The organism is Mesorhizobium sp. M8A.F.Ca.ET.207.01.1.1 (assembly GCF_004794715.1).
In the GTDB taxonomy this organism is placed as follows: domain Bacteria; phylum Pseudomonadota; class Alphaproteobacteria; order Rhizobiales; family Rhizobiaceae; genus Mesorhizobium.
Genome location: NZ_SRUS01000008.1, coordinates 112,795 through 167,549 on the forward strand (window position 1 = coordinate 112,795; position 54,755 = coordinate 167,549).

Sequence of the window (54,755 nt, forward strand, 5' to 3'; positions counted from 1 at the left end):
ATGAAGACTTATTCCAAGCTCGACTATCCCGAGAGCCCGTGCCTGTTCGTGGAATTCCACGGCAGCGACGCCGGCGTTGCCGAGCAGGCCGAGACCTTCGGCGTGATCGCCGAAGAAAATGGCGGCGGGCCGTTCCTGTGGACCAGCGTCGCCGAGGAGCGGACCAAATTGTGGAAGGCGAGGCACGACGCCTACTGGGCCTCGCTGACCTTGCGGCCGGGCGCCAAGGGCCTGTCGACCGATGTCTGCGTGCCGATCTCGCGCTTTGCCGAATGCGTCACCGAGACCGAAGCCGATATTGCCGAGATGGGCCTGATCGCGCCGATCGTCGGCCATGCGGGCGACGGCAATTTCCATGTGCTGGTGCTGATGGATGTCAACGATCCCGAGGAAATCGCGCTGTCGGAAAAGTTCGTCGCACGGCTCAACATGCGGGCGATCGCCATGGAGGGCACCTGCACCGGCGAGCACGGCATCGGCCAGGGCAAGATCGGCTTCCTGCGCCACGAACTTGGCCATGGCGTCGACATCATGCGCACCATCAAACAGGCGCTCGATCCGCAAAACATCATGAATCCGGGCAAGATCCTGCCTGACATGGGCTAAGGGCATCGTGAGGCGCCGGTCTTGACCGCGCCGCCATTCGGGTCGAGGCTCCTCAAGTGGCAAGCCTGAAAAACAGGCGTGCCGGCTGAGGAGGACTGTCATGGCCATTTCACGCAAGGAAGAAGCGCGCGCGCTGAGCGCCGACGAAAAGGAATTGGTGGAGAAGTCGCACCATCCGGCGGTGCAGGATCTTTCCGACGCCGACCTTTCCGGCCTGGTCAAGCTGTTGCGGGAACGGCGCGACAAGGCGCAGACCGAAGCGCATCGCCGCCGTCGTGAAATCCGCGGCAAGGGCGCGGCAAAGGGCGCGACCGCCTCGAAGGCTGATGGCGGTTCACAAGTGAAGCTTGCGGTGCTGGCGACGGCGATGCGGCGGCTGAACGGCGAGGCCGAACTGCGCCGCCAACTGACGGCCCGCCTTGCGCTGGTCGGCAACGCGCGCAAGGCGCTGACCTTGAAGCAGAAAACCCCGAACGGTCCGACGCACAATTCGCGCACGGCGCACAAGGGTATGCGGGCCGTGGCCAACCAGAAGGTTCCAAGCCTGGTCCGACCGGCTGAACTCGGCCGGCAGCGCAAGGCGGCCAAGGTGGCGCAGGCGAAACGCGACGCACGTTGAGGGGCCGCGGATAAAGGCCGCCAGCCGCTGCTCTACCCGTGCAGCGGGTAGCTTCTCCTACTTCGCCTGCACAAGCGTCTGCAGCATGGGGCGGGTGGGGGCGAAGAAGGTCGTGCCGGTGTGCGGCGTCGAGACGTCGAGCAGCCGGTCATAGGCGCCGGGCGGATCGCCGACATACATGCGCTGCAGCATTTTCTCGGTGACCCAGAGATATCTGCTGTAGCCGATGAAGTAGGTTCCGAATTCGTTCTGCCCGGGCCTGCCGAACGGCATGTTGTCGCGCAATATATCGTATTCATTGCCGTCGGCATCCTCGATAGTGGCCAGCGACTTGTGCGACTTGCGCGGCGCGTCGTCATCATCGATTTCGATGTTGTCGATCTTGGTGCGACCGATGATCGCCTCCTGCTCGGGCGTCGGAATGCGCGCCCAGGCCTGCATGTCGTGCAAATATTTCTGAACCACGACATAGCTGCCGCCGGCAAAGTCGGGGTCCTCTTCACCGACCAGCGCCGAGGCGGGCAAGTCGAGGCCGGCCGGGTTGGCGGTGCCGTCGACGAAGCCGAGCAGGTCGCGGGCATCGAAATAGCGAAAGCCGGTCACTTCGTCGACGACGGTCACACCGGGACCAAGCCTGTCGAGCAGGATACGTTCGAATTCGAAGCACATGTCGGGCCGCTCGGCGCGAATGTGAAAGAGCAGGTCGCCCGACGTCGTTGGCGCCGAATGGACCGCGCCCTTGATCGGAGCGAACGGCTTCAGCTCCAGCGGCCGCCGGCCGGGGCTGAGCCGGTTCCAGAGATCGCTGCCGATGCCGGCGATGCAGGACAGGCGGCCACCAAGGTCGCGGAATCCGACAGTCTTGACCAGATCGTCGAGTTCGCCAAGCACGGAGCACACCCTGGCCAGGGCCGGCTGTTCGCCGGCGACGGTGACGACAAGAAAAATCGCCGATTGCGAAAGCGGGGCATCGACGCTCTGCGCATCGATCGGCACACGGTCCCAGTTCTTGCCCGACATCCGAGAATCTCCGCTTTTTCCAGGATTTGTTTCAGATCGTCCGGCAGGACGCAACACGGGATGATTTGCCTCTTTATCGACACGCGGATGCGGGTAGAGTGCGGCAGAATTTCAATCAACCTGTTCGGAGCTGATGCTCGCACGCCTGTTCGTGATCTTCGGTGGCTTGTTCGTGCTGGTGCTGTGCGCGGCGCTGGTGGTGCCGTATTTTGTCGACTGGACCGGCTACCGCGCCGAGTTCGAGCGCGAGGCAAGCGCCATCCTGGGCCGCAAGGTGACCGTGCAGGGCGACGCCACGGCAAGGCTGTTGCCGTTTCCCTCGGTGACCTTTTCCAACGTCGCCGTCGCCGGCGGCCCCAACGGCCAGCCGGCCATGACCGTCGAGACGTTTTCGATGGATGCGGAACTCGCGCCCTTCCTGCGCGGCGAGGTGCTGATTTTCGACATGCGGCTGGTGCGGCCGAAGGCAATCATAGACATCGCCGCCAATGGTACCGTCGACTGGGCGATGCGCCCGTCTTCGCCCTTCGACCCCGGACAAGTCTCGATCGAGAAACTGACGGTGACGGAAGGGCAGATCGAACTGCGCCATGCCGCCGGCGGCCGCAGCCACATCTTCTCCGAGATCAACTCGACCATTTCGGCCAAATCGCTGGCCGGTCCGTGGCGCATGGACGGCACGTTGCGTCTCGACGGCTTGCGCGCCACGGTTGCGGCCTCGACCGGCAAGGCCGAACCTTCCGGGCAGCTGCGGCTTCGGCTGAAGGCGGACCCCGATGCCTATCCGCTGGTCATCGAGACCGACGGCAATGCGGGCATCGTCAACAGTGCGGCCGTCTATTCCGGCCAGTTCAAGATTTCGGGCGCCGACAAGAATTCAGCCGAGCTGCGCGGCACGGATGGCGAGACGGTGAAGGTCAGCGCCGGCAAGCCCGATCCGGGCTTTCGGCTGAACGGCAAGTTCTCGCTCGATCACCAGAAGCTTGGCGTCGACGAATTCCGTTTCGAGACCGGTCCGCTGGACAATCCCTATACCGCCGACGGCAAGGCCTCGGTCGATCTCGGCCAGAAACCGAGTTTCGCCATCGAGGCCAATGGCGCGCAGGTGCAACTCGACGAGGCGGTGGGTGCGCCGGCCGGCGCGGGCCTGACGCTGGACCAGCGTATCGCGGGGCTGGAACAGGCGCTGCTCGATCTGCCGAAGCCGACAATTCCCGGCACGGTCGAGGTCAAGCTGCCGGCGGTGGTGGCCGGCGACACGACGGTGCGCGATGTTCATCTTTCCGCCGAGCCGGTCGATGACGGTTGGTCGGTGAAATCGCTCGCCGCGACCTTGCCGGGCCGCACCAAGCTGGAAGCCGATGGCAAGGTCATGCTCAACGTGCAGGGCCATTTCGGCTTCACCGGCTCGTTGCTGCTGGCGGTGGCGCAACCTTCAGGTTTTGCGGCGTGGCTGTCGAAGGATGTCGACGAGGCGATCCGCCGTCTGCCTGCCGCCGGTTTCAAGGCCAAGGTCGATCTCTCGCAAAACCATCAATCCTTTAGCGATCTCGAATTGATCCTGGGCAAGGCGAAGTTTTCCGGCCGCATCGATTCCAGCCAGCCCGACGACGCAAAGCCCTCGGTGCTGATGCGGCTCGAGGGCGGCGAACTCGATGTGGACGGGCTGGCGGCCTTCGCCTCGATCTTCGTCAGCGACAAGGGCGCCAACCGCTTTGCCAGCAGCGACCTCGATTTCCAGATCAAGGCCGGCCCGGTCAGCGCCGGCGGCTTGACCGCCGACACGGTCGATACCGCACTAAGGCTGCGGGACGGGCTGCTCGAAATCGACCGGCTGTCGGTGGGCGGACTGGCTGGCGCCTCGATCAGCGCCACCGGCCGGATCAAGGATTTTCCGGCGAGCCCGACCGGCAAGCTCGACGCCTCGGTGGTCGCTGTCGACCTGAAACCGCTGATCGATGTCGCCGCGCAGCATTATCCTGATAATGCCGTGCTGAAGGGGCTCGCGGGCCGCGCCGCCGCTTATCCCGAGCTGTTCCAGGATGCGCGCATCGACCTCGTGGCCAGTGCCGCCGACAATGGCGACGGCTCCACGGGCCTGGCGATGAGCGGGCAAGGCAAGGCCGGCGGCTCGGCGTTTTCGGCGTCGCTGTCGGGGAAGGGCGCGGTGGGCAAGCTTTCTGACGCCCCCGTGACACTGACGTTCAATGCCAGGAACCCGGACGCAACCGCCTTGCTGGCGCTCTACGGCTTGCCGGCGCTACCGCTCGGCATGCTGGGCGAGGCAAGCACCGATATCCAGGCCAAGGGCACGTTCGGCGGCGGCCTGACGACGAGCTTCAGCCTTGCCGGCAACGACTTCAAGGCCGGCTTCGAGGGAACGGTCGCCGACACGCCGCAAGGTCCGACGGCGAAGGGCAAGGTCAACCTCGACGCCTCCGACATCGAGCCATGGCTGATGACGACGGGCATCGGCCTGCCCGGCATGGGCGCCGGCATGTCGACATCGCTGGCCGCGCAGGCCGATTATGGCAACGGCCTGCTGGTGCTCTCCGGGCTCAGCGGCGCCATCAACGAGGCAGCCGTGTCCGGCGACATCAACCTCGATGTCAAGCAGGGCGTGGACGGCAAGGACGGCGTGCCGCATCTGGCCGGCGCGCTGGCGCTCGACGAACTCGACCTTGATCCGATGGCGGTGGCGCTGTTCGGCGATTCCGCTTTTCTCGTGGACAAGAACGGGGCCGACAAAAGTGACAATGCCGGCAAGAGTGACAAGGCCGGCAAGAGTGACAAGGCCGGCAAGAGTAACAGGGCCAGTGTGTGGCCGTCGGCGCCGTTCAGCCAGAAGTCCAGCTTGCCGTTCACGGCCGATCTCGACCTGACCACGGCTTCGCTGGCCGCCGGCCCGCTCGCCACCGCCTATGACGCGGCCTTCTCGCTCAAGCTCGACCCGGACGGCATCCGCGTGGCCGATCTCAAGGCCAAATTCCTCGGCGGGGCGCTGACCGGCCTGTTCGAGTTGAAGAACAATGAGGGCACGGGGCTTTTCACCGGACAGATGAAGCTGGCGGGTGCCGATCTGGCAAGCGTCTTGCCGGACGCGGGCATCGGCGGCACCAGCGATTTCTCGACGACGCTGTCGACCAGCGGCAAGTCGGTCGACGCAATGATCGCCGCCCTGTCTGGTTCCGGCACGGCGGCGCTGAAGGATTTGCAGATCGCCGGCGTCAATCCTGATGCCTTCAGCGCATTCCTCGCCAAGGCGGATGCGATCGGCCGCGATATCGACGCGGCCAAGACCGCCGGCTTCGCGCCTGACATCGCCGCCGGCGGCAGCTTCGCCGCAAAGGACGCCGAGGTCGCCTTCACGATTGCCGGCGGCACGCTCAGGGCGCCGCCGATCAGCCTTGAAAATCCGGCGGCGACCTTGTCGGCCGACATCACGGCCGACCTCAACGCCAGCACGGTTTCGGCCAAGGGCGCGGTCACCTATCGGCCCGGCGACGAAGCGCTGGTCGGCTCCGAGCCGGCCGTGAATTTCACCGCCGAGGGGCCGTTCGGCGCGGTGAAACGGCAGTTCGACAGCCAGCCGCTGGCGCAGTTCCTGACCCAGCGCGCGCTGGAAAAGGAACAGCAGCGCGTCGAGGCGATGCAGGCCGCGCTGCTCGAGAAACAGCGGCTGCGGCGCGAGGTGCGCTACTACGCGGCACTTCAGGATGCCCGCGACAAGGCCGCCGAGGAACTGCGCCAACAGGAGGAAGCGGCGCGCCTGAAAGCGGAGGCCGACGCCAAGGCGAAAGCGGAAGCCGACGCTCAGGCCCAGGCTGAAGCGGATGCCAAGGCAAAGGCCGACGCGGAAGCGAAAGCCAAGGCGGAGGCAGACGCGAAAGCGAAAGCCAAGGCCGATGCGGAGGCCAAGGCGGCGGCGGAACAGCAGGCAGCCGACGAGGCGGCCAGGGCGCAGGCAGAGCAGGAGCGCCAGAAGGCGGAGGAGGCGATGCGCATTGCCTCCCAGGAAAAAGCCAGGCTCGAGGCGGAGCGCAAGGCGGCGCAACAGGCGCCCAAGGCCGAGCAGTCGCCCGCCAACGACAATCCGCCTCCGGCCAAGCCGAAAGCCAACCCATTCACGGTCGACAATCTGTTGAAGTCGCTGCGGTAGGACTAGGCATTCCGGCTGCCCGCCCGACTGGCAATCGCTTCAAAGAACGAATGTTTCAGCGCCGTCAGCGACGTATCTGGCGTGGCGGAAATCGCGGATGGCGGCGAGCTTGCCGCCCTGCCAACCCAGCAGGATGAAGTATGCCGGCGCTGCCGTGGGATCGTTGGGATCGCGCACGAGGATTGCCGGACGATCTTCGACGAAACCAGGCTGGAAATGCCAGTCCCGCACCCGGGAATAATTGCCGAAATAGGTTGCCACCTCCTTGCGGCCGCTGAGCCTTGCCCTGGCCACCAGTTCCAAGCGTACCTCATCGGCCAGCATGTCCCGCACGGCGTCGAAATCGCGGGCGTTGAAGCGATCGACATAGGCGTCGAGTAACAGGCGCTCCGATGCACTCAGCCTGGGAACAGGACGATCGTCCTGTTCGTCGGCGATCTCACGCAGCCGGCCGCGGCCACGATGCAGCGCGGCCTTGACCGCGGGGACGCTGGTGTCGAGCATGGTGCTGATCTCCCGCAGCGAATAGCCCAGGACATCCATCATGATGACGCTGCTTCGTTGCGCGACGGGAAGGCGCATGAAACTGTGCAATCCGGCTACCGCGGCCTGCCGTTCGGCGATCGAATTTGCCGGGTCGGCGATCATGTCCGGCTCCTCCTCGTAGAACGTCTTCTCACGGGCGCGGCGGCGCAAAAAGTCGAGCGCGGTATTGTGCGCGATGCGAAACAGCCAGCCTTCGGGATTGGCGATCAGGCCGGCGTTGGGCAAGGCCTCGAATGCCTTGGCCAGCGCCTCTTGCAAGACATCCTCGCCATCGACGACCGAGCCTGTCATGCGGGCGCAATAGCGATGCAGTTTGGGACGCAATTCGCCGAACAAGCGGTCGAAAGGCCTTGGGATCTCGCCTGGACTGTTCATGCACCGGCCGTTCTTGCCATGGTTCTATTCAGGCTACTCGTCCAGCATCCGATAATGGCCCACCACTGTCATCACGTCACGATGCGGAGGGTCGATGCAGCGATCCCTGATGCCGTTTTGGAAGGCCTCGAAAGCGGCAAGCCCGGGGATGATGTCAGCATGCTCGTCGGTTTCGATCTCGACGAGATGGACGAAAGTGCCGTCGCCGGAGCGCCAGGTCATGTAGCGAACGCCTTCCGGCGATTTGCCGCGCAGTTCCTCGAACACAGCCTTGACCAGGCGCTCGTTCTCGTCCGCCCGGTCCGGCTTCGTTTTGTAGCGTATCAAATGATGTTTCATCGCATCGGCTCCCTTGGCTGTCGTCTGTCCAAGACGCCTCAGCCAGGCCGAAGGATTCGGATTTCAAAAAAATAGTTCGGTACCGGCCCTCGCAGACGCCGGATGTCAGTCCTGGCCCCGGTCGAGCAGGCGCCGCAGCATGGGTTCGATGCGCGACAGCTCGTCGAGATGCGCGGCAGAGAGTTCGGCCAGGCAATCGTCGGCGCGTTCGGTCAGCCGCAGCAGCACGCGGCGGTGGTCGTCCTTGTCCTGATCGCGTGCGACCAGTCCTGCCTCACCGAGGCGGTTGACCAGTTCGACGGCGCTGTGGTGGCGGATGCGCAGGCGTTCCGCAAGGTCGCCGACCGTCACCGGCCCGCCGCCCGGATATCCCTTGATCGCCAGCAGCGCCTGATGCTGGCGCGGGGTCAGGCCGGCGTCCTCGGCCTGCACCTGGCTGAATTCGAGGAAGCGGCGGATCAGGTAGCGGAACTCGGAGAGCCGCTGGTAGTCGGATTGCCTGATGGCGGGGCGTGGGGTCTTGGGCGGCTGCGTCATATCGCAGATGTCTTCGTTTTCCGGTGAAAGCTCAAACGAAATTTCGAACGAAACCAGCTTGAACATATATATCGTGTTACGATACATAGCCGACCGACAACCGGCTGGCCACTTCGACCGTGCCGCAAAACCAGACACGGCCGCCGCCAGGAAGCAAAGCCACCATGAAGACCCACAATTCCAATCCCGGTCATCTCAGGGATTTCACCACCGACGCCAGGGTGCTGCTCGTCGCCGCGATAGCGGTGGTGGTGGCGACCGCCGGGCTGTTTGCCGGCATCGTGCTGCTGAAGCTGATCCGCCTGGCCACCAACATCGCCTATTTCGGCCAGTTCTCGCTTGCCGAGCTGAAGCTGCAGGATACGCCGCTCGGACTTGCCGCCGTCTTCGTTCCCGTCATCGGCGCGCTGATCGTCGGCCTGATGGCGCGCTATGGCAGCGAGAAGATCCGCGGCCACGGCATTCCCGAGGCCATCGAGGCGATCCTGCTCGGGCGCTCCAGGCTCGATGCCAAGGTGGCGATCCTGAAGCCCTTGTCGTCGGCGATCTCGATCGGCTCCGGCGGGCCGTTCGGCGCCGAGGGTCCGATCATCATGACCGGCGGCGCCATCGGCTCGCTGATCGCGCAGATGCTGCCGGTCAGCGATACCGAGCGCAAGACGCTGCTGGTGGCGGGTGCGGCCGCCGGCATGACCACCGTGTTCGGCACGCCGATCGCGGCCATCATGCTGGCGGTGGAACTGCTTTTGTTCGAATGGACGCCGCGCAGCTTCATTCCCGTGGCGGTGGCGGCCATCGTGGCGGAGGTGGAGCGCACGATGCTGCACATGCCGGGGCCGATCTTTCCGTTCCAGGGCAGCATGGCGGTTTCCTTCCTCGGCCTTGGCGGCTGGGTCCTGATCGGCATCTGCGCGGGTCTGTTGTCCGGGCTGCTGACGCAGATGGTCTATGCCTGCGAGGACGGCTTCCAGAAGCTGCCGATCCACTGGATGTGGTGGCCGATGCTCGGCGGCCTGGTGGTCGGCATAGGCGGCCTGATCGACCCACGGGCGCTCGGCGTCGGCTATGACAACATCGCCGACATGCTGGACGGCCGCACGATCGCCACCGCGGCGCTGCTGCTGCTGGTGGTCAAGGCCGTCATCTGGTCGGTGGCGCTCGGCTCGGGAACCTCGGGCGGCGTGCTGGCGCCGCTGTTGATCATGGGTGGCGCGATGGGCGCGGTGCTTGCCGGGGTCCTGCCGGCGGCGGACCCGGGCTTCTGGGCGCTGCTGGCCATGGCCGCCACCATGGGCGGCACGATGCGCGCGCCGCTGACAGCCACTTTCTTCGCCGTCGAGCTGACCGGCAACACCCATGTGCTGGTACCGCTGATCGCGGCCTGTGCGGCGGCGCATGCGGTCACCGTGCTGTTGATGAAGCGTTCGATCCTGACCGAGAAGATCGCCAGGCGAGGGCACCATCTGGTGCGCGAATATCGCGTCGATCCCTTCGCGCTTACCAGGGTGCGTGAGGTGATGACGTCAGAGGTCGAGAGCGTGCCGGCGACGATGACGCTGCATGGCGCGGCCGCCTTCCTGACCGCGCCGGAAACCCGGCATCCGAGTTTTCCCGTGGTCGATGACAACAGGCAGGTGCTCGGCCTCATCGATCCGCCGGCGATCCTGCGCTGGCGCCGTGCCGGCAAGCACCGGACGACGACGCTCGGCGAGCTGCTGGCCGGAAGCAAGGTGACGCTGGCCTATCCCGACGAATATCTGGAAGGTCTGTCGGACAAATTGTTGACGGCCAATGTATCGCATTTGCCGGTCGTGGCGCGCGAGGATGGAAGGCTGGTCGGCTATGTCGGCTGGAAGGATTTGATGCGCGTGCGCTCACGCAAGCAGGCCGAGGAACGCGAGCGCTCGACCTTGCTTGGCTTCGGCACCGGAGGCAAGAAAGAGCAGCGCACGGCTTCTTCTTAAGTCTCGCCGGCGACGCCGCGCTTCGCCCACTCCAGGACATGCAGCCTGAGCGCGGAGGACAGGTTGGTGTCGCGGGGCCGCGTTTCGTCGACTTCGGCGACAAGGGCGGCGAGCGTCAGCTTCCTTGCCGCCGCCATCGCGACGAGATCGTCATGGAAAGGCTTTTCGAGGGAATAGCTGGTGCGATGGCCGCGTATGGTCACCGAGCGTTTTTCGACGGCGCTCATTGACCGTCACTGGGATCGCCCGGTTCGCCGGGCTTTTCGCGGTGATGGCCCGCGACGAACCTTTCGCTCTTGTCGGCGACCATGCGGTCGCGTTGCCTTTCGGCCTTGGTGCGGCCGTGCAAGGCGCGATTCTGGCCGGCCGCCTGTTCTCTATCGGCCCGCGCCTTCTGTTTGCGGAACTGACGAAGGTTGACGATTTCGGCCATGGCGGGAGCCGCGAGCCTATTTCTTGCGAAAGGCGTCGAGCGAGACCACTTCGGCGCCCTTGGTACCGGCATCGGCGGCGGCGGGCTTTTTCTCCGCTTCGGCGGCGGCCTTCTTCTCGGCCTTCGGCTTCTTCTCGGAGACGATGGCCAGCGGTTCGGGCGCTGGTGCGGCCGGTTCCTCGTCGGGCTGCGCATCGGTCTTGACGTCGAACTCGAGTTCGAAATTGACCGAGGGATCGTAGAAGCCGCGCACGGCCGAGAACGGGATCTCGAGTTTCTCCGGCACGTCGGAGAAGGAGAGCCCAACCTCGAATCCGGTGTCGGTGACCTTCAGGTCCCAATACTGGAACTGGATGACGATGGTCATCTGCTCGGGATAGCGTTCGCGCAGCCGCGACGAGACGCGCACGCCCGGCGCACCGGTCAGGAAGGTGATGAAGAAATGATGGTTGCCGGGAAGGCCGGTGCGCGCGACCTCGGCCAGGACCTTGCGCATGACGCCGCGCAACGCCTCCTGGGCCAGAATGTCGTAGCGGATGTGGTCGTCGGCCATGAGTTGGTCGGGTTCCGTTGAATCGTCCGCATAGCTGTAATCAAGCTTGAGGGCGGCGTAAACCTGATATAGACCGCCGCCGCGCCGAAGCGAGGACTATTGCCAACGATTTGATCGGCAAGGCGGCTTCGCCGCAACCGCAAATGTTATGCGTTAGCCAGCGCAGTGTGTTTTTTCACGCCGGTCGGGGAAGGGCGCTTGCCGAAAGCGCGCAGGAAGGTGCGCACGCCGTTTGTCGCCGATTGCGTCACTTCGTCCTCGCGCGGCGTGCCGCCGAGCATGAAGGTGGTCTGCAATTCGGCATTGACGAGGCCGAGGAACTGGCGTGCCGCCACGTCGGGATCGTCGATCGTGAGATGGCCGCCGTAAGCGAGGCGCGCGAAGCGGGCGGCGATTGCCGGCCATGTCCGGCCCGGGCCCTGTTCGCGCCATTCGGCAAAGAGCTCGGGATAGCGCTCGCCCTCGGTCTGGATCAGCTTGCGCAGGAACTTTCCGTCGCGGTTGCAGATGCAGTTCTGGTTCAGGCGCACGGCAAAACCGATCAGGTCGGCTTCGAGGTCCCCAGGCTGATCGGGGAAGGTGGCGATGGTGGCGAAAATGCCGGCGTTGCAGCGCTCGGTCAGGTCGCGTACCACGGCGATGAACAGCTTTTCCTTGTCGCGATGGTGATTGTAGACGGTCTGGCGTGAGACGCCGGCCTCTGCCGCGATCAGGTCGATGTTGGCGCCGGCGAAACCCTCGCGGCAAAACACGCCGGCAGCGGCGTCGACGATCGACATGCGCTTGGCCTCATGGCCACGTGGCGGGAAAGTGTCAGGAGAAACGCCCGGTCTCATGAAAATCTATATAGAGGTGATTGACGATTTGGACAAGAGTGTCTAAATTTGTGGACACGATATAAGGAGATTTCACTCCAGAGGGATGAATAAATTCGCTCTGGGAGTAGGAACTCCACGGGATGGAACGTCCTGGGGTCAGACGTCGCCTTGCGGCGGCAACCAGATTCGAAAGAAGCCAATATCATGAGTCCCAAATTCCTCAGCATTGCGGTCGTGCTCGGCCTGTTGTCCGCCATCGGCCCGTTCGCCATCGACATGTATCTGCCCGCGCTGCCGTCGATCGGCACCGATCTTCATGCCGGCACCGCCGCCGTGCAGATGAGCCTTTTGATCTTCTTCCTGTCGATGGGCTTCGGCCAGATCGTCGTCGGGCCGATCTCCGACATGGTCGGCCGCAAGCTGCCGCTCTATGGCGGCCTGGCGCTGTTCATGGCCGGCGGCATCGGCTCGGCAATGGCGCCGACCATCGAGTGGCTGATCGCCTTCCGCTTCCTGCAGGGGCTTGGCGCCAGCGCCGGCATGGCCATTCCGCGCGCCATCGTGCGCGACCTGCACACCGGCAACGAGGCCGCCAAGCTGATGTCGCTGCTGATGCTGGTGTTCTCGGTGTCGCCGATCCTGGCGCCGCTGACCGGCAGCCAGATCATCGAGAATTTCGGCTGGCGCGCCGTGTTCTGGACGGTGACCGGTGCGGCGGTGCTTGCCACCATCCTGCTCGCGACCTCGCTCAAGGAGACGCGGCCGGCGGAAGAGCGTGTCGGGTCCTCCTTCGGTACCGCGCTTGCCGGCTACCGTTTCCTGATGGGCGACCGTAATTTCCTTGGCCTGGTGGCAATCGCCGGCTTCGGCATTGCGAGCTTCTTTGTCTATCTGTCGAGTTCGTCCTTCATCCTGATCGACCATTACGGGCTGTCGCCTTCGGTCTACAGCGTGTTCTTCTCGATCAACGCGGTTGCCTTCATCGGCATGTCGCAGCTGACGGGCCTGCTTTCGGAACGGTTCGGGCTGAAGCGCGTGGTGTGGGTGGCGGTGACCGGCTATGCCACGACGATGGTGGCGCTGTTCGCCATCATGGCCACGGGGGTCGACCGGCTCGATGTTATGGCGGCCCTGCTGTTCGTCGGCTACGGCTTCCTCGGGCTTGTCATTCCGACCACCTCGGTGCTGGCCATGGAAGAGCATGGCGAGATCGCCGGCACGGCGTCGGCGCTGATGGGCACGCTGCATTTTGCCATCGGCGCGCTCGCCATGGGCGTTGCCGGCGTGTTCTTCGACGGCACGCCGCTGCCGATGGTCGCCGGCATCACGCTCTGCGCGGTGATATCGTTCGCACTGGCGAAGGTCACGCTTGGCCGTTCGCGGCAAGCCGTCGAAGCGCCGGCGGAATAGGCAATCCTCAGTGAACCAGGAAAGGCCGGGTCGATCCCGGCCTTTTTTTGTGCCGGCGGCAGTGCGGGCGCTCAGCTGAGTTCCTGGGCGAGGCCGATGAGAAGCCCTTCAGGTCCTCGGATGTAGCAGAGCCGATACACGTCCTTGTACTCGACCACCTCGCCCACGAGCTGCGCGCCGCGCGTGCGGAGCCTTTCAAGCGTATCGTCGATGTCGTCCACGGTGAACATGACGCGGAGGTAGCCCAGCGCGTTGACCGGGGCTTTCCGGTGATCCGCGACGACAGGCGGCGTGAGGAAGCGGGAGAGCTCCAGCCGGCTGTGGCCGTCCGGTGTGCGCATCATGGCAATCTCGACATGTTGATCGCCCAGTCCGGTGACACGCCCGGCCCATTCTCCCTCGATCGTGGCCCGCCCCTCGAACTCGAGGCCGAGTTCGCGAAAGAAATCGATCGCCCCTCCGAGGTCCTCGACCACGATTCCTACATTGTCCATCCGCTTGAGCGCCATGTTTTCAACCTCCAAGATGCCGGTTCAATCTACAAGGTGTAGCCTGGTTCCGACAACGCGCATGAAGGGCCGGACCGGGCCGGCCGCTTTATGTCCGCAATGTCGGCGGCAATCCAGCAGCGTCGAGGAGGAAGCGCACGCGCTCCTCGACTGGAGCAAGCGGCAAGGTCACCAATTCATAGCCGAGTTCGGCATAGACGCCTGCCACTGATTGGCAAGTGCGCTCGGCTTCGTCGAGCGTTTGCTTGCGTTGTTCGTCCTGGGTGAAGATTTCCGGCCATGGCGGGGCAATGAAGACGCGGCGCGCATAGCGGAATTCCATGGCGGCGCTGGTGAGGTGATCCGGCGCCGGCAGGCCGCAGAGCCTGAGATAGCCGATCGTGTCCGGCACGCCGCGGTCAAAGAAGACCGGCCCGGCCAGCTCGGCGGCCGCACGATACGAGCGCATCTCCCAGGACAGCATCAGTTCGGCGAACAATGCGCGATCGCTCCAGGGCAGGGCGGTTCCGCCAATGGCGGATTGGTCGCGGATGATGCCGCGTCCGGCCTCGACAGACGTCGCAAAGCCCGCCTGCCGCAAGGCTTCGATCAAGATGGTCTTGCCGGAGCCGGGGCCGCCGGTCAGCACGAAAAATCGATCGGAATCGTTTTGCATTTTTTGTCCATGGAGAAAGGGCAGGCGACGCAGCGGCTTTGCGGCTTCTACAGCATGTCGGGGCGAATAGGATTCGCCCGACCTGCTGTAAGCTTCTGATTTATGCATGTCGTTATCCCGGAACCGAGGACACTTCCGGGCGACATGCATCAGGCCGTGCGAAGTCTTGACGGCAGGAGCCGTTGCGCGTGATGCAAATTGAAGGGGGAGAAGTGGAGGTTTCTGTTGCCAGGTACCTCCGAACCCCGCCTAGAAGTGCGAACCCCTAGGGCTTGATTTGAAGCTATCGCACTGCATTAAGCAGCGAGACGTGCTTCCGCATAGTTGTCGTTGGCAACTATAAGTTTAGCCCGATGACGGTGGTACAATGCCGGGCAAAAGTACGATCTTTACACCTTCGTCGATCCTATTTCGCCCCCAGCAAAAACCGCTCTGTCGTCAACAGCGGCTTTTGGTGGAGGCGCCGGGTACCGCCCCCGGGTCCGAACGGCTTATTTCATCGCCCATTTATCGCCATAGTCGGTCAAGCCGACAAAACGAATATAGGGGGCGTTTGCCGGAAATGAAAGGCCGCAATGATGCTTTGTCCCTGTGTCAAATCGCGACGCCAAGGGTTGACTTGGGCGCGGTCTCAACCGAAGCTTTGCGAGCGGTGAGGAGTTAGCGACCTAGCGCACAAGTTGCGAAGCGCGCCACAGTCCTCATCGATCGGATCCGTGGCGCCGACGAGGGGAATTTTGATGGCCGACTATCTTGCGGATGTGAAGAAGTATGACGCCGCGGCAAACGCCGATGCGGTCGAAAAGATCGTCAAGCATCTGGGCATTGCGCTGAGGAACCGCGACTCCTCGCTGGTATCCTGCACGGACCCGAAGGAATTGGGGCGGGTCAAGGAGAGCTGGGTGGCCAAGAAGCTCGGCGTCACCGACGGGGCGAAGGCCGACGCCGCGATCGAGAAGACCTGCAAGGCGATGCACGCCGACAACACCAAGAACCGCGTGACCTTCTACTATCTGGTGGCCAAGGATCTGGGCAAGCTCGGCTCTCTGTGACGCTCGCGCATCAGTTTGCGAGGGCTGGTACGGCAGAATAGCCGCTCCAACTTTTATTTTCGCTTTGTCGGGGGTTTGCGCCGCCCCTCACCTGCCTGCCGGCATCCTCTCCCCGTATAGTGACGGAGAGAGGGGATCTGCCATCGATGATTTCGCCAATGACCAACGTTGCAAAAAGGGCGTCAGCGTAGCGGCCAGCTTCTTTCTCCCCGTCACTATACGGGGAGAAATGTCCGGCAGGACAATGAGGGGCAGCGCCGACTCTGGAAAGAGTGGTGGGGCAAGCGTCGTTTGTACCGTTTTGCTGTGTTCGGCCGCCGGTCTGGCCGCTATAATGCCCAAACACTCGAATCGAGCCGAAACCGATGCGCCAATATCTCGACCTCTTGCAGCATGTGCTGGAAAACGGCGCCGATCGCGGCGACCGCACCGGCACCGGCACACGCTCCGTCTTCGGCTACCAGATGCGCTTCGATCTGGCGCGCGGCTTTCCGGTCACCACCACCAAGAAGCTGCATCTGAAGTCGATCATCCATGAACTCCTGTGGTTCCTGGCCGGCGACACCAACATCAAGTACCTGACCGACCACGGCGTTTCGATCTGGGACGAATGGGCCGACGAGAATGGCGATCTCGGTCCGGTCTACGGCAAGCAGTGGCGCTCCTGGCCGGACGGCCATGGCGGCTCGATCGACCAGATCGCCAATCTTCTCAAGGAGATCCGCCGCAATCCTCAATCGCGCCGGCTGATCGTCTCGGCCTGGAATCCCGCCGAGGTGGAAGCCATGGCGCTGCCGCCTTGCCACTGCCTGTTCCAGTTCTACGTGTCTGAGGGCCGGCTTTCCTGCCAGCTCTACCAGCGCTCCGCCGACATCTTCCTCGGCGTGCCGTTCAACATCGCGTCCTACGCATTGCTGACGCTCATGGTGGCGCAGGTGACCGGGCTGAAGCCGGGCGATTTCGTCCACACGCTCGGCGACGCGCATCTCTACTCCAACCATTTCGAGCAGGCGCGCGAACAGTTGCAGCGCACGCCAAGGGCACTGCCGACGATGTGGATCAATCCGGACGTGAAGGACCTGTTCGCCTTCCGCTTCGAGGATTTCCGGCTGGAGAACTATGTCGCCGATGCGTCGATCAAGGCGCCCATCGCGGTCTGAGCCGCGTTTTTTCAGTCGATGCCGACCATCACGTCCGAGGCCTTGACCACGGCATAGGCCTGCTTGCCCTTTTCGAGCTTGAGATCGGCGACGGCTTCGTTGGTGATCGAGGCGGTGACGATGGCGCCGCCGCCGATGTCGATGCGGGCATGCGAGGTGGTGGCCCCTTTGACGATTTCGGTGATCGTTCCCTTGAGAACGTTGCGGACGCTGATCTTCATTGGCGTCCCGTTCGCTGTTTATCCCCGGTCGTCTTATCAGAACAATCAGGCAGTACCAATCACAAGACCAGATGGCGTTTCGGCAGACCAGGCCTTCCCTTGTTATATCCATGCGGATATATCGGTCTGCAGGTTCGAGCCGATCGGATTTTGAACACAGGGAGAGTTTCCGATGACGCGCAAAGGTTTCGGGTTGAGGGTGGTCGCCATTGGCGGTTTTGCGGCGGCGTTGATGGCGGCAATGCCGGCAGCGCACGCGGAAGACAAGGTCGTGGTGTTTGCGGCGGCGAGCCTCAAGGATGCGCTCGACGCGGTGAACAAGGCCTGCAAAGCCGATGTCGGCGAGGCCGCGACCGTTTCCTATGCCGCGAGTTCGGCATTGGCCAAGCAGATCGAGGGCGGGGCACCGGCCGACGTCTTCATCTCGGCCGATCTCGACTGGATGAAATATCTCTCCGACAAGAAGCTGACCAAGCCCGATACCGAAGTGAAGTTGCTCGGCAACCAGATCGTGCTGGTGGCGCCGAAGGATTCGACGGTTGAAACCAAGATCGAGAAGGGTTTTGACCTCGCCATGCTGGTTGGCGACGGCAAGCTCGCCATGGGCGACTTCAAGGCCGTGCCGGCCGGCAAATACGGCAAGGCGGCGCTTCAATCGCTCGGCGTCTGGTCCTCGGTCGAGGGCAAGGTGGCGCAGGCCGAGAATGTCCGTGCGGCGCTCAAGCTGGTTTCGACCGGCGAGGCGGCCCTCGGTATCGTCTATGCCACCGACGCGCACGCCGAAAAGGGCGTCAAGGTGGTCGGCACCTTCCCGGAGGATTCACATCCGCCGATCATCTATCCGGTTGCCCAGACCACCGATTCGAAGGACAAGGATACGATGGCCTTCCTGAAGTGCCTGCAATCCGCCAAGGCCGGCGCGCTCTTCAAGGAACAGGGCTTCACCGTGCTCACGCCGAGCAACTGACTTCGAAAAGGCCCCGATACCGCGCGATGAACTGGCTGCTGGACCTCAGTCCCGACGAATGGAATGCGGTCCGGCTGTCCATCAAGGTGGCAACGGTCGCGATGCTCGCGAGTTTGCCGCCGGGCATAGCGATAGCGCTGCTGCTTGCCCGGGGGAAATTCTGGGGCAAGACACTGTTCAACGGGCTGGTGCATCTGCCGCTGATCCTGCCACCCGTGGTGACCGGCTATCTCTTGCTTTTGACTTTCGGAAGGCGCGGCCCGGCCGGCGCATTCCTGGCCGAGCATTTCGGCATCGTCTTCTCGTTTCGCTGGACGGGTGCCGCCCTTGCCTGCGGCGTCATGGGCTTCCCCCTGATGGTGCGGGCGATCCGGCTGTCGATCGAGGCGGTGGACCGCAAGATGGAGGCGGCCGCGGGGACGCTCGGCGCCAATCCTGTGTGGGTGTTCGGCACCATCACGCTGCCGCTGATCCTGCCCGGGCTGATCGCCGGCGCCATCCTGTCCTTCGCCAAGGCGATGGGCGAGTTCGGCGCGACGATCACTTTTGTCTCCAACATCCCTGGCGAGACGCAGACGCTGCCATCGGCGATCTACACCTTTACCCAGGTGCCGGGCGGCGATGAAGGGGCGCTGCGGCTGACGCTGATTTCCATCGTCATCTCGATGGCGGCACTGGTCGCCTCGGAAGTGCTGGCGCGGCGCGTCGGGCGGCGGATGGACATCGAATGAGCGTCCTTGTCGACATCAGCCACCGGCTTGGCGATTTCGCCATCGATGCCCGCTTCGAGAGCGCTGGGCGGCTGACGGCGCTGTTCGGGCCGTCGGGCTCCGGCAAGACGACGCTGATCAACATGATTGCCGGGCTGATCCGGCCGGAGAAGGGGCGCATCGAGATCGACGGCCGGGTGCTGGTCGACACCGGTGCCGGCATTTTCGTGCCAAGGCACAAGCGCCGTATCGGCATGGTGTTCCAGGATGCGCGCCTGTTTCCGCATATGAGCGTGATGAGCAATCTGCGCTATGGCCGTTGGTTCACGCCGGCGGCGGAACGCTACGCGGATATGGACAGTGTCGTCGAACTGCTCGGCATCAGCCCGTTGCTCGGGCGGCGACCGGCAAAGCTCTCGGGCGGCGAGAAACAGCGCGTGGCGATCGGCCGGGCGCTGCTTGCCAGCCCGAAGCTGCTGCTCATGGACGAGCCGCTGGCCTCGCTCGACGAAGCGCGCAAGGCCGAGATCCTGCCCTATATCGAACGGCTGCGCGACGAAACGAAGATCCCGATCGTCTATGTCAGCCATTCGGTCGCCGAGGTGGCGCGGCTGGCCAGCGACGTGGTGATGCTGGCGCAGGGCAAGGTCACCGCCAGCGGCCCGACCGAGGCCGTCATGCAAAGGCTTGACCTGTTGCCGGCCGAAGAGCGCGGCGAGGGTGGCGCCGTGCTGGACACGAAGGTACTGCGTCACGACGAGACTTTCGGGATGACAGTGCTCGGCTCGGCCGCCGGCGAGATCCGCGTGCCGCGCCTTGAAATGAAGCCTGGGGCTTCCGTGCGTATCCGCATTCGCGCTCGCGACGTGATGGTCGCCACGGAGAAACCGACGGGCCTCAGTGCGCTCAACATCCTGCCCGGCACGATTGTCGCGATCAGCCCGGGCGAGGGGCCGACGGTCGAAGTCGGCATCGACTGCAATGGCGCAACGGTGCTCGCCCGCATCACCGAACAGTCGCGGCAGGCGCTGAAGCTGCGGCTCGGCGGCAAGGTTTTCGCGGTGGTCAAGACCGTGAGCTTCGACCGGGCGAACACCGGCGCCGGCTTGCCGCTCGAGGTCGACGGCTGACAGGGGCGGTGATCGCCGCTATATTGTTTTGGAATAACGGTCGCTGAAGCTGAAGCGATCGCGGAGGAGCAGAAATGCCGTCGCTGAGCTTGCGGATAAATCTCGATCCGGATGGACGGATCGGTCCTGGCAAGATCGAGCTTCTGGAGCACATCGCCACGTTCGGTTCGATCTCGGCCGCCGCGCGCGGCATGGAGATGTCCTACAAGCACGCCTGGGATCTGGTCGAGGACATGAACCGGGTGTTCGGCAAGCCGCTGGTCTCGGCGCAGACCGGAGGCCGCAAGGGCGGCGGCGCGCAGCTGACGACGGTCGGCCTGGCGGTGGTCAGCCGCTTTCGCGCCATCGAGCGCGCGGCGTCCGCCGCGGCGGCGACGCATATGGATGCGCTGCAGGCGGAGATCGAAGCGGGGTAGGGAGCAAGGGAATAGGCAGTAGGCAGTAGGGCAGTCCAATTTCTGGCAGGCAGAGATCTTTGTTCTGAATCGTACCTAACGCGCGTCTGGTATTCTTGCCTACTGCCTACTGCCTACTCTTCCTGCTTCCGTAGCAAATACGTGTCCATGATCCAGCCCTTTTCCCTACGCGCTTCGTCGCGGCGCTTTTCGATCTCCGCGCCGACATCACCGAGGCGGCCGGAGATGATGATCTCGTCCGGTGTGCCGAGATAGGCGCCCCATTGGATGAAAAGGTCCTGGTCGGCCAGCGTGTTGAAGGCGCATTTGCCGTCGAGCATGACGACGGCGCTCCCGGCATTGTCCGGCATGCCTTGCTCGGTCAGGCGGCGGCCGGTGGTGATCAGCACGGGATCGCCGATGCGGTTCAGCGCCGTTTTGTGACTGGCGGCCAGCGCCTGGATGGCTGTTATGCCGGGGATGACTTCCAGTTCGAAGGCGACATTGCCCCTCAGGCGCACGCGTTCGAGGATGCGCAATGCGCTGTCGTAGAGCGAGGGATCACCCCAGATCAGGAAGGCGCCGCAGCCATCCCCGGCGATCTCGTCGCGGATCAGTCCCTCGTAGATGACGGCGATCGCCTCGTGCCACTCGTCGACGGTCGAGCGATAGGAAGACGTTGGTTCGGCGCGCACCGGCACGCCGAACTCGACCCGGCGTGAGGTCGGGTTGGTGACGAAGCGGTCGCAGATGCCGCGCCGCAGGTCGGCGAGCTCTGTCTTGTCGGCGCCCTTGTCGGGAATAAACAGGACGTCCGCCCGGTTCAGGCCCGATATGGCTTGAACCGTCATGTGGTCGGGATTGCCGGCGCCGATGCCGATGACGAGAAGCTTGCGCATGGCGCGAACTCCTGCCCGATCGGAACCTGTTAGTCCAGACCGCGCGTGCGTGTCCAGACCGCATGCGTGTCCAGCCGGTCACGCATGCCCTGGACGCGGAAGGGCTTTGAAACGCCGCATTGAAACGGCTAGGGTCATGAGGGCATTCTCGCCGAGGGGGCTTTCATGCTGCGATATGTCTTGACCACCGCGCTGGCCCTGTCGGCGGCGCCTGCATTGGCCAACGACTCGGTTGCCGAACTTGGCACCGGCGGCCTGATCCTGTCGCGCAGCGATGCCGTGGCGATGCAAAGCGAGGACCTCTTCATCTCGCCGCAAAAGGTGACGGTCGACTACGTCTTCCACAACAACACCGACAAGGATGTCGAGGCGATCGTCGCCTTCCCGATGCCCGACATTTCGGGCGATCCCGAAGAGATGCCGGCGATCCCGGAAAACCAGAGCGACAATTTCCTCGGCTTCGAGGTGACGATCGACGGCGTGCCGGCAAAGCCGCAACTCGAGCAGAAGGTGTTCGCTCTCGGCATCGACATCGGCGCCGATTTGAAGGCCCAGAACGTGCCGTTCAACCCGTTCGGCGATGCCGCCAAGGCGGCACTGGCGAAGCTTCCGCAAGCGGTGGCCGACGACTGGGTCAACCGCGGCATCATCATCGAGGACACTGTTGACGACAGTGGCGGCCAAAAACCCGGCTATGCGCCGTTCTGGCAATTGCGCTCGACCTATTGGTGGCGCTCGACCTTTCCGGCCAACAAGGACGTTCACGTCTCGCACCGCTACAAGCCTAGCGTCGGCGGCACGTCGTCGGTCAGCTTTTTCAATGAGGGCCAGTTCCAGGGCTCATACGCCGCCTACAAGACCCGCTACTGCATGGACGGCACATTCGAGAATGCGGTGCGCAGGGCGGCGAAGGACAATCCGGACGGCTATCCCAAATTCTACGAAAGCCGCATCGCCTATATCCTGACCACCGGCGGCAACTGGGCGGCGGGCACCATCGGCAAGTTCAAGCTGACCGTCGACAAGGGCAATCCGAAAGCCCTGGTCTCGTTCTGCGGCGACAATGTCAAAAAGGTCGGGCCGACGAGCTTCGAAATGACAGCGAAGGATTTCTATCCCGAGCATGATATCGATATCCTCCTGCTCGAACCGTCGGACAGCAATGGCGGGGACGCAAACTGATGCATGTCACGATCTACGTCGCCATTGCCGAGAACGGTGTGATCGGGCGGGAAGGCGGGTTGCCCTGGCGGCTCTCCACCGACCTCAAGCGCTTCAAGGCAGACACGATGGGCAAGCCCATCATCATGGGCCGCAAGACCTATGAAGGCATCGGCCGCCCGCTGCCGGGCAGGCTGAACATCGTGGTCACCCGCGACAAGGCCTGGCGCGCCGAGGGCGTCGAGGTGGCGCATACGCTGGAAGCCGCGATCCAGCTGGCGACCGTGCGCGGCCGCTGCATGAGCGGCGTCGACGAGGTCTGTGTCATCGGCGGCGGCGAGATCTATGCCCAGGCGCTGCCGCTGGCCGACCGTCTGCACGTCACCCATGTTCTGGCCGCCGTCGACGGCGATGCGCATTTCCCGCCGATCGACTCCGATACATGGCACGTGGTCAGTTCGCAGGAGGTTCCATCAGGAGAAAAGGACAGTCATGCGACGCGCTATACGGTTTACGAGCGCCGCCGCGAGATAGTTTGAAGACAAAAGCGCGATTGTAGGACGACAAAGGGTCGCTACCGGCCCAAATCCGATGAAGTCGGCGGGCGTCGCGTTGAAAGCGCGCCCTGGCGTCCCTATAGAAGAACGACACTGGATTTGCGCCGTAACCGCGGCGCTTGAGGGAATTCCAAGCGAAAGGACATTCATGCCCTGGAACGACAAAGGTGGCGGAGGCGGCGGCCCGTGGGGTGGCGGCGGTAACAACCAGGGCCCCTGGGGGCAGGGACCGAAGGGACCGAGCGGCCCGCAGGGGTCGCCTCCAGACCTCGAAGACATCATTCGCCGTGGCCAGGATCGGCTGAGGCGCGCGCTGCCCGGCGGCGGGGGCGCCAGTCCGGCCGTGTTCGGGCTGATCGCCGCGGTGCTGGTCGTTCTGTGGGCCTTCCAGGCGGTCTATACCGTGCAGCCCGACGAGGTCGCGGTCGAACTGCGCTTCGGCAAGCCGAAGGCCGAGCTTTCCCAGCCAGGCCTGCACTTCCACTGGTGGCCGCTCGAGACCGTCGAGACGGCCAAGATTTCAGAGCAGCTCGTCGACATTGGCGGCGGCAACACCAGCGGCAACGGCCTGATGCTGTCGGGCGACCAGAACATCGTCAATGTGCAGTTTTCGGTGGCCTACCAGGTCTCCGACCCGCGCGCCTACCTGTTCGACGTCTCCGACCCCGACGGCATGCTGCGGCAGGTTGCCGAGAGTGCCATGCGCGAAGCGGTCGGCCGCCGGCCGGCGCAGGACATTTTCCGCGACGACCGGCAGGGCATTGCCGCCTCGGTGCGCGAGATCATCCAGACGACGCTGGACGGCTACAAGGCCGGTCTCAACGTCAACGCCGTCTCCATCGAGGACGCGGCGCCGCCACGCGAGGTGGCAGATGCGTTCGACGAGGTGCAGCGCGCCGAGCAGGACGAGGACAAGTTCGTCGAGCAGGCCAATCAGTATTCCAACCAGAAGCTCGGCCAAGCACGCGGCGAGGCCGCCCAGGTCCGCGAAGACGCGGCCGCCTACAAGAACCGTGTGGTGCAGGAAGCCGAAGGTGAGGCCCAGCGCTTCATCTCGGTCTACGACGAATATGTCAAAGCCCCCGATGTGACCCGCAAACGCCTTTATCTGGAAACCATGGAGAGGGTTCTGAAGGACTCGAGCAAGGTCATCGTCGAGCAGGGCAACGGACAAGGTGTCGTGCCCTATCTGCCGCTGCCCGCATTGCAGCCGAAACCACCGGCACCGGCCGCGCCGGCTGCGAACACGGGAGGTACCCAGTGATGGCCAACCGTCTTCCCATCTTCGCCGTCGTAGCGGCGGTCATCCTGTTCCTGATCTACTCCTCGGTCTTCGTGGTCAATGCGCGCCAGCAGGCGCTGGTGCTCCGCTTCGGCGAGATCGTCGACGTCAAGAGCGAGCCAGGGATCTACTTCAAGGCGCCGTTCTCGTTCTTCGACGCCGACACGGTGCAGCTGATCGAAAACAGGGTGCTGCGCTTCGACCTCGACAACATCCGCGTCCAGGTGTCGGGCGGCAAATTCTATGAGGTCGATGCCTTCATCGCCTACCGCATCTCGGATCCGCGTGTCTTCCGTGCGGCAGTGTCCGGTCAGATCGAACTGGCCGAGGCCCGGCTCAGGACGCGTCTCGACGCTGCCTTGCGCCGCGTCTACGGTCTGCGCGATTTCGAAGCCGCGCTCTCCGAAGAGCGTGCCGTGATGATGCGCGAAGTCCGCGATCAGCTCAGGCCCGACGCCACCTCGCTCGGCTTGCAGATCGAGGACGTCCGCATCCGCCGCACCGATCTGACGGCCGAAGTCTCCCAGCAGACCTACGACCGCATGAAGGCGGAACGCCTGGCGGAGGCCGCGCGGCTGAGGGCACGCGGCAACGAAGCCGCACAGCGCATCACGGCACGCGCCGATCGTGAAGTGGTCGAGATCGTTGCCGAAGCACGCAAGGAGTCCGAGATCCTGCGCGGCGAGGGCGAAGCCCAGCGCAGCGCCACCTTCGCGGGAGCCTATCAGCGTGATCCGGCGTTCTTCGATTTCTACCGGTCGATGAATGCCTATGGTACCGCGCTCGACAACACCGGGACGACGATGGTGCTGTCGCCGGGCTCGGAGTTCTTCCGCTTCTTCCGCGATCCCGACGGCAAGGAAGGGCCGGCGAAACCGGCCTCGCCAGCAACCGCGCCGGCTGCGGCACCTGCCGCGCCGACGACACAACCCAGCACCGGCCAGTAGCGGCCGGTGCAAGATTTCTTCGCGGCGATAGGCCTGGTCCTTGTCATAGAGGGCCTGGTCTATGGCGGCTTCCCCAGCTTTGCGAGGAAGCTCGCGGGCGAAGTGCTGTCGATGCCGGAGAATGCACTGCGGATCGGCGGCCTGGTGGCGATCGCCATCGGTGTCGGCATCGTCTGGCTGGTGCGGAGCGGGTAAAGGCATCCGGTTTGCGGAATAACGCTCGATTTACGCTCCGCCGATAGCCATAGCCGCAAACGTGCCGTATTTCTTGCCATCATGGCGCGACACGGCGTTTTCGTCGAAGCGCTTTTCTCTTTCAGAAATGCCGGGAGGCTTCTCGATGACATCCAACACCCTTTTGCGCGCCGCTCGACGGACGTTGGTCGCCGGCGCCGCAGCGCTTGTCCTGGGCACCGCAGCCGTTCCGTCTTTCGTGACGCCGACATTCGCCGCCGACGGACCTGCCTCGGTTGCCGACCTGGCGGAACGCGTGCTCGGCGCGGTGGTCAACATCTCGACCTCGCAGACGGTGAAGGGCACCGAAGGGCCAAGCGCCGTGCCGATGCCGCAGCTGCCCGAAGGCTCGCCGTTCCAGGACTTCTTCGACGACTTCTTCAAGAACCGCGGTGGCGAAAAGGATGGCGGCTCGCAGAAGGTGCAGTCGCTGGGCTCGGGCTTCGTCATCGACGCCGAGCAAGGCATCGTCGTAACCAACAACCACGTGATCGCCGATGCCGACGACATCGAGGTCAATTTTTCCGATGGTGTGACCTTGAAGGCGACGCTGGTCGGCACCGACACCAAGACCGACGTCGCGGTGCTGAAGGTCGATCCGAAAGGCCACAAGCTGACGGCGGTGAAATTTGGCGATTCCACCAAGATGCGCGTCGGCGACTGGGTGATGGCGGTCGGCAATCCGTTCGGCCTCGGCGGTACGGTCACGGTCGGTATCGTCTCGGCGCGCAACCGCGACATCAATTCAGGCCCCTATGACGACTTCATCCAGACCGATGCGGCGATCAACCGCGGCAATTCGGGCGGACCGCTGTTCAACAGCGCCGGCGAGGTCATCGGCATGAACACCGCGATCATTTCGCCGTCCGGCGGCTCGATCGGCATCGGCTTCTCCATTCCCTCGCAGCTCGCCTCGGGCGTCGTCGACCAGTTGCGCCAGTACGGCGAGACTCGGCGCGGCTGGCTCGGCGTGCGCATCCAGCCGGTGACGGACGACATCGCGGAAAGCTTGGGTATGGCGACCGCCAAGGGCGCGCTGGTGGCCGGCGTCATCAAGGGCGGGCCTGTCGACAACGGCACCATCCAGGCCGGCGACGTCATCATCAAGTTCGACGGCAAGGACATCCATGAAATGCGCGACCTGCCGCGCGTCGTCGCCGAAAGCCCGGTGGGCAAGGCCGTCGACGTGCTGATCGTGCGCAAGGGTGTCGAGCAGACGGTGAAGGTGACGCTCGGCCGGCTCGAGGATGGCGAGAAGCTCGCCAGCGGCGAGAATGGCAACACCGACCAGAACAAGGGCGGCGACAAGGCTCCGGCCGTCTCGACCGCGTCAGTGCTTGGCATGACGGTCGGCGAACTCAACGACGAGACGCGCAAGAAGTTCAGCATCGCCGGCGATGTCTCGGGTGTCGTCGTCACCGATGTGGCCAAGGATTCGGCCGCCGCCGAGCGCGGCATTCAGCCGGGCGAGGTGATCACCGAGATCGCGCAGGAATCGGTCGCCACGCCCAAGGATGTCATGGACCGGATCGGCGCGCTGAAGGAGCAGGGGCGCAAGAACGCGCTGCTGATGCTGGCGTCGAAGACCGGTGAGCTGAGGTTTGTCACGATCCGGATGGATTGAAGCCGGCAGGACTGCAAAAATCTGATTTTGATGGAAAGGGCGGTTAGAGAGCCGCCCTTTTTCTTGCCTGCCAGTCTTGGCGAGGCAACCGGTAGAGCACATGCCGCTTGAGCGCGGGATGGCTGTCCGGAATGTCGGGATGGTCGAAGTCATTGGCCGGGTCGGCGCTCATGCCGAGGCGTTTCATCACGGCGGTCGAGCGATGATTGCCGGTTACGGCGAAGGAGACGATCTCGTTGACGCCCAGCGTCTGGAAGCCGTAGGCGAGCCAGGCCTCCGCCGCCTCGGTGACATAGCCCTTGCCCCAGTATTCCGGCGCCAGCCGCCAGCCGATCTCGATAGTACCGGCCGGCAGGGAGGGCACATGATCGGTCTTGAGGAGCCCGACGAAGCCGATGCACTCGCCGGTGGCAGCAATCTCGGCGGCGGCAAAACCATAGCCGTCCTCGGCGATCCAGGATCGGAACTCGTCCATCTTGGCGTCGGCGGTAGCGCGGTCGCGGCGGAACGGAAAGAATTCCATGACGCGCTCGTCGGAGTTGATGCGATGGAACAGCGCGCGGTCGCGCTCCTCCCAGTTGCGCAGGATCAGGCGTTCGGTACGCATCGGTTTCATTGCAAGAAGTCTTCCTTCCGGTAGCCCTGCAGATAGAGCAGTGCGGTTAGGTCGGCATGGTCGATCCGGACTTTTGCCTGTGCCGCCACTGTCGGCTTGGCGTGCAGCGCGACACCGGTTCCGGCAAGGCGGATCATGTCGAGATCGTTGGCGCCGTCGCCGACGGCGATGGCATCGGCCGGCGTCAGGCCAAGGCGCGCGCAGATTTCGAGCAGCGCCTCGGCCTTGGCTGCGCGGCCGAGGATCGGCTCGCCGACCAGTCCGGTGAAGCGTCCGCCCAAGTCGAGCAGGCGGTTGGCGCGGTTCTCCTGAAAGCCGAGCATCTCGGCGATGCGCGTGGTGAAGACCTCGAATCCACCCGAAACGAGCGCCGTCCAGGCGCCGTTGGCGCGCATGGTCTGGACCAGTGCGCGGCCGCCCGAAGCCAGCGTCAGCCGATTGGCGACGATACGGTCGACCACTGCGGCATCAAGCCCCTTGAGCAGCGCCACGCGCTCGCGCAGCGCGGGCTCGAATGCGATCTCGCCATTCATCGACCGCGCGGTGATGGCCGCGACGCGATCCTTGACGCCGATCTCGTCGGCCAGCTCGTCGATGCATTCCTGGTCGATCATGGTCGAATCCATGTCGGCGAGAAGGATTTTCTTGCGGCGTGTTTCAGCCTGCTGGACGATCACGTCGACTGGTTCGGCGCCCAGTGCGGCACGAAGCTCTGCAGTCGTTTCATCGGCCTGCGCCGCTGGCGGCAGGGCAAGATCACAGGCAATGCCTTCCGCCAGCCAGACGACGGCGCTTGCGCCCACCGACCGTGAGGCCATATTCGCAAGCGACGGCGACAGAGCGCGGTCAGCGGGACGGGAAACAAGCGTGGCAATGAGCGGCATAGAGAATTCCGGCGCGGATGCGGGCGAAGGCCGCGTGAAGAACGCGATCCTGATAGCCGGGCCGACCGCCAGCGGCAAGTCGGCGCTGGCGCTCGAACTGGCCGAACGTACAGGCGGCGTCATCGTCAACACCGATTCGATGCAGGGCTATTCGGTTCTCGACATTCTGACCGCCCGGCCGGAGACGGCAGAACTCGCACGAGCGCCGCATTTTCTCTATGGGCATGTCCATCCCGGCTCCGCCTACTCGACCGGCGCCTGGCTGCGCGACGTGATGAAACTCATCGATGACGGAGCGCTCTCGCGGCGGCCAATCTTCGTCGGTGGCACCGGCCTTTATTTTCGTGCGCTGGCCGAGGGCATTTCGGAAATGCCCGATATTCCGCAGCGGATCCGCGATCGCTGGCGCTATGAGTTGAAGGAGTACGGCGCGGTCAAATTGCATGGCATCCTGCTGCGCGAGGATTCGAAAGTCGCCATGCAGCTGAAACCGACCGACAGTCAGCGCATCGTGCGGGCGCTCGAAGTGCTCGACGCCTCCGGCCGGTCGATCCTGGACTGGCAGGCTGAGCGCGGCCGGCCGCTGATCGACAGGCAAAGCGCGCATTTCCTGGTCATCGAGCCGGATCGGGCGGCGCTGGTCGACCGCATCGAAAGGCGTTTCGACCGGATGCTGGACAAGGGCGCGCTGGAGGAAGTCAAGCAGCTTGCGGCCCTTCGACTAGATCCGGACCTGCCGGCGATGAAGGCGATCGGGGTTCGCGAGCTGCAGGCCGCAATGGCAGGGCAATCAAGCTTTCCCGAGGCGATCGAGCGCGCCAAGATCGCAACCAGGCAATATGCCAAGCGGCAAGCGACCTGGTTTCGACACCAGTTGGGGCCGGAATGGCAGAGATTGCGCCCCGACGTCGATCTCGAAACCACGATCCAAACACTTGTTGCTAATGCAACTTAAAAAGTTGACCTTGAGGGCAAGGTTCACGCCGAAGTTGCCGGAATTAACGCTCCGTAAGGCGGTCCCTGCCATAAGGTCAGGGGGTACTTTTCATCGGGGAGCAGATGCGTTTCCATAAGGCGGAATCCGCTTTTTTCGTCTTTATCTTCGTGATCCTGGCCGCTGGCCTGGTGACGCTGCACGCCTATGGGCTCTTGCAATCCTTCGCCACGGAACTCCATACGCAATCGGGCCTGGACAAGGTCATCTACCTCAACAAGCTGTTGTTCGCGACGGGCGTGCTGCTTGCGACCGCGCTGTTTTTCGGCATCTTCTTCATCTACCCGCTGATCCGCAAACAGGCGACGGAAGAAGGCAAGCTGCGCGCCATGACGGTTTCGCTCAGCGCCCGCTCCGAAACGCTCGAGCACGCCGCCCTGACAGACGGCCTGACCGGCATGCAGAACCGACGTTATTTCGACGACGCGCTGAACGAATATCTCGAGGAGTTCCGGCGCATCGAAAAACCGGTCGGGCTGATGATCCTCGATCTCGACCATTTCAAGCAGGTCAACGACAGCCACGGCCACGATGTCGGCGACGAGGTGCTCAAGGCTGTCGCCAGATGCCTCAAGGACATGACCCGCTATCACGACGTGGTGGCGCGCCTGGGTGGTGAGGAATTCGCCGTGGTCACGCCCAACATGGAGGCGGACCTTCTGGCCAAATTCGCCGAGCGCATCCGCAAGGCGATCGCCAACATGTCGATCCTCTCCGGCAACAATGTCCGGCTCAAGATCACGACCAGCGTCGGCCTCGCCGTATGGGACCGCAAGGAAACCGCCGAAGAGTTCTATCGCCGCGCCGACCGCCAGCTCTACGAAGCGAAGAGGCAAGGCCGCAATCGCGTCTGCGCCTAAAATCCCGAAGAAGAATTCATGAGGCCGGTTGCCTGATGCGGCTTTCTCGACTTCCCCGTTCTACTGCGTCGCAGTAGAACTGAGCTCACGGACTGAATGTCCGCTCCGCTCCGGCTTCTCGAAAGCCACGTCATTCAATTCGGCCTGACGAATTCCCTTTCGGGATTTGGCCAAGCGTGAATGCCGATGAGATCAGAGACCTGTTAGGTTCAATCGTTCTGTGGGCGCAGGCCGAAGGTCGCGGGTTTGAGGCCGTAGCGTGTGTCGAAATCTTCGTCCGACTGCACGCGCGCCGTCGCCGGCGGTTTGCGGTAGTCGGGATCGCCGGCCTGGCGGCCGGAATCGACCACCTCGGCGAATGGTATCGCCTGGCTCTGTGGCTTCGGCACGTTGCGCAGCCGCTCCACGATCGCCACCAGGTCGACCTCGCCGGCTTTCGTCACTTCTTCCTCGTGCTTGGCCGTGCCAGGCAGCAGGTGAGCGGGCAGTCTTTCGAATTTCAGCCGCATGGTCGTCGCCACGCCTTCGCCGAAGGCGATCGCCTCGCGCTGCCCCATGGAAGACAGGAAGGCGAGCGTCGAGGCGGACGAGTCGGCGATTGCCGAGCGGATGATCGCCTGGTCCTGCTCGTTGGCAAGCCGCATGGCGAAGAAGGTCGAGCATTGCGACAGGATGGTCGGGTCCAGCTCGCCCGGGCGCTGGGTGACGACGCCGAGATAGCAGCCATATTTGCGGCCTTCCTTGGCGATGCGCGACAGCGCATGCCTTGTCGGCGCGAAGCCGAGACGCGAATCGGCCGGCATATAGCGATGCGCTTCCTCGCACAAGAACAGGAGCTGCAGCTTGCCTTCGCTCCACAAAGCGAGGTCGAAGGCCAGGCGCGCCAGCACGGAGCAGACGGAATTGACCACTTCGGAGGGCATTCCGGCCATCTCGAAGCAGGTTACCGGGCGGCCGTGATGCGGCACGCGGAAGATGTTGCCGATCGTCTCGTGTATGGTGTCCTCGATCAGGCGCGAATTGAACATGAAGCGGTAGCGCGGATCGGCAGCCGCGGATTCGATGCGCGTCTTCAGCGATTTGAGCGTCGGGCGATCGTTCTTGCTTTCGAGCATGCCCATGCGCTCGTCGATCTGCTTGAGCAGGTCGGCGATGCGGTAAGGCACCGGCGTATCGGCGGTCAGCGCATCGTTGCCGCGCCTGAGGTAGGCGCCTGAATTGGGGTTGCGGTAGAGGTTCTTGGCCAGCGGAACGAGGTCGCGAAGGGCGTCGATCTCTTCCGGCACCGTTTCGCGTCCACGAAACAGCACTTCGGCGAATTCCTCCAGCGTGAACATCCAGAACGGCAGGTCGAGCGTCTTGGAATCGACCCGGACGCAATATTCGGGCAGCGAGGCGGCGAACTCGTTGTGCGGATCGAGGATCAGGATCCGCAGGTCGGGTCGCGCCGCGATCGACTTGCGCAGCAGCAGCGACACGGCGGTCGACTTGCCGACGCCGGTCGTGCCGACAATGGCGAAATGGCGCGCAAGCGTATCATCGATGGCGATGTTGGCGGCGATGGCCTCGTCCTGCGCCAGCGAGCCGATGGTGATGGAATGGCGGCCGGCCAGGTCATAGACGGCCTGCAGGTCGCGGGTGCGGATACGGTGCGCGACGGCGCCGATATGCGGATAGCTGGTGATGCCGCGGTCGAAGATCGGCTTGGCGCCGGGTTCGGCGCCGTCGCGCACTTCGCCGATCAGTTCGATGCTGACCTCGATGGCGTTCTGGCCTTCATTGCTCCAGGCCCGATCCGACTTGCCGATCGCATAGACCAGGCCAACGGTGCGCGTCGTGCCCAGATTGATGGAGATCATCTTGCCGACCGTCCACAGGCCGGTGATCGCGCCGTCGACATCGTCGGCATAGGCGCTGATGGTGGCGCGCGCGCCGTCGCATTGCACGACGTTGCCGAGGATGCGCCGGTCGTTCTGCTCTGCGTTGCGGCGCTCCTGCGATGTCGGTTCTCCGACGGAAGCTTCGCGTTCGACATACATGGACAGGCCAATCCCCATTTCCCTGGAGACGGAGCCTACAGGAACGGGGTTAAGGTCGGATGAGGTCGGATGGTGTAGAGAGGATTAAGGACCCGGTGAAAATTATCGCGAGATGGCTCTTCACCTGTCTTGTTGTTTCGCTATAATGGACGAATGGATGATATAGCGAACGATATTTCCTCGACCATCGGCAAGAGGATCCACGCCGAGAGGATCATGCGGGACTGGTCGCTGGCCGAACTCGCCGAACGGTCCGGCGTTTCCAAGGCGATGCTGAGCACGATCGAGCGCGGCATGACCAGCCCGACGGCCGCACTTCTGGTGCGCATTGCGGCGGCCTTCGGCATGACGCTGTCGACCCTCATCGCGCGCGCGGAACTGCAGAGCGGGGGACTGCTGCGCGCGGCCGACCAGCCGGTATGGCGCGACCCCGATACAGGCTATGTCAGGCGGCATCTGTCGCCGGCCTGCGAGATGCCGCTCGAGCTGATCAAGGTCCATCTGCCGGCGGGCGCGAAGGTCAGCTTGCCCGCGGCTTCCTACGCCTTCATCAAGCAGCAGATCTGGCTGATCTCAGGAAAACTCGAATTCACCGAAGGCGATCAGGTGCACAGGCTCGAACCGGGCGACTGCCTGGCGCTCGGGGCGCCGTCGGATTGCACCTTCCATGCCCTGGAGCCGGGCGCCGACTATCTCGTCGCTCTGGTCAGGGGCTGACGTCATGGCAAGACGGCCAACGCGCTCCCACAATGGGGGGCCGCCTCTTGACGAGTACAAGGGGCCGCCATGGGGCAAGGGCGACCCTTACATCTTCCTGGCCTGGCAGGCGGCGCACGCCAAGGCGTGGAAGGCGCCAAGCCGCGACGTCATGCTGATGCGCATGGACAAGGCTGTGCGGCTGGGCCTGACCTATGAGGAATACACGCTCGAAATCCTGGAGCGCGGGCGACATCTCAGTGAAGAAGACACCGAACGCATCAGCGCCATCAAGGCCGCGCGCAAGCGCCGGCGGGCGCGCCATCTCGACTGACGCCGGCGCCATCGACCCCGGCAATCGTTTCCAGAGGACCAGATGAATACCATCGAAATCGGGCCGTTGACCGCCAGCCGGGAAACTCTTGCAATGCTGACCGATCTGCTGGTCGAAACGGTTGCCGCCGGCGGATCTGTCAGCTTCATGCATCCGCTGGCGGCGGAAGCGGCAAGGGCATTCTGGGAGACGTCGCTGGCCGCGGCGGCACGAGGAGAAAGAATGGTGCTCGGGGCCTGGGACGGCAGTGCTCTGGTCGGGACGGTCACCTTGCTGCTCGACTGCCCACCCAACCAGCCGCATCGGGCCGAGATCGCCAAGCTGATGACATCAGTCGAATACCGGGCCGGGGTGTGGGGACACGCCTGATGCGGGCCGCCGAACGTCTCGCGGCGGAGAAGGGACGCACGCTGCTGGTTCTGGACACGGCGGCGGAGGAGGGGGCTTCGGGCCTCTACGAAAAGCTCGGCTTCATCCTCACCGGCGAAATTCCTGACTATGCGCTGAAACCGCATGGCGGGCTGACGGGCACGCTGATCTACTGGAAGCGTATCGGCATAGCTTCGCGGTAGCGCGCCAGTCAGGTCCGGGCCCCGCCGGCAAGGCGCTTTATCAGCCAGTGCCGGAAATCCTGCTCGGCACTTGTCAGTTGCGCGGTCGACGGCCTGGTCAGAAAATGCCCTGACGTGCTGGAGAGTTCAAAATCGGAGAGCGGGACCAGCGTCCTGCTGTCGAGCGCCGCGTCGACAAGCGGTCGCGACCCCAGCAGCACGCCGGCGCCGGCGCTCGCCGCCTCCATGGCGGCGACGAAACTGTCGAAGCGGTGCGACCGCTGGGGATGGCCGGCCAATCCGGCCGCCGCGAACCATTCCGACCACATCTCGCGCGCGCCGGCCACCAGAAGCAGCGGCAGGGATGTCCAGTCGGCGGCACTGGCGAGCGCCGGACTTGCCACCGGCACAAGCCGCTCGGCGGTCAGCCTCTCGGCCTCGCGTCCGGGAAAGGATCCGTTGCCGAAACGGATGTCGAGCGCCGAGCCCGGCAGATCGTAGTCGGTCGGCCGATGGATCGTCACCAGATCGAGCTGGACGCGCGGCAGCGCCTCGGCGAGATCGGGCAGCGCCGGCACCAGCGCCAGCAAGGCAAACGAGATCGGCACCCGGATAGAGACGGTCCGGACGGCGCGTGGTTCGAACAATTCCGTGGTGCTGCTGGCAATGGTTGCGAAGGCCGACTGGATGTGGGGCAGGTAGGCGGCACCCTCCGGCGACAGCGCGACCCCACGCGCCAGCCGCGAGAACAGCCGCGTCTTCAGCCGTTCCTCGAGCAGCCGGATGTGCTGGCTGACCGCCGCCTGTGTCAGGCCGAGTTCGGCCGCTGCCGCCGTGAAATTCGACAGCCGCGCCGCGGCTTCGAAACTGCGCAGCCAGTCGAGCGGAGGCAAGGCGGGGATGGTTCGTCGTGCCATTAGTCAATCGGGGTCATTGGCCAAAAAATGATAATTTGAATTATGCCTATGGCGCGATCAACATGCAATCGAAACCCTGCGGATCGGACCGTGGGGCGTAGCGGACAGGATGGATCTCAATGCTTACCCACGCGCTGGTTGGCGACGAAGGCAGAACAATCGAACTTGGCTGGGCAGGCGGGAGGCGCACCCGCTTTCACGCCATCTGGCTGCGCGACAATGCGCTCGACGACAAGACGCGCAGCGCCGGCAACGGCCAGCGGCTCGTCACCATCCTCGACATTCCCGCTGGCACGAGAATTGGCGCCGCTTCCATCAAGGCCGGGGCGCTGGAGATCAGCTTCGAACCGGAGGGAAAGACGGTCAGCTTTCCCGCCCAATGGCTGCGTGCAAACGCCTATGATCGCGACGAGACACGCCAGCCCGGTTGGACAGGCGATGTCATCCAGCGCTGGACCAAGGCGACGATGCAGAACTGCGTGCCGCGCGCCAGCTACAAGGCGGCCTTCCATGACCGCAGCGTGCTGCGCGAATGGCTTTCGGCGGTGAGGACTTATGGCTTTGCGGTGATGAATGGGCTGCCGGCCGAATCCGGGGCGCTGTGCAAGGTGTCCGACCTGTTCGGCTACGTCAGGGAGACCAATTACGGGCGCTGGTTCGAAGTGCGCGCCGAGGTCAATCCGAACAATCTCGCCTACACCAATCTGGGCCTGCAGGCGCATACCGACAATCCCTATCGCGATCCGGTGCCGACACTGCAGATCCTGTCCTGCATCGAGAACACGGTGGAGGGCGGCGAATCGAGCGTCGTCGACGGTTTTGCCGTCGCCGCAGCCCTGCAGGCGGAAAACCCCGAAGGTTTTCGGCTGTTGAGCTCCCATGCGGCGCGGTTCGAATATGCAGGGTCATCGGGCGTGCGGCTGCAGTCCAAACGGCCGATGATCGAGCTTGGCCCCGACGGCGAACTGATCTGCATCCGCTTCAACAACCGCTCGCTGGCGCCGACCGTCGATGTGCCGTTCGCCGACATGGATCGCTACTATGGCGCCTACCGCCGCTTCGCCGAACTGATCGAGGATCCATCCTTCGAAGTGACCTTCAAGCTTGAGCCCGGCCAGGCCTTCATCGTCGACAACACCCGCGTCATGCATGCCCGCAAGGCGTTCTCCGGCACCGGCAAGCGCTGGCTGCAGGGATGCTATGCGGACAAGGACGGCCTGTTGTCGACGCTCGCGGCGATTGAACACGGCTTCAAGGAGGCCGCGGAATGAGCGGCCAGGATCTGAACGCGGACACCATCGTCGAGTTCATCGCCGACATTTTCGAGCGCCGGGGCGCCGAATCCTATCTCGGCGAGCCGGTTACGATGTCCGAGCACATGCTGCAGGGTGCTTGGTTGGCGGAGCAGGATGGAGCGCCCGAGGTGCTGGTGGCGGCCGCGCTGCTGCACGATATCGGCCACTACACCAGCGAGTTCGGCACCTATTCGCCCGACGATGTCGAGGACAAGCACCATGACGAGGCCGGCGGCGAGGTGCTGGCGCCGTTCTTCCCACCGGTCATCGTCGAATGCGTCCGGCTGCACGTCGCCGCCAAGCGCTATCTCTGCGCCACGGACCCGACCTATTTCTCCAGGCTGTCGCCGGCTTCGGTTCATACGCTGTCGCTACAGGGCGGACCGATGAGTGCCGAGGAGGTCGCCGAGTTCCGCGAGAACCCGTTCCATGAGGAAGCGGTGCGGGTTCGCATCTGGGACGAGGGCGGCAAGGTCGCCAATATGCGGACGCGGGCGTTTCGCGACTATGTGCCGTTGCTGCAGCGCGTCGTGCACGACTTCGCCAATCGGCCCTGACGCAACCAATCACGGGGAAGAGACAGCCCATGTGTTTCCGCTTCGACGGCGAAAACGCGGTGGCCGCATACCGGATGGAGACCTGCCGCGAGCGTTTGGCCGGCGAGGGCGTTTTCACGCCATCGCCGACCACCCCAAGCGGCGAGACCGGCGGGCGCGCCGCCGCCGGTCGAAGTCCCCGAAGCCGGGCAGTCCCGCCTTGATGCGAGGGAAGCCGACTAGCCCTTGTGATGGACCTCCTGGAGCCCGTAGACCGGGGTCGGCAAGCCAACCTGCCGGGCTTTCAGCTGCAGCGCCAGATATTGCGAATAGTGGCGCGACTGATGGAGGTTGCCACCATGGAACCACAGCGCCTCTTGCTGGGTCGGCTTCCACATGTTGCGCTGCTCGCCTTCCCAGGGGCCGGGGTCCTTGGCGGTGTCGGAGCCAAGGCCCCAGACCTTGCCGACCTTGTCCGCCACCTCCTGAGAGATGAGGTCCGCCGCCCAGCCGTTCATCGAGCCGTAGCCGGTGGCATAGATTACGAGATCTGCGGGCAATTCGGTTCCATCGGCGAATTTGACACCGGTTCGCGTCAACTCTTCCACCGCGGCGCCTGGTCCGCTCTTGAGCTTGATCGAACCGTCGATGACGAGGTCGCAGGCGCCGACATCGATGTAGTATCCCGAACCGCGGCGCAGGTATTTCATGAAGAGGCCCGAGCCGTCATCGCCCCAGTCGAGCAGGAAGCCGGCCTTTTCCAGGTCCGCGTAGAACTTGGCGTCGCGTTCCTTCATCTGCTGGTAAAGCGGGATCTGGAATTCGTGCAGGATGCGGTAGGGCAGGGAGGCGAAGATCAGGTCGGCCTTGCGTGTCGTCATGCCGTTCTCGACCGCCTGCTCCGAATAGAGCGAGCCCAACCCGATATCCATCAGCGTGTCGGACTTGACGATGTGCGTGGAGGAACGCTGCACCATGGTGACGTCCGCGCCACCCTCCCACAGAGCGGCGCAGATGTCGTGGGCGGAGTTGTTGGAGCCGATGACCACGACCTTCTTGCCGCGGTATTTGTCCGGGCCGGGATGGGTCGAGGAATGCTGCTGCTCGCCCTTGAAGATGTCCTGGCCCTTGTATTTCGGCCAGTTCGCCTTGCCGGACATGCCGGTGGCCAGCACCAATTGCTTGGGCTTGAGGACGATCTCTTCGCCGTCGCGTTCGACCACGACAGTCCACTCCTTGGCCTTCTCGTCGTATTTCGCGGATTTCGCCGACGTGGAGGACCAGTAATTCAGCTCCATCACCTTGGTGTACATCTCGAGCCAGTCGCCGATCTTGTCCTTCGGCGCGAAGACCGGCCAATTCTTGGGGAAGTCGATATAGGGCAGATGGTCGTACCAGACCGGATCGTGCAGGCAGAGCGACTTGTAGCGCTTGCGCCAGGAATCGCCCGGGCGTTCGTTCTTTTCGATGATGATGGCCGACACGCCGAGCTGGCGCAGACGTGCCCCCAGCGCAATGCCGCCCTGACCGCCGCCGATGATCACGACATAGGGCTGTCTGCTGCGGCCGAGTTCGGCGATCTCGTCGTCACGCTCCTCGCGCCAGGATTTCCTGTCCTTGCCGTGACCATGCTTGGCACCGAGCGGTCGAGTGAAGCCGGACTTCTCCTCGTGTCCCTTCAGTTCAGCCATGGTGGTGAGCAAGGTCCAGATGAAGTCGCCCTTGAAGCGCACCAGGCCGAAGCCGCGCGCCGCCCTCGTCTCGAAGGTGATCCAGGCAGTGGTGACGCCGTCTGCCTCGCTCGCTTCCTCGCCTTCCGCAACCTTCCAGTCGCTCGGTCCGGTTTCAGCCAAGGTTGCCGTCAGCATGTCGCGAACCTGGTCCTGGCCCTCCATCGTCTTCAGGTTCCAGGTAAAGGTGACAAGGTCGCGCCAGTAGCAATCCGCCTGGAAACAGTTGACGGCGGCGTCGATGTCGCCGTCCGCAAGCGCCTTGCCGAACTTGTCGAGCAGCGCCTGCGCCTTCGTGGTGGGGGTTCTCTCGAGCATGTTTTCTCCTCCGGTTGTCAAATTGATCAGGACAGGTCGATCAGGATTTTCAGTTGGGTCCCGGCTGGATCGAGCAGAGCTTCGAAACCGTCGGACACCGCCTCCGCAAGACGTATGCGCCTGGTGACCACCTTGGAGGCAGGCAACTGTCCCGAACTGATGAGGCGGATGACACGCGGCCATAGATGCGTTGGATAGGCCCAGGAGCCGCGGATATCGACGTCCTTGAATGTGACCTGGAACCAGTCGAGCGGGTTCTCGTGCGGATGCAGGCCGGTTTGCACCACGACACCTTGCTTGCGCACAGCCGCGAGGCAGGCCTTCAGCGCATGCTCGTTGCCGACGCATTCGATGGCGATATCGCAACCGACGCCGCCTTCGCTCGCGGCGCGCACTGCCTCATCCACTTTGTCCCGCTTCGGATTGAGCGTCACCACGCCAGGCAGGATCGAACGCGCCATCTCCAGCCTGGTGTCGTTCAGGTCCGAGATGAACAGTTGCGTCGCGCCCGCGGCGCGCGCGGCCAGCATCGTCAGAATGCCGATCGGTCCGGCGCCGGTGATCAGCACCGAGCTCCCGGCGCTTACCCCACCACGGTCGCAGGCATAGACTGCGACCGCGGTCGGCTCGACCAATGCAGCTTCCTCATCGGACATTTCGTCTGGAATGCGCTCGACATTGTAGTCGTTGAGCAAGGCAGCTTCCGCCATGCCGCCGCCGATCCAGCTCAAACCCGCCAGGGCAAGCTTGTCGGACAGATGGTACAGGCCGCGCGCGGCATAATAGTCTCCCGAGCGCGGCATGATCAGCGGCTGCACGGCCACGCGGTCGCCGACCGAGACCGACGTCACGCCATCGCCGACGGCCTCGATCACGCCGCCGAATTCATGTCCAAGCACCTGCACACCGCTGGCGCCGGTGAACGGATGCGGCTGCGTCGGTATGAAGATCGGCCCGTAACTGTATTCATGGAGGTCAGTGCCGCAGATTCCGACAAACCTGTTGCGGAGAACAACCTGTCCCGGCCCCGGCTTTGCCGGCCTGGGAATGTCCTCGATGCGCAAATCCCTGGCTGCATGAAAGCGCAGGGCCTGCATGCTCCTCGCCGTGGCCGCGAGATTGACCGCGTTCTGTGTCATGGCTTCTCCTCCAAGTTCCATGTGGGTACCTGGAACAGGGAGCAAGCAGCATGCCAACCATGCTGCTGAGTCGGAAATCGTAATAAAATCAGCATCATCTAGCGGTTTCTGCTGTCACAGGCTGTTGCGGCGGTGTTGCGCGCGCCATGGCGCGCCACAGCCGACGCAACACTAATTGGGCGCGTCCAGCCGCAGCCGTTTCATGCGGCGATGCACCGTCGTGCGGTCGACACCCAGACGTCGCGCGGCTTCGGAGATGTTCCAGCCCGCGGCCACGAGAGCGTCCAGCAGGGCCGCACGCTCGTCCTCGGGCGACGGAGCACGCAGGGCGACCAGCCTGGCGGGCGAAGCAAGCGGCGTCAGGTATGGCAATGCGAAGTCGGGCAGGTCGGTGGGCTCGATCATCCCGCCCTCGCAAAGCGTCACCGCCAGATCGATGGCGTTTGCGAGTTCGCGGATGTTGCCGGGCCAGCGGTGACGGATCAGTGCCAGACGCGCCGCGGGCGAGAGCCTCGCCGTCCGGCCGGCGAGGTGGGCGCGCTGATCCACTAGCCGGTCCAGCAACCATTCGAAATCGGTGCGTTCGCGCAGCGCCGGCAAGGTCAGCGAGGCCGCGTTCAGCCGGTATAACAGATCCTCGCGGAAACGTCCCTCTTCGACCAGCTTGCGCAGGTCATGGTGCGAGGCCGAAATGATCTTGATGTCGACCTGTCGCGGCTCGATGGCGCCAACCGGGACCAGTTCGCGTTCGGCGATCACGCGCAGCAGCCGCGATTGCAGGGAGTAGGGCATGTCGCCGATCTCGTCGAGGAACAGCGTGCCGCCGTTCGCACCCTCGATCAGTCCCTTGCGCCCCCTGGCGGCGGCTCCGGTAAAAGCACCGGCGACATGGCCAAAGAGCTCGCTCTCGATCAGATGCTCGGGAATCGCCGCGCAGTTGATGGCGACAAACGGGCCGGGCCGCTGCGCACAATCGTGGATCGCGCGGGCGAGATACTCCTTGCCGGAGCCGGTCTCGCCATGGATCAGGATGGGAATGGTCGTGCGCGCCAGCTTGGCGGCACGCAGTTGCGTGGCGGCCATCGCCGTATCGCCGCCGGAAAGGTCGCCGATCGGCTTCGGCACCGCCTCGGCCGGCGCGCGACGTCCGGTCGTCGGCTGCGGTTCGATGGCGTGCGCGAACAGCGCGCTGCCGCTGCGGCCGAACACCAGCCGCTCCTCGGTCGGGCGGCCGCGTGTCAGGCTCGGCAGATCGTCGACGCTGACATCGAGATAGCGCGAGATAGACTGGCCGATGGGGGAGGGCGAGTGCCGCCAGTCGACGCCTCCGGCCTGCGCCAGAAGCAGCGCTCCGCCACGCGTCGTGCCAAGGATGCGGCCCGAGGCATCGAGGGCGATGGCTGCCTCGGGGTCGACGTCCAGGAATTCCGGCGAACGGGAAAACCGCAGCACCCATTCGGAGTGCATCTGTGCCATCAGATTGGCGAGCTCGATGCGCCGCGCGGAAGCCGTCACCAAATGCAACGCCAGATTCTGGCTGATTTTCGGTTGCGGGGAGCGCAGCAGGGAAATGTCGAGCACGGCGGCGAGCTCGCCATTGGTGTCGAAGATCGGCGCGGCGGTGCAGGAGAGCGGCGTGTGGGTCGTGTCGAAATGATCGGTCTGGTGGATCGTCATCGCCTCGCCGGTGACGATGCAGGAGCCGACACCGCAGGTTCCAGTGCGGCTTTCCGACCATTCGGAGCCGAGATAAAGCCCTGCCGTTCGCAACTGGTCCATGAACAGGGGATCGCCGAGGAAGTCGACGGTGACGCCCTTGGCATTTGCCAGCAGCAGCACATAGTTCTGGCCCGCCACCTGCTTGAAGAGCGTTTCCAGGCCGCTGCGGGCGATCGCGATCAGCCGCTCGGACTGTTCGCGATGTTCGCGCAACTGGGTATCGGGGACGATATAGGCTTCCGTCGGCCGGGCGGGGTCGAGCCGGTGGGTGTCGACACAGCGCAGCCAGGACTTGACCACGACATCGTCGCGCGCCGATGTCCTGCCGGACAGGACCTGCTCTATCTCCCGGATATGCTCCCGTTCACCAGCCACGCGTCCTCCTCCCAAGGCAACGTCCTAGCCTGGCATAGTGGTGCGCCGGCCGCATGGGCTCAACTGTACTATGGTAGCGCGTGGCTTTACCGCGTTATCGCGTGGCGGAGCCGATCTCACGGCTGAGTGAATTCGTGCCGTACCCCATTGACGACCCCGCGAGTTCGCCTTTATGGTCCGCCACCATGAAAACGGCACTCATTCTCGTAGGAAGGCGCGTGGGCAAGGCGGTGTAACCGCCGGGCGAAAACCTCCCATGCGCACCACACAGGCTCCCTCGGGGGCCTTTTTTATTGCCTGAAACACGACTAAACGACCAGCAAACGCCCAAATGGCGACAGTACGGGACCAGACCGATGAGCAACGGACAGAGTGAGCGGCGCGAAATGCCAAGCAGCAGGGAAATGACTGGCGCCGAAATGGTGGTGCAGGCGCTGAAGGACAATGGCGTCAAGCATGTCTTCGGCTATCCGGGCGGCGCGGTTCTCCCGATCTATGACGAGATATTCCAGCAGGACGAGGTCGAACATATTCTCGTGCGCCACGAGCAGGGCGCCGGCCACGCGGCCGAGGGTTATGCGCGGTCGACCGGCAAGGCCGGCGTCATGCTGGTGACATCGGGCCCCGGCGCCACCAATGCGGTGACGCCGCTGCAGGACGCACTGATGGACTCGATCCCGCTGGTCTGTCTGACGGGGCAAGTGCCGACCTCGCTGATCGGTTCGGACGCGTTCCAGGAATGCGATACTGTCGGCATCACGCGGCCCTGCACCAAGCACAACTGGCTTGTGAAGGACGTCAACGAGCTCGCCGCGACCATCCACGAGGCCTTCCATGTCGCCACGACCGGCCGTCCCGGTCCGGTCGTGGTCGACATCCCGAAGGACGTGCAGTTCGCCAAGGGCTTTTATGTCCCGCCGCAGATCGCACCGCGCACCTCCTACCAGCCGAAGGTCCAGGGCGACCTGGAGAAGGTCAAGGCCGCGGTCGAACTGATGGCGAGCGCCAAGAAGCCGATCATCTATTCGGGCGGCGGCGTCATCAATTCCGGTCCGGAAGCGAGCCACCTGCTGCGCGAACTGGTCGACCTCACCGGTTTCCCGATCACCTCGACGCTGATGGGACTCGGCGCCTATCCGGCCTCGGGCAAGAACTGGATGGGCATGCTCGGCATGCACGGTACCTATGAAGCCAACATGGCGATGCATGATTGCGACGTGATGATCTGCATCGGCGCGCGCTTCGACGACCGCATCACCGGCCGGCTGACCGCGTTTTCGCCGAATTCGAAGAAGATTCACATCGACATCGATCCGTCCTCGATCAACAAGAACGTCCACACCGACGTGCCGATCATTGGCGATGTCGGCCGGGTGCTGGAGGATCTGGTGCGGCTGTGGCGGGCGAGCGCCAAGGCCGACAAGAAGGCGCTCTATCCCTGGTGGGAGCAGATCGCCAAATGGCGGGCGCGCGATTCACTCGCCTACAAGATGAACAACGACGTGATCATGCCGCAATACGCCATCCAGCGGCTTTACGCGCTGACCAAGGACATGGACACCTACATCACCACCGAGGTCGGCCAGCACCAGATGTGGGCGGCGCAGCACTATCATTTCGACAAGCCGAACCGCTGGATGACATCGGGTGGTCTCGGCACGATGGGCTACGGCCTGCCGGCCGCGCTCGGCGTGCAGATCGCGCATCCGAACGCGCTGGTGGTCGATATCGCCGGCGACGCCTCGGTGCAGATGACGATGCAGGAGATGAGTGCGGCGGTGCAGTATGACGCGCCGATCAAGATCTTCATCCTCAACAACCAGTATATGGGCATGGTGCGGCAGTGGCAGCAGCTGCTGCACGGCAACCGGCTGTCGCATTCCTATACCGAGGCGATGCCGGACTTCGTCAAGCTGGCCGAAGCCTATGGCGGCCACGGCATACGCTGCGACAAACCGGACGAGCTCGACGATGCGATCAAGGAGATGATCTCGGTCAGGAAGCCGGTGCTGTTCGACTGCCGCGTGGCGACACTCGCCAACTGCTTCCCGATGATCCCTTCGGGCAAGGCGCATAACGAGATGCTGTTGCCCGACGAGGCGACGGATGAAGCGGTGGCCAACGCCATCGACGCCAAGGGCAGGGAACTGGTTTAACCGCAGGCGGAAGCCGTGTTAAAACAGAGAATTAGCTCAAAAGTTTGAAATCGAGATTCACGTCATGAACGCACAGCTTCAGCCCACCGGCTCCGCCTACTTCATCGCCAAGGAAACCGAGAAGCCGGAAACGCACACGCTTTCCGTGCTGGTCGACAACGAGCCGGGCGTGCTCGCCCGGGTCATCGGCCTGTTTTCGGGGCGCGGCTACAACATCGAAAGCCTGACCGTCTCCGAGACCGAGCATGAAAAACATCTCTCGCGCATCACGATCGTGACGCGCGGCACGCCGCATGTGATGGAGCAGATCAAGCATCAGCTCGAGCGCATCGTGCCGGTGCACCGCGTGGTCGATCTGACCGTGCGCTCGCACGAGCTCGGCCAGGAGCGGCCGCTGGAGCGGGAACTCGCGCTGGTCAAGGTTGCCGGCACCGGGGAGGCGCGGGTCGAGGCGCTGAGACTCGCCGACGCTTTCCGCGCCAGCGTCATCGACGCCAATACCGAGCATTTCATCTTCGAGATCACCGGCAAGGGCTCCAAGCTCGACCAGTTCATCGCCATCATGAAGCCACTCGGCCTGGTCGAAATCTGCCGCACCGGCGTGGCGGCGATGAACCGCGGCCCGCAAGGGATGTAGACCGACGTAACCCAGCCGAATTTTCCACGAATGCAGGACTGGCGTGACCAACGGCCGGCACTGGCCTTTGTGCAGCCGTCGGAAAGAGACAAGAGTACTGACGTATCTGGGAGGATATCATGTCCCTCGACGCATTCCTCGCCCTGCTTGTCTACGCCTTGGTGACCTCGATCACGCCAGGGCCGAACAACCTCATGCTGCTGGCCTCCGGCGTCAATTTCGGCATCGCCAGGACAGTGCCGCACATGCTTGGCATCAGCATCGGCTTTCTCGTCCTGTTGCTCGCCGTCGGCTTCGGCCTGGGCGCGGTGCTGACCGCGTTTCCGGCATTACACGCCGGGCTGAAGATCGCCGGTGCCGTCTATCTGCTCTACTTGGCCTGGAAGATCGCCATGTCGCGCTCGCTCAGCGGCAAGGGTGATACGAATGCCCGGCCGATGCGCTTCGTCGATGCGGCGGCCTTCCAATGGGTCAACCCCAAGGCCTGGGTGATGGCCATCACCGCGATGGCCGTCTACACCAATCCGGAGCGGCCGTTCCTGTCCGTCATTCTGATTGGCGTGGCTTTCACCGTGGTCAATTTTCCCAGCGTCTCGGTCTGGGCGGGGTTCGGCACGGCGCTGCGTGGTTTCCTGTCGGATCCGGTGCGGCTGAAATGGTTCAACATCGCCATGGGGCTGCTGCTGGCGGCGACGCTTTGGCCGATGCTGCGCTAGGCTACGGTCCGCTCCGCCCTTTCGGAGGCTATTTTCGGGGCCAATCGGGCCTTCGGCCCTAAACGATAGCCGGCTGCACAGCTATTGTGCAGTGCACATTAAATCTTCGTAATGCCGTGTTTTGGCCCTTTTCCGACAAACGCCCGTCCTATCTATTCGGCGAAATCGCGGCAGTGAGCCGTGAATTGCGCTAGAATACGACCACCTGGCTATGGCGTGTCGGACGGAGAGGTCTTTTGTCGATGCGTGGAAAAGTCCTTCTTTCATTGCTGGCGATTGCCTGTGCGGGCGCGGCCTGGCTCTATTTGTCGCCGGAAGCGCTGAACAAGGCTCAGCAGCTCATCGGCACAAAGCAGGTCGCCGCGACAGACAAGCCAGCGGCCGACAAGCCGGCAGGCGGCAAACAGGCCAGCGGCGGCAATGGCGGCGCCCGTTCGGCCTCTATCGTTTCGGCGACTGCAACGACAGCTGACTTTCCGATCCGCCGCTATGCCATCGGCTTCGTTTCCTCTCCGGCCGTGGTCAACATCAACGCCCGCGTCTCCAGCCAGATCGTGTCGATCGACGTCAAGGACGGACAGATGGTGAAGACCGGTGACGTGCTGTTTTCACTGGATGACCGCGCCCTGAAAGCGCAGCTGGCCAAGGACCAGGCCACGCTTGCCAAGGACCAGGCGCTGCTTGCCAGTTCGAATTCCGATCTTCAGCGCGCCAAGGATCTTGTCGCCAAGCAGGCCGGGACGCAGCAGACCTACGACCAGGCCGTTGCCGCGCAGAAGGCGGCGGCGGCGACCGTCGATGCCGACAAGGCGACGATCGACGCCGACAATGTCCAGCTTGGCTTTGCCACCATTGCCGCGCCAATCTCGGGCAGGTTGGGCGCGGTCAACGTCGCCGTCGGCGATCTCGTCACGGTCAGCAATGGCAACAGCAGCACGGCGACGCCGCTGGTGACCATCACCCAGATGGATCCGCTGCAGGTCAACTTCAATCTGCCGGAACGCGACCTCGCGCTGCTGCACAAGGCGCTTGCCAATCCGCAGCAGAATGCGGTGACGCTGACCCAAAACGGCGACCCGAGGCCGATCGGCAAGGGCACGCTCGATTTCGTCGATTCCAGCGTCGACACCGCGTCGGGCACGATCGCCACGCGGGCCAGCATTCCCAATGCGGATCTTTCCTTGTGGCCGGGCCAATATGTGAACGTCGTGCTTGACGCCGGCATCATGCCGCAGATGACCTCGGTTCCCACCGTCGCGGTCCAGCCCAGCCAGAAGGGGCCGTTCGTCTATGTGGTCAAGCCGGACAACACCGTCCAGATGCGGCCAGTGCAGGTGGCGCTGACCGAGGGCGAAAACAGCGCCATCAGCCAAGGGCTGAAAAGCGGCGAGAAGGTTGTCACCGAAGGCCAGACACGGCTGAAGGACGGCGCCGCGGTGCATGAAGGCAAGGAGGCCGCGCCCAAAGTGGCCCAGGCGACCAATGCCGGCGGGGCGGCCCAATGATCTCCGAATTCTGCATTCGCAGGCCCGTCGCCACGCTCCTGATGTCGTTCGCCCTCGTGCTGGGCGGGCTGTTCGCCTACAAATTCCTGCCGGTCGCGGCACTGCCGAGCGCCGAATTCCCTGTCGTCAACGTCTCGGCATCGCTGCCCGGCGCCTCGCCGGAGACCATGGCGACATCGGTGGCGACGCCGCTGATCAAGCAGTTCGCGACCATCGCCGGCATCGATTCCATTTCGACCACCAACTCGCTCGGCCAGACCTCGATCGCCATCCAGTTCGTCCTCAACCGCGACATCGACGCGGCCGCGGCCGACGTGCAGGCCGCGATCGCGCGCACGCAGAAATCGCTGCCGCCGCAGATGACGTCGCCGCCGAGCTATCGCAAGGTCAATCCGGCCGACGCGCCGATCCTGCTCATGTCGCTGGTCAGCGATACGGTTCCGCTGACCGACCTCGACGCCTTCGCCGAAAACGTCATCTCGCCATCGCTGTCGACCATCGACGGCGTGGCCCAGGTCTCGATCTTCGGCCAGCAGAAATACGCCGTGCGCATCCAGATCGATCCGACCGCGCTTGCCGCGCGGGGCATCTCGATCGATCAGCTGCAGGCGGCTGTGGCTTCGGCCAACAGCAACACGCCGCTCGGCGTGCTGCAGAACAACAAGCAGCAGCTGACCATTACCGCCAACACGCAGCTTACCAACGCGGCCGGCTTCTCCAACCTCATCATCGCCACCAAGAACGGTCATCCAGTGCGACTGGGCGAGGTGACCCGCGTCGTCGATTCGGTGCAGACGACCACGACCGCAAGCTGGTACGACGGCACCCGCGCCATCATCATGGCGGTGCAGCGCCAACCCGACGCGAACACGGTCGACGTCGTCGACAGGGTCAAAGCGATGCTGCCGTCCTTCCAGGACCAGATGCCGGCCGCCGCCCAGATCAAGCTGCTCAACGACCGCTCGACCTCGATCCGCCAGGCCGTCGACGACGTGCAGTTCACGCTGCTGTTGACCATCGCCCTGGTGGTCATGGTGATCTTCGTGTTCCTGCGCCGCGTCACGGCCACCATCATCCCGGCCGTGGCGGTGCCGATCTCGCTTATCGCCACGCTCGGCGCGATGTTCCTGTTCGGCTTTTCGATCGACAACATCTCGCTGATGGGCCTGACGCTCGCCGTCGGCCTCGTCGTCGACGATGCCATCGTGATGCTGGAAAACATCTTCCGCCACATGGAGGAGGACGGGCTGTCGGCCTTCGACGCGTCGCTGAAGGGCGCGCGCGAGATCGGCTTCACCATCATTTCGATCTCGATCTCGCTGGTGGCGGTGTTCATCCCGGTGCTCCTGATGGGCGGCGTGATCGGGCGAATCTTCAACGAATTCGCCGTCGTGGTGACCGTCGCCATCCTGGCCTCCATGTTCGTGTCGCTGACATTGACGCCGATGCTGTGCTCGCGGCTGCTGTCGGTGACCAAGGCCGACCGCGAGGCCCACGGCGCCGGCCACAAGCGCGATTTCATCACGCGCGGCTACGACCGGATCCTGAGCTTCTGCCTGCGGCACACCTTCCTGGTGTTCCTCGTCTTCATCGGCACCGCGGCAGCCTCGGTGTGGCTGATCGAGGTCTCGCCGAAGGGCTTCTTCCCGCAGGAGGATATCGGCCAGATATCGGTGACCACCATCGCGCGCCAGGACATTTCGTTCGACGCCATGGCCAAGCTGCAAGGGCAGGTGGCCAGCGTGTTCTCGAAGTCGCCCTATGTCGACCATGTCGCGTGGTCGGCGGGCAGCGGCAACAATGCGCTCAACCAGGGACAGCTCTTCGTCCAGCTCAAGGGCAAGGACCAGCGTCCCGATATCGAGAAGGTGCTTGCGGATCTGCGCAAGCAACTGGCCGGCGTTGCGGGCATCGAAACCTACATGCAGCCGGTGCAGAATCTGAGGCTGGGTTCGCGCTCGTCGGCCAGCGCCTACCAGCTGGTGGTTCAGGGCCTCGATACCAGCCTGACCGATATCTGGGCTCAGAAGATGAATGACGCGATGGCGGCCGACCACGCTAACTTCGCCGATGTCACCAGCGACCTGCAGAACAACGCTCTGCAGGCGGCGCTGGTGGTGGACCGCGACAAGGCCGCGCAACTCGGCATCGACACCGACACGCTGCGCTCCGCGCTTTATGGCGGGTTCGGCACCGACCAGGTTTCGACGATCTTCGGCTCGGCCGACAGCTACGAAGTCATCACCGAACTTGATCCCAAGATCGAATGGTCGCCGGAGAGGATGCTCGCCATCCAGATGCGGACGGCGAGTGGAAGCCTGGTCCCGCTCGGCGCTTTCGCCCGTGTCGACCGCACGGCGGGCGCCCTGACGGTCAACCAGCTCGGCCAGCTTCCGGCCGTCACCGTCTCCTACAATTTGCCGCAGGGCGTCTCGCTCGGCGACAGCGTGAAACGCATCGACCAGCTCAAGGCGCAGATCGGCATGCCGGCGGCGATCTCGACCACCTTCGCCGGCACGGCCAAGACCTTCCAGGATTCGCTCGCCAACCAGGGCCTGCTGGTCGGCGGTGCCATCCTGACCATCTATATCGTGCTCGGCATTCTGTACGAGAGCTTCATCCACCCGCTCACCATCTTGACCGGCCTGCCGTCGGCTGTGCTCGGGGCGGTCGTTGCCTTGCGCTTCGCCGGCATGGATCTGTCCGTCATCGCGGTGATCGGCATCCTGATGCTGATCGGCATCGTCAAGAAGAACGGCATCATGATGGTCGATGTCGCGCTCGAACTGCGACGCGAGGGCATGTCGGCCACGGACTCCATCCACAAGGCCTGCCTGATGCGGTTCAGGCCGATCATGATGACGACGCTGGCAGCACTCATGGGCACGTTCCCGATCGCGCTCGGCACCGGCGCCAGCGCGGAACTGCGCCAGCCGCTGGGCGTCGCCGTCGTCGGCGGCTTGCTCGCATCGCAGGCGCTGACCTTGTTCGTGACGCCGGTCATCTACGTCTACATGGAGAATTTCTCGGGCTGGCTGGCCGGGCTCATGCCGAAGCGCAAAGCCGAGCTGCATGTGGTCGAAGATGGCGATCAGCCCTCGCTGTTCGGCACCAATGACGACATCCCGGGCGAGCCGCAGAAGACGGCCGCCGAGTAGCAGACGGACGAAGCTCCGGTCCGGTTGGCCCAAGCCATGGAGCTTGCGGCGGGCAGGTCGGAACCGTAATTTGCCGTCATGTCCCACGATCATGATCACGACAACGAACTCGATCCGTTTGCCGCGCGGGTTCGGGCGCTCGAAACTATCCTGACCCGCAAGGGGCTGATCGATCCAGCCGCGATCGACGTCATCGTCGACACCTACGAGACCAAGATCGGTCCACGCAACGGCGCCAGGGTGGTGGCGAAGGCCTGGAACGATCCCGCTTTTGCCGAGTGGCTGAAGCGCGATGCGACGGCGGCGATCGAGTCGCTGAGCTATACCGGCCGGCAGGGCGAACACATGCAGGCGGTGTTCAACACCGGGGACACCCACAACCTCGTCGCCTGCACGCTGTGCTCCTGTTACCCGTGGTCGGTGCTTGGCTTGCCGCCGGTTTGGTACAAGGCGCCGCCCTATCGGTCGCGCGCGGTGATCGATCCGCGCGGCGTGCTCGAGGAATTCGGGCTCTCCCTGCCCGCCGAGACGAAGATACGCGTCTGGGATTCGACGGCGGAACTGCGCTATCTCGTCGTGCCGACGCGGCCGGAAGGCACCGAGGGCTGGAGCGAAGAGCGGCTGGCCGAGCTGGTAAGCCGCGATGCGATGATCGGCACCGCGCTGGCCCATGAGCCGGATAAGGGGGTGCCCGCATGAACGGCCCCCAGGATCTTGGCGGACAGATGGGGTTCGGCCCGGTCGCCCCGGAGAAGGACGAGCCTTATTTCCATGCCGACTGGGAGCGACGCGCGCTTGGCCTGACGCTGTGCGCCGGCGCCATGGGCGCCTGGAACATCGATGAGAGCCGGCACGCGCGGGAATCGCTTCATCCGGCCGACTACTACGGCTCCAGCTACTATCAGATCTGGATCAAGGCGCTGGAGACCCTGCTCAAGCGGCACGGCTTCGTCAGCGAGCGCGACCTCAGGGCAGGCGACGCGATCGATCCGGCGGCGACGCCCAAAAGGGTGCTGAAGGCCGAGAATGTGCCGGCCGTGCTGGCCGGCGGCGGTCCGTGCGACCGGCCGGTCGAGACAGCGCCGCTCTTCAAGGCTGGTGATCTGGTGCGGACCAAAAACTTCAACCCGACCGGCCATACCAGGCTGCCGCGCTATGCGCGCGACAAGCAGGGGACCATTGAGGCGGTGCGCGACGGCTTCGTCTTTCCCGACAGCAATGCTCACGGGCAAGGCGAGAACCCGCAGTGGGTCTACACCGTGGTCTTCGACGGGAGCGAGATCTGGGGCGAGGGCGCCGACCCGACATTGACCGTCTCGATCGACGCCTGGGAGAGCTATCTTGAGCCGGCCTGAAGCGAAGGCGTCCGCCGCCGGTTTGCCCGCTGGCGTCGACGCACCGGTGTTTGCCGAGCCCTGGCAGGCCGAGGCCTTCGCCATGACGGTGGCGCTGCACGACAAGGGCCTGTTTTCGTGGAGCGAATGGGCGGATGCCCTATCGGCCGAGGTGAAGAAGCCAGATGCCGCGGCGGACGGCCATGACTATTACGAGCATTGGCTGGCGGCGCTGGAAAACCTGCTGGCGTCGAAGGGGCTGGCCGCCAAGCCTGATGTCGAAGCAATGGCGCTGGCCTGGGAGCGCGCCGCGCATGCCACGCCGCATGGCAAGCCGATCCTGCTGGAGAACGATCCGAGCGCTGCCAACTGAGATGCACGGTCACCCTTTTCGTTCCCTTTACGTTCTTGGTTGCGGCTGATAGCCTGAATCGCAGGGAGTTCGCCATCAGCTGTGTCGTTGATGATGGCGGCTGTCTTGTGTTTGCCTCGCGAATCCGGTCACACGATCAGATGGAATTTTCACCCCAACAAGACGAGGCGCTACAGGCGGTCGCCCGCTGGCTCCAGGCGGGCCAGCCGCAATTGTTCCGGCTGTTCGGCTATGCCGGCACCGGCAAGACGACGCTGGCGCGCTATTTCGCCGAGCATGTCGACGGCCAGGTGCAGTTCGCCGCCTTCACCGGCAAGGCGGCGCAGGTGCTGCGCTCCAAGGGCGCGGTCAACGCGCGCACCATCCATTCGCTGATCTACCGGCCCAAGGGCGAGGAATCGGTGGCCGACGAGGTGACCGGCAAGACCTCGATGTCGCCGACCTTTTCGCTCAACCGGCAAAGCCCGATCTCGCGCGCCAAACTGGTCGTCATCGACGAGTGCTCGATGGTCGACGAGCAGCTTGGCCGCGACCTGATGAGTTTCGGCACGCCGATCCTGGTGCTGGGCGATCCCGGCCAGTTGCCGCCGATCTCGGGCGGCGGCTTCTTCACCGACCATGAGCCGGACTTTTTGCTGACCGAAATCCACCGGCAGGCGCGCGACAATCCGATCCTGCGGCTGGCGCTCGATGTGCGCGAGGGCCGCGAATTCATGCGCGGCGACTATGGCACCGCGCAGGTGATCGGCAAGGAAGACGTCAACCAGGAACTGGTGCTGAAAGCGGACCAGGTTCTGGTCGGCACCAACCGCACGCGCCGGCGCTACAACCAGCGCCTGCGCGAACTGAAGGGCTTCAATGCCGATTACCCACAAGCGGGCGACAAGCTGGTCTGCCTGCGCAACGATCCCGCCAAGGGCCTGCTCAACGGTTCGCTCTGGAAGGTGATGACCTCGTCGCGCGAGACGGTGAAGCCCGGCATCAACCTTCTGGTGTCGCCCGAAGAGGACGATCCGGATCGCGGTGTCGCCAAGATCAAGCTGCTCAAGGCGGCGTTCGAGGATCCGGATGCCGATATCCCCTGGCAGCAGAAGAAGCGCTTCGACGATTTCGACTACGGCTATGCGCTGACGGTGCACAAGGCGCAAGGTTCGCAGTGGAACGAGATCGTGCTGTTCGACGAGAGCTGGGCCTTCAAGGAAACACGCCAGCGCTGGCTTTATACAGCCATCACCCGGGCCGCCGAACGGCTGACCATCGTCAGATAGAAGGGGTCGGCGGCAGCCGGGAGAATCGTTTCATTTTCTTTCTGGAGCGGCGGTCGCCTCTTCGCCCGTCGGCCGCGCCGCGAGCCACTCCCAGGCAGCAGCTTCCTCCTCGATCTTGAAATGCCTGAATTCGACAGGCGACGAAGCGGGCAAGGCGTGTCGTGCGTTCGGCGTCCAGTCAGGCGCGCCGATCGCCGCGCAACGGCCAATATGCTCCAATGCGTGGACGGCACCCTTCTTGATGGTCTCATCGGAGATGTCGGCCCAGTCGACGCCCTCGTGATCGACTATGCGCACGGCGACGTCGATTCTCGGATGGAGCGCATAGGCCGCCTCCAGCAGGCCGAACAGGTTCTCGGCATCGGCGGCCGAGACATGGCCGACCACATCGAAGGCAAGGAGGTCGTCGCGGCTGGTGTCGATGCGGCGGATCGCCGGCACGGATTGGAGGAAATTCAAGGTGGTGCCTCCCTTTCACGGAATATGTTGGTCTTCTGGAACACCGGAAAGGCCCTATCTGTTCCCGTCAAAGACGCTATAGATGCGCTGTTTCAAATGCGCCGTGCCGGAACGAATGAGCGTGGCGCGCCTCAATCGACTGTTTTCACGGACGCCAAGCCCATGCCCGCCAAGCTTTCCGTCAACCTCAACGCCATCGCCATGCTGCGCAACCGGCGCGACCTGCCATGGCCCGATGTGATCGGCGTCGGCCGCCTTGCCCTTGCCGCCGGAGCGCATGGGCTGACAGTGCATCCGCGCCCCGACGAACGTCACACAAGGCATTCCGACCTGCCCCTGATCAGGGCGCTGATCGACGATGAGTTTCCGCAGGCGGAATTCAATATCGAGGGCTACCCAAGTGAGGATTTCCTGGCGCTTGTGGAGAAGAATCAGCCCGAACAGGTGACGCTGGTTCCCGACGATCCGGCACAGGCAACCTCCGATCACGGCTGGAACTTCATCGCCGATGCGGCGTTCCTGATGCCTGTTGTCAAGCGTCTGAAGAAGGGCGGTTTCAGGGTCTCGCTGTTTTCCGACGCGGATCCCACCGGCATAGGGGCCGCTCGCGATACGGGCGCCGATCGTATTGAACTCTATACCGGCCCTTATGGCAGCTACTATTCCGACTCCGGTAAGGCGGCCAAAGAATTGGAAAGATTGGGGAAAACCGCTGACGCGGCATTAGCCGCCGGCCTCCAGGTCAACGCCGGACACGACCTGACGGTGGCCAATCTGCCCGCGCTGGCAAGGCGTGTTCCGGCATTGGCCGAAGTGTCGATCGGACATGGGTTGACAGCCGACGCGTTGGAGTATGGCATGGCCGGCACGGTGGGTCGGTTTCTCAGAGCCTGCGGCTGGTAGGGTTAGGGCTTCGCTTTGCAGGTATGGCAGCCATAGCGTGCAATTGACACCGCATCGCAGCATGCGTGAGGCACTGCGCGCTTGTCGGGGAGTGGTCCATGGACCTTGCCAGTCGCGTTAGCGAGGCTGAAACCGTCGAGCAATCGAGCCGTTCCGAGGTTGAGCAGCACAGCACCAAGGTTCTGATGCTGGGCGCGCTCGGCGTCGTCTATGGCGATATAGGCACAAGTCCGATCTACGCCTTTCGCGAGGCGCTTCACGCTTCGCCCGGCATCGATACGCGCGTTCACGTGCTTGGCGTTTTGTCGCTGATTGTCTGGGCGCTGACGATCATCGTCACCATCAAATATGTCGCCTTCGT

At 63.9% G+C, this 54,755-nt stretch carries 55 protein-coding genes, 1 other RNA gene and 1 pseudogene (2 of these 57 only partly in view); 35 read left to right on the plus strand and 22 right to left on the minus strand.

The window, feature by feature from the left end; genetic code table 11:
- Together EN850_RS23335 and EN850_RS23340 are read left to right on the plus strand one after the other, a co-directional pair.
- On the plus strand, window positions 1–606 hold the 3' portion of the coding sequence (locus EN850_RS23335; protein WP_136092349.1) for an FAD-linked oxidase C-terminal domain-containing protein. The gene continues 810 nt to the left of window position 1, outside the view; the window shows 606 of its 1,416 coding nt (coding positions 811–1,416); the start codon falls outside the window, past its left edge; its stop codon occupies window positions 604–606.
- Between the two features lie 100 nt (window positions 607–706).
- Entirely contained in the window at window positions 707–1,225 is a 519-nt protein-coding gene (locus EN850_RS23340; RefSeq protein ID WP_136092350.1) for a hypothetical protein, read from the plus strand.
- Between the two features lie 57 nt (window positions 1,226–1,282).
- On the opposite strand, the gene EN850_RS23345 is transcribed toward EN850_RS23340, so the two are convergent.
- Window positions 1,283–2,245 carry a Dyp-type peroxidase gene (locus tag EN850_RS23345; RefSeq protein WP_136092351.1) on the minus strand — a complete coding sequence of 321 codons (963 nt, stop codon included), beginning with the start codon at window positions 2,243–2,245 and terminating at the stop codon, window positions 1,283–1,285.
- 133 nt (window positions 2,246–2,378) lie between these two features.
- On the opposite strand from EN850_RS23345, the gene EN850_RS23350 reads away from it, so the two are divergent.
- Window positions 2,379–6,404: an AsmA-like C-terminal region-containing protein gene (locus EN850_RS23350; RefSeq protein ID WP_136092352.1), complete on the plus strand. Its 4,026-nt coding sequence runs from the start codon at window positions 2,379–2,381 to the stop codon at window positions 6,402–6,404.
- A 39-nt stretch (window positions 6,405–6,443) separates the two neighbouring features.
- Here EN850_RS23350 and EN850_RS23355 read toward each other — a convergent pair whose 3' ends face one another.
- The 3 genes from EN850_RS23355 to EN850_RS23365 all read right to left on the minus strand — a co-directional run bounded on the left by EN850_RS23355 (window position 6,444) and on the right by EN850_RS23365 (window position 8,201).
- Window positions 6,444–7,325 carry a sigma-70 family RNA polymerase sigma factor gene (locus EN850_RS23355; RefSeq protein WP_135915634.1) on the minus strand — a complete coding sequence of 294 codons (882 nt, stop codon included), beginning with the start codon at window positions 7,323–7,325 and terminating at the stop codon, window positions 6,444–6,446.
- Window positions 7,326–7,358: 33 nt separating this feature from the next.
- Window positions 7,359–7,664: a hypothetical protein gene (locus EN850_RS23360; RefSeq protein WP_135881888.1), complete on the minus strand. Its 306-nt coding sequence runs from the start codon at window positions 7,662–7,664 to the stop codon at window positions 7,359–7,361.
- A gap of 105 nt (window positions 7,665–7,769) precedes the next feature.
- On the minus strand, window positions 7,770–8,201 hold the full coding sequence (locus tag EN850_RS23365) for a MarR family winged helix-turn-helix transcriptional regulator (protein ID WP_189521740.1): 432 nt from the start codon (window positions 8,199–8,201) through the stop codon (window positions 7,770–7,772).
- A gap of 164 nt (window positions 8,202–8,365) precedes the next feature.
- On the opposite strand from EN850_RS23365, the gene EN850_RS23370 reads away from it, so the two are divergent.
- On the plus strand, window positions 8,366–10,165 hold the full coding sequence (locus EN850_RS23370) for a chloride channel protein (protein ID WP_136092353.1): 1,800 nt from the start codon (window positions 8,366–8,368) through the stop codon (window positions 10,163–10,165).
- Here EN850_RS23370 and EN850_RS23375 read toward each other — a convergent pair.
- From EN850_RS23375 to EN850_RS23390, 4 genes are all read right to left on the minus strand, one after another.
- Window positions 10,162–10,392: a ribbon-helix-helix domain-containing protein gene (locus tag EN850_RS23375; protein WP_127279261.1), complete on the minus strand. Its 231-nt coding sequence runs from the start codon at window positions 10,390–10,392 to the stop codon at window positions 10,162–10,164. The two genes, EN850_RS23370 and EN850_RS23375, sit on opposite strands and share 4 nt — an antisense overlap.
- On the minus strand, window positions 10,389–10,598 hold the full coding sequence (locus EN850_RS23380; protein WP_127871652.1) for a DUF4169 family protein: 210 nt from the start codon (window positions 10,596–10,598) through the stop codon (window positions 10,389–10,391). Before EN850_RS23380 ends, EN850_RS23375 begins: the two co-directional genes overlap by 4 nt.
- 16 nt (window positions 10,599–10,614) lie before the next feature.
- Window positions 10,615–11,151 (minus strand): SspB family protein, encoded by a 537-nt coding sequence (locus tag EN850_RS23385; protein WP_127279263.1) that lies wholly within the window; start codon window positions 11,149–11,151, stop codon window positions 10,615–10,617.
- Window positions 11,152–11,297: 146 nt separating this feature from the next.
- Window positions 11,298–11,987, minus strand: coding sequence for a TetR/AcrR family transcriptional regulator (locus EN850_RS23390; RefSeq protein ID WP_136092354.1), 690 nt, complete (start codon window positions 11,985–11,987; stop codon window positions 11,298–11,300).
- 186 nt (window positions 11,988–12,173) lie between these two features.
- Between EN850_RS23390 and EN850_RS23395 the strand changes: the two genes are divergently transcribed.
- Window positions 12,174–13,379: a multidrug effflux MFS transporter gene (locus EN850_RS23395; protein ID WP_136092355.1), complete on the plus strand. Its 1,206-nt coding sequence runs from the start codon at window positions 12,174–12,176 to the stop codon at window positions 13,377–13,379.
- 71 nt (window positions 13,380–13,450) lie between these two features.
- Here EN850_RS23395 and EN850_RS23400 read toward each other — a convergent pair whose 3' ends face one another.
- From EN850_RS23400 to ssrA, 3 genes are all read right to left on the minus strand, one after another.
- A complete protein-coding gene (locus EN850_RS23400; RefSeq protein WP_135931914.1) occupies window positions 13,451–13,888 on the minus strand; it encodes a VOC family protein in 438 nt (145 codons plus the stop codon).
- 88 nt (window positions 13,889–13,976) lie between these two features.
- A complete protein-coding gene (locus EN850_RS23405; RefSeq protein ID WP_136092356.1) occupies window positions 13,977–14,543 on the minus strand; it encodes an AAA family ATPase in 567 nt (188 codons plus the stop codon).
- Window positions 14,544–14,754: 211 nt separating this feature from the next.
- Window positions 14,755–15,115: a transfer-messenger RNA gene (gene ssrA, locus EN850_RS23410) on the minus strand.
- 168 nt (window positions 15,116–15,283) lie between these two features.
- On the opposite strand from ssrA, the gene EN850_RS23415 reads away from it, so the two are divergent.
- Together EN850_RS23415 and EN850_RS23425 are read left to right on the plus strand one after the other, a co-directional pair.
- Window positions 15,284–15,595 (plus strand): DUF2853 family protein, encoded by a 312-nt coding sequence (locus EN850_RS23415; protein WP_127281000.1) that lies wholly within the window; start codon window positions 15,284–15,286, stop codon window positions 15,593–15,595.
- Window positions 15,596–15,960: 365 nt separating this feature from the next.
- Complete coding sequence (locus EN850_RS23425) at window positions 15,961–16,755, plus strand: thymidylate synthase (protein ID WP_127281001.1); 795 nt, start codon at window positions 15,961–15,963, stop codon at window positions 16,753–16,755.
- An 11-nt stretch (window positions 16,756–16,766) separates the two neighbouring features.
- On the opposite strand, the gene EN850_RS23430 is transcribed toward EN850_RS23425, so the two are convergent.
- Window positions 16,767–16,976: a molybdopterin-binding protein gene (locus tag EN850_RS23430; RefSeq protein ID WP_136092357.1), complete on the minus strand. Its 210-nt coding sequence runs from the start codon at window positions 16,974–16,976 to the stop codon at window positions 16,767–16,769.
- A gap of 172 nt (window positions 16,977–17,148) precedes the next feature.
- Between EN850_RS23430 and modA the strand changes: the two genes are divergently transcribed.
- The 4 genes from modA to EN850_RS23450 all read left to right on the plus strand — a co-directional run bounded on the left by modA (window position 17,149) and on the right by EN850_RS23450 (window position 20,199).
- The gene (gene modA / locus EN850_RS23435) at window positions 17,149–17,943 is read left to right on the plus strand and encodes a molybdate ABC transporter substrate-binding protein (RefSeq protein ID WP_135915639.1); all 795 of its coding nucleotides are present in this window, start codon (window positions 17,149–17,151) and stop codon (window positions 17,941–17,943) included.
- A 26-nt stretch (window positions 17,944–17,969) separates the two neighbouring features.
- Window positions 17,970–18,674 carry a molybdate ABC transporter permease subunit gene (gene modB / locus EN850_RS23440; RefSeq protein WP_135915640.1) on the plus strand — a complete coding sequence of 235 codons (705 nt, stop codon included), beginning with the start codon at window positions 17,970–17,972 and terminating at the stop codon, window positions 18,672–18,674.
- A complete protein-coding gene (modC, locus tag EN850_RS23445) occupies window positions 18,671–19,783 on the plus strand; it encodes a molybdenum ABC transporter ATP-binding protein (RefSeq protein ID WP_136092358.1) in 1,113 nt (370 codons plus the stop codon). Before modB ends, modC begins: the two co-directional genes overlap by 4 nt.
- Before the next feature lie 74 nt (window positions 19,784–19,857).
- Entirely contained in the window at window positions 19,858–20,199 is a 342-nt protein-coding gene (locus EN850_RS23450; protein ID WP_127279684.1) for a winged helix-turn-helix domain-containing protein, read from the plus strand.
- 113 nt (window positions 20,200–20,312) lie between these two features.
- Here the strand turns inward: EN850_RS23450 and cobF are convergent, their stop codons facing one another.
- Window positions 20,313–21,077, minus strand: a complete 765-nt coding sequence (gene cobF, locus EN850_RS23455) for a precorrin-6A synthase (deacetylating) (protein ID WP_136092359.1) — start codon at window positions 21,075–21,077, stop codon at window positions 20,313–20,315.
- Window positions 21,078–21,242: 165 nt separating this feature from the next.
- On the opposite strand from cobF, the gene EN850_RS23460 reads away from it, so the two are divergent.
- From EN850_RS23460 to EN850_RS23480, 5 genes are all read left to right on the plus strand, one after another.
- Window positions 21,243–22,259 carry a DUF4424 domain-containing protein gene (locus EN850_RS23460; protein ID WP_136092360.1) on the plus strand — a complete coding sequence of 339 codons (1,017 nt, stop codon included), beginning with the start codon at window positions 21,243–21,245 and terminating at the stop codon, window positions 22,257–22,259.
- Window positions 22,259–22,777, plus strand: a complete 519-nt coding sequence (locus EN850_RS23465; protein WP_136092361.1) for a dihydrofolate reductase — start codon at window positions 22,259–22,261, stop codon at window positions 22,775–22,777. The genes EN850_RS23460 and EN850_RS23465 overlap by 1 nt, the downstream gene beginning before the upstream one ends.
- Before the next feature lie 166 nt (window positions 22,778–22,943).
- On the plus strand, window positions 22,944–24,059 hold the full coding sequence (gene hflK, locus EN850_RS23470) for an FtsH protease activity modulator HflK (protein WP_127871641.1): 1,116 nt from the start codon (window positions 22,944–22,946) through the stop codon (window positions 24,057–24,059).
- Complete coding sequence (locus tag EN850_RS23475) at window positions 24,059–25,024, plus strand: protease modulator HflC (RefSeq protein WP_135866488.1); 966 nt, start codon at window positions 24,059–24,061, stop codon at window positions 25,022–25,024. The genes hflK and EN850_RS23475 overlap by 1 nt, the downstream gene beginning before the upstream one ends.
- Before the next feature lie 6 nt (window positions 25,025–25,030).
- Window positions 25,031–25,219, plus strand: a complete 189-nt coding sequence (locus EN850_RS23480; RefSeq protein ID WP_127281294.1) for a DUF2065 domain-containing protein — start codon at window positions 25,031–25,033, stop codon at window positions 25,217–25,219.
- A 30-nt stretch (window positions 25,220–25,249) separates the two neighbouring features.
- Here EN850_RS23480 and EN850_RS37765 read toward each other — a convergent pair whose 3' ends face one another.
- On the minus strand, window positions 25,250–25,375 hold the full coding sequence (locus tag EN850_RS37765) for a hypothetical protein (protein ID WP_272483008.1): 126 nt from the start codon (window positions 25,373–25,375) through the stop codon (window positions 25,250–25,252).
- Between EN850_RS37765 and EN850_RS23485 the strand changes: the two genes are divergently transcribed.
- The gene (locus EN850_RS23485) at window positions 25,365–26,882 is read left to right on the plus strand and encodes a DegQ family serine endoprotease (RefSeq protein WP_136092362.1); all 1,518 of its coding nucleotides are present in this window, start codon (window positions 25,365–25,367) and stop codon (window positions 26,880–26,882) included. The two genes, EN850_RS37765 and EN850_RS23485, sit on opposite strands and share 11 nt — an antisense overlap.
- A gap of 43 nt (window positions 26,883–26,925) precedes the next feature.
- On the opposite strand, the gene EN850_RS23490 is transcribed toward EN850_RS23485, so the two are convergent.
- Together EN850_RS23490 and serB are read right to left on the minus strand one after the other, a co-directional pair.
- On the minus strand, window positions 26,926–27,498 hold the full coding sequence (locus EN850_RS23490; RefSeq protein ID WP_136092363.1) for a GNAT family N-acetyltransferase: 573 nt from the start codon (window positions 27,496–27,498) through the stop codon (window positions 26,926–26,928).
- The gene (gene serB / locus EN850_RS23495) at window positions 27,495–28,382 is read right to left on the minus strand and encodes a phosphoserine phosphatase SerB (protein WP_136092364.1); all 888 of its coding nucleotides are present in this window, start codon (window positions 28,380–28,382) and stop codon (window positions 27,495–27,497) included. Before serB ends, EN850_RS23490 begins: the two co-directional genes overlap by 4 nt.
- Here serB and miaA point away from each other — a divergent pair.
- Complete coding sequence (miaA, locus tag EN850_RS23500; RefSeq protein WP_136092365.1) at window positions 28,372–29,337, plus strand: tRNA (adenosine(37)-N6)-dimethylallyltransferase MiaA; 966 nt, start codon at window positions 28,372–28,374, stop codon at window positions 29,335–29,337. The two genes, serB and miaA, sit on opposite strands and share 11 nt — an antisense overlap.
- Window positions 29,338–29,441: 104 nt before the next feature.
- The gene (locus EN850_RS23505; protein WP_127871635.1) at window positions 29,442–30,236 is read left to right on the plus strand and encodes a GGDEF domain-containing protein; all 795 of its coding nucleotides are present in this window, start codon (window positions 29,442–29,444) and stop codon (window positions 30,234–30,236) included.
- Window positions 30,237–30,445: 209 nt separating this feature from the next.
- Here the strand turns inward: EN850_RS23505 and EN850_RS23510 are convergent, their stop codons facing one another.
- On the minus strand, window positions 30,446–32,275 hold the full coding sequence (locus EN850_RS23510) for an ATP-binding protein (RefSeq protein ID WP_127280695.1): 1,830 nt from the start codon (window positions 32,273–32,275) through the stop codon (window positions 30,446–30,448).
- A gap of 153 nt (window positions 32,276–32,428) precedes the next feature.
- On the opposite strand from EN850_RS23510, the gene EN850_RS23515 reads away from it, so the two are divergent.
- The 3 genes and pseudogenes from EN850_RS23515 to EN850_RS23525 all read left to right on the plus strand — a co-directional run bounded on the left by EN850_RS23515 (window position 32,429) and on the right by EN850_RS23525 (window position 33,877).
- Window positions 32,429–32,992: an XRE family transcriptional regulator gene (locus EN850_RS23515; protein ID WP_135881868.1), complete on the plus strand. Its 564-nt coding sequence runs from the start codon at window positions 32,429–32,431 to the stop codon at window positions 32,990–32,992.
- Window positions 32,993–32,996: 4 nt separating this feature from the next.
- Entirely contained in the window at window positions 32,997–33,305 is a 309-nt protein-coding gene (locus EN850_RS23520) for a hypothetical protein (RefSeq protein ID WP_136092366.1), read from the plus strand.
- 42 nt (window positions 33,306–33,347) lie between these two features.
- Window positions 33,348–33,877 (plus strand): annotated as a pseudogene (locus tag EN850_RS23525) (GNAT family N-acetyltransferase).
- Between the two features lie 8 nt (window positions 33,878–33,885).
- On the opposite strand, the gene EN850_RS23530 reads toward EN850_RS23525, so the two are convergent.
- A complete protein-coding gene (locus EN850_RS23530) occupies window positions 33,886–34,773 on the minus strand; it encodes a LysR family transcriptional regulator (protein ID WP_135866497.1) in 888 nt (295 codons plus the stop codon).
- Between the two features lie 119 nt (window positions 34,774–34,892).
- Here EN850_RS23530 and EN850_RS23535 point away from each other — a divergent pair, with 119 nt between their 5' ends.
- The gene (locus EN850_RS23535) at window positions 34,893–36,044 is read left to right on the plus strand and encodes a gamma-butyrobetaine dioxygenase (RefSeq protein WP_136092367.1); all 1,152 of its coding nucleotides are present in this window, start codon (window positions 34,893–34,895) and stop codon (window positions 36,042–36,044) included.
- Entirely contained in the window at window positions 36,041–36,625 is a 585-nt protein-coding gene (locus EN850_RS23540; protein WP_127278514.1) for an HD domain-containing protein, read from the plus strand. The genes EN850_RS23535 and EN850_RS23540 overlap by 4 nt, the downstream gene beginning before the upstream one ends.
- A gap of 218 nt (window positions 36,626–36,843) precedes the next feature.
- On the opposite strand, the gene EN850_RS23545 is transcribed toward EN850_RS23540, so the two are convergent.
- The 3 genes from EN850_RS23545 to EN850_RS23555 all read right to left on the minus strand — a co-directional run bounded on the left by EN850_RS23545 (window position 36,844) and on the right by EN850_RS23555 (window position 41,885).
- Window positions 36,844–38,652: an NAD(P)/FAD-dependent oxidoreductase gene (locus EN850_RS23545; RefSeq protein WP_135866503.1), complete on the minus strand. Its 1,809-nt coding sequence runs from the start codon at window positions 38,650–38,652 to the stop codon at window positions 36,844–36,846.
- A 26-nt stretch (window positions 38,653–38,678) separates the two neighbouring features.
- Window positions 38,679–39,749, minus strand: a complete 1,071-nt coding sequence (locus EN850_RS23550; protein WP_136092438.1) for a 2,3-butanediol dehydrogenase — start codon at window positions 39,747–39,749, stop codon at window positions 38,679–38,681.
- 213 nt (window positions 39,750–39,962) lie between these two features.
- A complete protein-coding gene (locus EN850_RS23555) occupies window positions 39,963–41,885 on the minus strand; it encodes a sigma-54-dependent Fis family transcriptional regulator (protein ID WP_127278512.1) in 1,923 nt (640 codons plus the stop codon).
- A gap of 356 nt (window positions 41,886–42,241) precedes the next feature.
- Here EN850_RS23555 and EN850_RS23560 point away from each other — a divergent pair, with 356 nt between their 5' ends.
- The 9 genes from EN850_RS23560 to EN850_RS23600 all read left to right on the plus strand — a co-directional run bounded on the left by EN850_RS23560 (window position 42,242) and on the right by EN850_RS23600 (window position 53,032).
- Window positions 42,242–44,041: an acetolactate synthase 3 large subunit gene (locus tag EN850_RS23560; RefSeq protein WP_127278511.1), complete on the plus strand. Its 1,800-nt coding sequence runs from the start codon at window positions 42,242–42,244 to the stop codon at window positions 44,039–44,041.
- 64 nt (window positions 44,042–44,105) lie between these two features.
- Window positions 44,106–44,678 carry an acetolactate synthase small subunit gene (ilvN, locus tag EN850_RS23565; RefSeq protein ID WP_027051201.1) on the plus strand — a complete coding sequence of 191 codons (573 nt, stop codon included), beginning with the start codon at window positions 44,106–44,108 and terminating at the stop codon, window positions 44,676–44,678.
- Between the two features lie 119 nt (window positions 44,679–44,797).
- Entirely contained in the window at window positions 44,798–45,394 is a 597-nt protein-coding gene (locus EN850_RS23570) for a LysE family translocator (RefSeq protein WP_136092368.1), read from the plus strand.
- Window positions 45,395–45,636: 242 nt separating this feature from the next.
- Entirely contained in the window at window positions 45,637–46,899 is a 1,263-nt protein-coding gene (locus tag EN850_RS23575; RefSeq protein ID WP_135866508.1) for an efflux RND transporter periplasmic adaptor subunit, read from the plus strand.
- Entirely contained in the window at window positions 46,896–50,057 is a 3,162-nt protein-coding gene (locus EN850_RS23580; RefSeq protein ID WP_136092369.1) for an efflux RND transporter permease subunit, read from the plus strand. The genes EN850_RS23575 and EN850_RS23580 overlap by 4 nt, the downstream gene beginning before the upstream one ends.
- Before the next feature lie 78 nt (window positions 50,058–50,135).
- A complete protein-coding gene (nthA, locus tag EN850_RS23585) occupies window positions 50,136–50,756 on the plus strand; it encodes a nitrile hydratase subunit alpha (RefSeq protein WP_136092370.1) in 621 nt (206 codons plus the stop codon).
- The gene (gene nthB, locus EN850_RS23590; RefSeq protein ID WP_136092371.1) at window positions 50,753–51,412 is read left to right on the plus strand and encodes a nitrile hydratase subunit beta; all 660 of its coding nucleotides are present in this window, start codon (window positions 50,753–50,755) and stop codon (window positions 51,410–51,412) included. The genes nthA and nthB overlap by 4 nt, the downstream gene beginning before the upstream one ends.
- A complete protein-coding gene (locus tag EN850_RS23595) occupies window positions 51,399–51,764 on the plus strand; it encodes a nitrile hydratase accessory protein (protein WP_189591219.1) in 366 nt (121 codons plus the stop codon). The genes nthB and EN850_RS23595 overlap by 14 nt, the downstream gene beginning before the upstream one ends.
- Before the next feature lie 140 nt (window positions 51,765–51,904).
- Window positions 51,905–53,032: an ATP-dependent RecD-like DNA helicase gene (locus EN850_RS23600; protein ID WP_127871618.1), complete on the plus strand. Its 1,128-nt coding sequence runs from the start codon at window positions 51,905–51,907 to the stop codon at window positions 53,030–53,032.
- Window positions 53,033–53,062: 30 nt separating this feature from the next.
- On the opposite strand, the gene EN850_RS23605 is transcribed toward EN850_RS23600, so the two are convergent.
- Complete coding sequence (locus EN850_RS23605; protein ID WP_127280159.1) at window positions 53,063–53,491, minus strand: STAS/SEC14 domain-containing protein; 429 nt, start codon at window positions 53,489–53,491, stop codon at window positions 53,063–53,065.
- A gap of 162 nt (window positions 53,492–53,653) precedes the next feature.
- Between EN850_RS23605 and EN850_RS23610 the strand changes: the two genes are divergently transcribed.
- Window positions 53,654–54,394 carry a pyridoxine 5'-phosphate synthase gene (locus EN850_RS23610; RefSeq protein WP_135866883.1) on the plus strand — a complete coding sequence of 247 codons (741 nt, stop codon included), beginning with the start codon at window positions 53,654–53,656 and terminating at the stop codon, window positions 54,392–54,394.
- Window positions 54,395–54,492: 98 nt separating this feature from the next.
- Window positions 54,493–54,755, plus strand: the 5' end (the start) of a protein-coding gene (locus EN850_RS23615; RefSeq protein ID WP_136092372.1) for a potassium transporter Kup. Its footprint extends 1,651 nt past the window's final position; 263 of the gene's 1,914 nt are visible here — the first part of the coding sequence; the start codon lies at window positions 54,493–54,495; its stop codon lies off the right edge, out of view.

What these genes read in the sequence shown, in the direction of transcription:
- serB (WP_136092364.1), bottom strand. Translation starts at nt 28,382, where the DNA reads ATGCCGCTCATTGCCACGCTTGTTTCCCGTCCCGCTGACCGCGCTCTG.
- EN850_RS23350 (WP_136092352.1), top strand. Translation starts at nt 2,379, where the DNA reads ATGCTCGCACGCCTGTTCGTGATCTTCGGTGGCTTGTTCGTGCTGGTG.
- EN850_RS23390 (WP_136092354.1), bottom strand. Translation starts at nt 11,987, where the DNA reads ATGAGACCGGGCGTTTCTCCTGACACTTTCCCGCCACGTGGCCATGAG.
- EN850_RS23505 (WP_127871635.1), top strand. Translation starts at nt 29,442, where the DNA reads ATGCGTTTCCATAAGGCGGAATCCGCTTTTTTCGTCTTTATCTTCGTG.
- EN850_RS23515 (WP_135881868.1), top strand. Translation starts at nt 32,429, where the DNA reads ATGGATGATATAGCGAACGATATTTCCTCGACCATCGGCAAGAGGATC.
- EN850_RS23600 (WP_127871618.1), top strand. Translation starts at nt 51,905, where the DNA reads ATGGAATTTTCACCCCAACAAGACGAGGCGCTACAGGCGGTCGCCCGC.
- ilvN (WP_027051201.1), top strand. Translation starts at nt 44,106, where the DNA reads ATGAACGCACAGCTTCAGCCCACCGGCTCCGCCTACTTCATCGCCAAG.
- EN850_RS23395 (WP_136092355.1), top strand. Translation starts at nt 12,174, where the DNA reads ATGAGTCCCAAATTCCTCAGCATTGCGGTCGTGCTCGGCCTGTTGTCC.
- modB (WP_135915640.1), top strand. Translation starts at nt 17,970, where the DNA reads ATGAACTGGCTGCTGGACCTCAGTCCCGACGAATGGAATGCGGTCCGG.
- EN850_RS23415 (WP_127281000.1), top strand. Translation starts at nt 15,284, where the DNA reads ATGGCCGACTATCTTGCGGATGTGAAGAAGTATGACGCCGCGGCAAAC.
- EN850_RS23430 (WP_136092357.1), bottom strand. Translation starts at nt 16,976, where the DNA reads ATGAAGATCAGCGTCCGCAACGTTCTCAAGGGAACGATCACCGAAATC.
- EN850_RS23360 (WP_135881888.1), bottom strand. Translation starts at nt 7,664, where the DNA reads ATGAAACATCATTTGATACGCTACAAAACGAAGCCGGACCGGGCGGAC.
- EN850_RS23580 (WP_136092369.1), top strand. Translation starts at nt 46,896, where the DNA reads ATGATCTCCGAATTCTGCATTCGCAGGCCCGTCGCCACGCTCCTGATG.
- EN850_RS23340 (WP_136092350.1), top strand. Translation starts at nt 707, where the DNA reads ATGGCCATTTCACGCAAGGAAGAAGCGCGCGCGCTGAGCGCCGACGAA.
- EN850_RS23550 (WP_136092438.1), bottom strand. Translation starts at nt 39,749, where the DNA reads ATGCAGGCCCTGCGCTTTCATGCAGCCAGGGATTTGCGCATCGAGGAC.
- EN850_RS23425 (WP_127281001.1), top strand. Translation starts at nt 15,961, where the DNA reads ATGCGCCAATATCTCGACCTCTTGCAGCATGTGCTGGAAAACGGCGCC.
- EN850_RS23570 (WP_136092368.1), top strand. Translation starts at nt 44,798, where the DNA reads ATGTCCCTCGACGCATTCCTCGCCCTGCTTGTCTACGCCTTGGTGACC.
- EN850_RS23365 (WP_189521740.1), bottom strand. Translation starts at nt 8,201, where the DNA reads ATGACGCAGCCGCCCAAGACCCCACGCCCCGCCATCAGGCAATCCGAC.
- EN850_RS23375 (WP_127279261.1), bottom strand. Translation starts at nt 10,392, where the DNA reads ATGAGCGCCGTCGAAAAACGCTCGGTGACCATACGCGGCCATCGCACC.
- EN850_RS23385 (WP_127279263.1), bottom strand. Translation starts at nt 11,151, where the DNA reads ATGGCCGACGACCACATCCGCTACGACATTCTGGCCCAGGAGGCGTTG.
- hflK (WP_127871641.1), top strand. Translation starts at nt 22,944, where the DNA reads ATGCCCTGGAACGACAAAGGTGGCGGAGGCGGCGGCCCGTGGGGTGGC.
- EN850_RS23485 (WP_136092362.1), top strand. Translation starts at nt 25,365, where the DNA reads ATGACATCCAACACCCTTTTGCGCGCCGCTCGACGGACGTTGGTCGCC.
- EN850_RS23380 (WP_127871652.1), bottom strand. Translation starts at nt 10,598, where the DNA reads ATGGCCGAAATCGTCAACCTTCGTCAGTTCCGCAAACAGAAGGCGCGG.
- EN850_RS23450 (WP_127279684.1), top strand. Translation starts at nt 19,858, where the DNA reads ATGCCGTCGCTGAGCTTGCGGATAAATCTCGATCCGGATGGACGGATC.
- EN850_RS23520 (WP_136092366.1), top strand. Translation starts at nt 32,997, where the DNA reads ATGGCAAGACGGCCAACGCGCTCCCACAATGGGGGGCCGCCTCTTGAC.
- EN850_RS23535 (WP_136092367.1), top strand. Translation starts at nt 34,893, where the DNA reads ATGCTTACCCACGCGCTGGTTGGCGACGAAGGCAGAACAATCGAACTT.
- cobF (WP_136092359.1), bottom strand. Translation starts at nt 21,077, where the DNA reads ATGCGCAAGCTTCTCGTCATCGGCATCGGCGCCGGCAATCCCGACCAC.
- EN850_RS23490 (WP_136092363.1), bottom strand. Translation starts at nt 27,498, where the DNA reads ATGAAACCGATGCGTACCGAACGCCTGATCCTGCGCAACTGGGAGGAG.
- EN850_RS23370 (WP_136092353.1), top strand. Translation starts at nt 8,366, where the DNA reads ATGAAGACCCACAATTCCAATCCCGGTCATCTCAGGGATTTCACCACC.
- modC (WP_136092358.1), top strand. Translation starts at nt 18,671, where the DNA reads ATGAGCGTCCTTGTCGACATCAGCCACCGGCTTGGCGATTTCGCCATC.
- modA (WP_135915639.1), top strand. Translation starts at nt 17,149, where the DNA reads ATGACGCGCAAAGGTTTCGGGTTGAGGGTGGTCGCCATTGGCGGTTTT.
- EN850_RS23460 (WP_136092360.1), top strand. Translation starts at nt 21,243, where the DNA reads ATGCTGCGATATGTCTTGACCACCGCGCTGGCCCTGTCGGCGGCGCCT.
- EN850_RS23545 (WP_135866503.1), bottom strand. Translation starts at nt 38,652, where the DNA reads ATGCTCGAGAGAACCCCCACCACGAAGGCGCAGGCGCTGCTCGACAAG.
- nthB (WP_136092371.1), top strand. Translation starts at nt 50,753, where the DNA reads ATGAACGGCCCCCAGGATCTTGGCGGACAGATGGGGTTCGGCCCGGTC.
- EN850_RS23400 (WP_135931914.1), bottom strand. Translation starts at nt 13,888, where the DNA reads ATGGCGCTCAAGCGGATGGACAATGTAGGAATCGTGGTCGAGGACCTC.
- EN850_RS23540 (WP_127278514.1), top strand. Translation starts at nt 36,041, where the DNA reads ATGAGCGGCCAGGATCTGAACGCGGACACCATCGTCGAGTTCATCGCC.
- EN850_RS23510 (WP_127280695.1), bottom strand. Translation starts at nt 32,275, where the DNA reads ATGTATGTCGAACGCGAAGCTTCCGTCGGAGAACCGACATCGCAGGAG.
- EN850_RS23465 (WP_136092361.1), top strand. Translation starts at nt 22,259, where the DNA reads ATGCATGTCACGATCTACGTCGCCATTGCCGAGAACGGTGTGATCGGG.
- EN850_RS23355 (WP_135915634.1), bottom strand. Translation starts at nt 7,325, where the DNA reads ATGAACAGTCCAGGCGAGATCCCAAGGCCTTTCGACCGCTTGTTCGGC.
- EN850_RS23610 (WP_135866883.1), top strand. Translation starts at nt 53,654, where the DNA reads ATGCCCGCCAAGCTTTCCGTCAACCTCAACGCCATCGCCATGCTGCGC.
- nthA (WP_136092370.1), top strand. Translation starts at nt 50,136, where the DNA reads ATGTCCCACGATCATGATCACGACAACGAACTCGATCCGTTTGCCGCG.
- EN850_RS23575 (WP_135866508.1), top strand. Translation starts at nt 45,637, where the DNA reads ATGCGTGGAAAAGTCCTTCTTTCATTGCTGGCGATTGCCTGTGCGGGC.
- EN850_RS23530 (WP_135866497.1), bottom strand. Translation starts at nt 34,773, where the DNA reads ATGGCACGACGAACCATCCCCGCCTTGCCTCCGCTCGACTGGCTGCGC.
- EN850_RS23405 (WP_136092356.1), bottom strand. Translation starts at nt 14,543, where the DNA reads ATGCAAAACGATTCCGATCGATTTTTCGTGCTGACCGGCGGCCCCGGC.
- EN850_RS23475 (WP_135866488.1), top strand. Translation starts at nt 24,059, where the DNA reads ATGGCCAACCGTCTTCCCATCTTCGCCGTCGTAGCGGCGGTCATCCTG.
- EN850_RS23560 (WP_127278511.1), top strand. Translation starts at nt 42,242, where the DNA reads ATGAGCAACGGACAGAGTGAGCGGCGCGAAATGCCAAGCAGCAGGGAA.
- miaA (WP_136092365.1), top strand. Translation starts at nt 28,372, where the DNA reads ATGAGCGGCATAGAGAATTCCGGCGCGGATGCGGGCGAAGGCCGCGTG.
- EN850_RS23345 (WP_136092351.1), bottom strand. Translation starts at nt 2,245, where the DNA reads ATGTCGGGCAAGAACTGGGACCGTGTGCCGATCGATGCGCAGAGCGTC.